The sequence below is a fragment of the uncultured Streptomyces sp. genome (assembly GCF_947488945.1).
Lineage (GTDB): Bacteria > Actinomycetota > Actinomycetes > Streptomycetales > Streptomycetaceae > Streptomyces.
In genome coordinates, this window is the sequence record NZ_CANLBS010000035.1 from 1 (window position 1) to 45994 (window position 45994).

Consider the following 45994-nt stretch of genomic DNA (forward strand, 5'->3'; position numbering starts at 1 on the left):
GGGCGGCCCTGCTCTGACACACAGGACCTCTGCCTGTATCCGACCAGCGCAGACAGAAGTTGGAAAGCGCTCAGTGGCGCAGGAGTTCGAGGTCGTGGCAGGTGGTGATCGTTGCGCGTGTTTCGTCGGTGAGTGTGATCCGGCGGGCTTCCAGGACGCGGAGGAGGGCTTGGGTCCGCTCCGCTGCCCGGCCTTCTGCTCGGCCTTCGGCCCGGCCCTCTGCCCGGATCTCTTCGGACAGGGGCGAGGTGTAGAAGGACAGGTCCATGGGCCTCAGCTCTCCTCCGGCATCCCGGGTGTCATTCCCCGGCGAGGATTTCTTCTGGGGTGGTGGCGGTGAGGGCTCTGTCGAACCAGTGGCGCAGGAGTTCGAGGTCGTGGCAGGTGGTGATCGTTGCGCGTGTTTCGTCGGTGAGTGGGATCTGACGGGCTTCCAGGACGCGGAGGAGGGCTTGGGCCCGCTCCACCGCCTGGCCTTCGGCTCGGCCCTCGTCCCGGCCTTCTGCCCGGCCCTCGTCCCGGATTTCCTCGGACAGGGGCGACGTGTAGAAAGAAAGGTCCACGGCCACCAGGTTCCTCCACTGTGTTGCTGCCGGGCGGGTGCCCAGACCCTGTGCGGTGAGTTCGACGATGGGGTTGGTGATGTCCGCCGGTGCGTCCCGCAGCGCGGCGGAGAGCGTTTTCAGTATGGCACCGACGTCCGGATCGTCGGCGTGTGTGATGGCCGCCAGAGTGGCGAGCGCCAGGTCCTTGCGGGCCTCGGCCACGTCCGTGATCACGGGCATGTTGTGCGGGCCCGCCACGAGCGGGTTCAGGGTGAGCGTCTGCCAGCCCCGGAGCCCCACGGTGATGGGCCGGGAGGCCCATGCGGCGGTGGCGTGGTCCTGGCAGACGACCAGCAGCAGGACGGGCAGGGCGTACCTGTTGTTGAGGTAGCCCACGTAGTACGGCCAGCCCGTCGTCTTGGCCGGGTCCTTCTTGCCCTGCGCCTCGACGGCGAGCAGGAACGGCCCGTCGTGTTCCGTCTCGACCCGTAACAGGGTGTCCACCCGGCGCTCCACGGGCCGGGCCTCGGTGAGGTCGGTCGACAACACTTCCGTGAAGGTGGGGGTCGGGAGATCGACGTCGAGCACCTCGGAGACACGGGAGAAGAGGCCCGGATACTCCTGGAAGATCCGGTGCATGGCCTCGTGGGGCGAGCTGACCAAGGTCAACCCCTTTCGGGTTTCGGGTCGGGCGGCGGTGCGTGGGTCACGCGGCCGGAGCGGGAACGTCGTGCTGGTCGGCCCGGCAGTCGCCGCAGTGGCCGGCGTGACGGGAGCGGAAAGCGCGGTCGCAGCGCGGGCACTCCTGGAGCGGGACGAAGCCCGGGCGTACGCGGACCAGTTCCCCGGTGTCCGGCAGCGAGGGCGGCAGCAGGGCCGTGATGCGATGGCGCAGCAGCTTGGCGGGATGCTTGAGGGGAACCGGCAGATCGGCGGTGGGGGTGCGCCGGACGGTGTCCGCAGGGACCTCCCGCTCCAGCCAGGCCGCGACGCCGTCGGTCAGTGTCCGGATGTCCGCCTCGGTCAGCACCAGCTGGGACGCGTGGCGTCGCAGGTCGGCCAGGAGCGCCGAGGCCGTTCGCAGCAGCTCCGGGGTGGGCGTCCGGGGCTGGGGGAGCGGCGGTGGCGGCGTCTTCCGCGCGGTCGGGGCGGGCACGTGGACGACCGGGAGAGGCGGCGGGGACACCCGTACGGGTGCGGCGGCCGGTTCCTGTAGGGGGTCGGGTGCGGTGGTCGTGGCTCCTCCGGGCTGGGGCGCTGAGGGACGTACGGGTCCGGGCGCGGCAGCGGGGATCAACGGTGCATGGGACACGGCCCGAGGCTCCCGGCACCGTGCTGTCGACGGCTCGCGCTCTTCCGGCGGTTCGGGCCTCACCTCCGGTTCGCGTGGCCCCTTTGCCCGCCCGGCCCCCGGCGGAGCGGCCGCTTCCGGGGCCGCCGCCGGCTGGTTGAACCAGGCCGTGCGCGTCACGATGCTCCCGTTCGGCAGGCGCTCACGGCTGCGCTTGAGGTATCCGTGCGTCTCCAGCTCGCGCAGTGCGGCGGCGATGCGGGCTTCGCTCTCCGGGAAGCGCTCGGTGAGGCGCTTGATGCCGATCCTCGCCCCGGTGGGCAGCGACTGGATGTGCGCGGCGAGTCCGATGGCCAGCAGCGACAGGGTGCGGTGCTGGGCGAGATGGTTGCCGATGACCGTGAAGCCCTTGGCGTGTCGGACGGTGTGGTGGACGACGCCGAACGGCGGTTTCCCGTCCCTGGAACGGCTGGAGTGCCCGGCCCGGCCGGACGAGGCGCACGAGGGCGCGATAACCTGCGGGGAACCCATGGGGAAGAGCCTTACTTCCTTGTGGTCAGGCCCTCGTCCGGGATTGTCTTCCCGACGGGGGCCGTCGCGTTCTGTGGTTGTCGCGGCGAGCATATGTCACGCAACGTATGGCAAATCCAGCCCAGTTGGAGCAAGTCACCCGAGAGAGTGACGCGCCGTCAGGACATGGACGGGTGGGGTGGGAAGGGTGATTTCCCCAGATACTTGAAAGCTTCTTATGTCGTGCGGGGCCGGGACGCGGGCACCCGCGACCCGGCGGCCCGGGACGTGGTCCACCGGGTCGCGGCCCGCCACGACCCGGTGAAACCGCGCTCCTGCTGAGGGACCGGGTCACGGGACGAGGTCCAGCTCCGCCCACACGGTCTTGCGCGGCACGGGTCCGACGGTGACGCCCCAGCGGTCGGCCAGCGCGTCCACGATCAGCAGTCCGCGCCCGGACGTCGCGTCCCCGTCGGGAGCCGTCAGGCGGTCCGGGGCGGGCGGCAGCCGCTCGCCCCGGGTGTCGGTCACCTCGATCCGCAGCCGCCCGTTGCCGTGGAGGACGAGGCTCAGACGGAAGTCCCGGCCGGGTACGCGGCCGTGGACGACGGCGTTCGCCGCCAGTTCGGCCACGATGTGCGCCGCCGCCTCGGAGGGGTCCCCCAGTCGCCGAGGTGCGCGACGGTCAGCAACCGCGCGAGCCGGGCACCCCGGCGGGTGGGGGAGAGCAGCACGGTGAAGGTCCGGTCCGCGCGGTCGAGTTGGTGCGTGGCGAGTTGTTGTTTCACATCACGCAGCGTGGCCGTCCACTCGTACTCCGCACAGCGGGACGGCCCGTGCGTACGCCGACTGTCCCGGCCTTGTCCGGCGCTGTCCCGGCTGTCCGGAGTGACGGTCGGGGAACAGCAGCGGTTGAAGCAGATCGGCGCGCACATCGGAAGTGGGGCACGCATGAGCGTCGTTGTCGGCGGTACGGAGAGCGAGCACGACGGGGCCGACGAGCCCGGCTGGGACGTCGACCCGGACGACGAGTCCGGCGCGGCCGTCGTCGCGGCGGTCGGCCGCCAGCTCAAGGCGTGGCGCGAGGAGGCCGGCATGCGTGCGGCCGAGTTCGGCGCCGCGATCGGCTACGGCGAAGACCTCGTCCACAAGGTGGAGGGCGGCCGCCGCATCGCCCGCCCCGAGTTCCTGGACAGAGCGGACGAGGTCCTGGGCGCACACGGCAAGATCGCGGCGATGAAACGCGACCTGGCGGAGGTGCGGTACCCGAAGAGAGTGCGGGACTTGGCGAGGATGGAAGCGAAGGCGGTGGAAGTGGCCGTCTATGCCAGTCACGGCGTCCACGGCCTGTTGCAGACGGAAGCGCACGCGCGCGTGCTGCTGGAGACGCGGCAACCGTCGTACTCGCGTGACGAGGTGGAGCGAGGTGTGGCTGCTCGTATGGCTCGACGTTCGATTTTCGGACGCACCCCCGCACCCGCGCTCAGTTTCGTTCAGGAGGAGGCTGCCTTGCGACGGCCCATCGGGGGCAGAAGCGAGTTGCGGCGGCAGCTCGAACAGCTGCTGGAGATTGCACAGTTGCGGAATGTCTCGCTTCAGATCATGCCCCTCGCCTGTGAGTCTCATCCAGGACTCGATGGGGAGATCGAGGTGCTCAAGTTTTCCGATGGCACGGCTGTGGGACGGTCCCCCGGAGCGTTCAACGGGCGAGCCGTATCGGACCCGAGACATCTCCGAATCCTTGAGCTTCGGTATGGAATGATCCGGGCCCAGGCTCTCGCGCCCAGGGAGTCGATGACGTTCATCGAGCACGTGCTGGGAGAAACATGATCCACGAGACTGCTGCCGGGAATCTCTGTGCGCTGGAATGGTCCAGGAGCAGCTACAGCGACAGCAGCAGCGGCAACAACTGCGTCGAGGTCGCCGCTGCCCCCGGCACCATTCACGTACGGGACTCCAAGAGCGTCCCCGGCCCCCGGCTGGCCTTCAATGCCCGGAGCTGGGCCGAGTTCGTTCCCTACGCGGCCAGGAGCTGACCGCGTCCACGGGCACGTCCCGCCCCGACCACGAGGCGGCGAACCGGCTCTACGAGCGGCTGGGCTTCCGGGCCAGAGAGTCGACGGTCTTCCGGTTCGCCGTGGAGGGCTGACCGAGGCGGCCCACGGTCTCCGGGCATGCGTCGCAGGCACGGCCAGGGTTGCCCGGGGAGAAACGCCGCCGGCCTCCCGGAGCACGTGCTCCGGGAGGCCGGGTAACAGTGGTGACCAGGCGTCAGTTGCCCTTGACGGTCACCTTGTCGTCGTTCTTGAGCTGCTCCACGAGCTGCTTGACCTGGTCCTTGTCCCAGACGAGGTTGCCGTTCACGCTCTGGCCCGTGAGCGGGATGTTCATCGAGGTGCCGTCGCCGCCCGTGACGCCCTTCATGGCGAAGAACATCTGGCCCAGCGACCAGAGCGACATGTCCTTGTCCACGATCAGTGTGTCCAGGCCCGCGCCCATTGTCGGGTAAAGCCTGAACGGGTTGAGGATCGTGGACGGGGTGGCCGCCTGGGAGGCCAGGGCCGCGAGGAACTTCTGCTGGTTCTTCGTGCGGTCCAGGTCGCTGCCCGCGAAGGCGTAACGGGTGCGGACGAAGGCGAGGGACTGCTCGCCGTTCAGCGTCTGCTTGCCGGCCTGGAAGTCGGCGCCGGACTTCTTGTCCTTGAACGCCTTCGGGATGTCCAGTTCCACCCCGCCCATCGCGTCCACGATGTTGGCGAAGCCGCCGAAGCCGATCTCGACGTAGTGGTCGATGCGCAGGCCGGTGTTGAACTCGACCGTGCGCACCAGGAGTTCGGGGCCGTCCTCGGCGTAGGCGGCGTTCAGCTTCACCGTCCGGCCGGTTCCCTCGTACTTCTTGCCGGACTCGGAGCCGACGAACGAGGGGATCTCGACGTTCGAGTCGCGCGGCAGCGAGACCAGCGTCGGGCCGTTGGAGCCGTCGTGGAGGATCATCATCGAGTCGGTCCGCTTGCCCTCGGCGGAACCGGTGTGCAGCTTCTTCTTGTCCTCGGCCGTCATGCCCTCGCGGCTGTCGGACCCGACGATGAGGTAGTTCGTGCCGTCGCCCTCCGAGGGCCGGTCGATGACCTTGGACAGGTCCACCTCGCGCTTGAGCTTCGAGTCGGCCCAGAAGTACGTCGAGATCGACACGGCGAGCACCAGCACGACCAGCGTCAGCGCGCCGACCTTGATCCGGCGGCCCCAGTTCGGGGCGGGCCGGCCCTGGACGTAACCGGCGTCACCGCCCCGGCCGCCCCCACCGCCCTGGTGGCCGCCGCCACCGCCGCCGTAGACCTGGCCGGTGTTGTAGCCGCTGTCGTAACCGGGTGCGGCCTGGCCGCGCCCGTCGGCGTAGTCGTCGTACCCCTGGCTCTGCGGGGGCACCTGCGGGGCCCTCGGCGGAGCCGGTCGCCGCCGCTGGACGTGCGGCATCACGCGTGCGCTCTCGGGCTGCGGGGCGCTGCTGCCCCGGCCGTAGCGGTCGCTGTCGTCGGTCCATCCACCGGGCCTGTCACTCATGCGGTCCAGTGTGCAGCCCGAAGCCGTGAGGATTACAGGGTGTGAGGAATATCGGGCCTGGGCTGTTGCCAACCTGATGCAAAATCCGTGACGTGTTCCACGCATACAGTGGACGCCATGACAGAACAGGCCCATCGCACCGAGGAGGGCATTACGGGCAAGCCCACGGCGGCTTCCCGGACGACCCTCAGCCACATCATGACCGGCAACGACACCAATCTGCTGGGTACGGTGCACGGCGGTGTGATCATGAAACTGGTCGACGACGCCGCGGGAGCGGTCGCCGGACGGCACTCCGGCGGTCCGGCCGTGACGGCGTCGATGGACGAGATGGTGTTCCTGGAGCCGGTACGCGTCGGCGACCTGGTCCACGTACGCGCGCAGGTGAACTGGACCGGCCGCTCCTCGATGGAGGTCGGGGTCCGGGTGATGGCCGAGCGCTGGAACGAGTCGACCCCCGCGCAGCAGGTCGGCAGCGCCTATCTGGTGTTCGCCGCCGTGGACGAGGACGGCCGCCCGCGCCCCGTGCCGCCCGTCGTCCCGGAGACCGAACGCGACAAGCGGCGCTACCAGGAAGCCCAGATCCGGCGCACCCACCGGCTGGCGAGGCGCCGGGCGATCAAGGAACTGCGTGACAAGCGGGTCGCGGACGGGCTGGAGGACTGAGTGAGCGGGTAGACCTGCTGTCGGCCGGACCTGCTATCGGCGTTTCTTCGCCTCGTCAAAGGTTTGGAGCAGGCGCTCGTACGCCGGCTTCGGCCGCAGGGCCGCGTCCCACGGCAGGGAATCGGCCGTGCGCGGAGGATAGACCCCGGTGTCGGCGGTGGAACCGTACCGGTCGGTGAATCCCCAGGTCGAGAACGACGTGCAGTTCGGCTCCTCCAGGCAGACCCGCAGCTTGCCCGCCATCTCAGCAGCCTGGGTCTGCCGTCCGTCCTTCTCGTCCTCACCCAGGGGGACGTCCATCTCCGACACCCGCGCCCGGACCCCGAGCTCCGCCAGATCCCGCACATGGCTGCGGAAGGTCTCCGGGTCGACGCGGTCGCCGGGTGTGTACTCATGGTTCTGGAAACCCACGCCGTCGATCGGTACGCCGCGTTCCTTGAGCCGCTCGACCAGATCGTAAAGGGCGTCCCACCGCTCGCCTTCCTCCTCGACCCCGTATTCGTTGAGGAACAGCCGTGCGTTCGGATCGGCCCGGTGGGCGGCCCTGAACGCCTCGTCGATGTACTCCTCGCCCATGGCCCCGAACCACGGGCTCTGCTCGGAGCGCAGACCGAGATCCCCGCCGGTGTAGCTCTTCCCGTCGTCGGACATGGGCTCGTTGACCACATCCCATTCGGCGACCTTGCCCTTGAAGTGGCCGGCCACCTTGGCGATGTGCCGGAGCATGGTCCGGCGCACCTCCTCGGGGTCGTCGTCCTCCCGCATCCAGTGGGGCAGAGCCTCGTGCCAGACGAGGGTGTGCGCGTGCACCTTCATGTTGTTCGCGCGGGCGAAGCGTACGAGCAGGTCCGCGTCACGGAAGTCGTAGAGGCCCCGGCGCGGCTGGAGGAACTGTGGCTTGAACGCGTTCTCCGGAGTGAGCATGGAGAACTGGCTCCCCGCGAGCGCCCGGTAGCGTGCGTCGGTGAGCAGCGGGTTCTCGGCCAGGGCGGTGCCGACGTCGAACGGCCGTCCCACGTCTGCGGCCCGCGCGCGCAGCGAGTCCTCGGACTGCTCCTGGCGTAGCTGCGGCGCCTTGATCACCCGGAGCGAGTCACCGCTCTCCGCCCGCGCGCTCAGCCGCGTCAGCCGCCATCCCTCGCGGCGTCCGTCTTCGCCCGCGTCCGCCTCCAGACCGAACCAGACAGTGCCCCCGGCGAACACCCCCGGGTCCTGCACGGTTCCCAGCCGCCGCCCGTCGGCTTCTACCTGGAACGTGTCACCGATGCTCGACACGGCGAGCGTCACCGTCCCGGAGCAGCCGCAGTCGAAATCCTCGGAGTGGGCGGGCTCATCGCCCTCGCCGTCCCATATCTGTACCCTCACCTGCCCGTCGGCGGTCACGCCGACGCGGAGTGAGGGCCGCTCCTGCCGCCACTCGTCGTAGATGACCGGTACCCGTCCGTACAGCCGCAGCCAGGAGTCGCCGTCGTCGTCACCCACACCGGACATGCGCGCGGTGACGGTGAAGTCGCCGTCGGACCTCAGATGCGGGCCGGCCAGGTTCAGCGGGGGGTTGGGCCGGCCGCCGGAGGAGTCCTGCTCCACGATGCGCCGATCCGTTGCGCCGACCCGCAGGATGTCGTTCCGCGCGGTGGTGCCCGGCATCTGCGTCCAGTCGTGGTTCCGCAGCAGGTCTTCGTCCTTTCCGCCGCCCGCGCGCTCGCCCTGCCCCGTACACCCGGCCGCCACCGCCATGACGAGCACCACGGTGGCCAGTCGCTGCCACGTCCCCCCACCAAGGTCCACGGTTCCTCCTGCTCTCTTGTCCGGGACGACATCAACGTCTCGGAACCGGGCCACAGTTCAGCACGCATGAGGTACGGCGGTGTGCGGCACGTCCCGCTCGCGCGACGGAGCGGGCCCGGCCTGCACGCCGACGCCACGCCTGACGAGAAAGCCGAGCAGGCTCGGTGCCACCGCGGGCTCCTGCCCCCTCCGGCCACGGATCTCCCACGTGCCACCTCTCGGGCGATCGCGACCTACTCGACTTCGCCGCCTCGCACCCCGCGTTCTCCGCTCACGCGGCGAGCCACGTGGCCCAGTTGGGCATGGCCTTGCGCATCACGGCCATCGCCTCCACCGACTCCCTGAGTGTCCGGGCGAAGCCGGCCCGGTACTCCGGACTCCCGCCCCGGTGACCACAGGCCATCCACAGCTGCCAGGCCGCCGTTCCGACGCGTCCGGCGAACAAACCGGTGAACGCGGACTCGTCGACCGCCCCGACCGCCCCTCCCGCAGCGACAAATCCGGAGAGGCACGCTTCGACGATGCGGCGCTCGGGCACTTCCGGCCCACGGCCGAAGCCGGCAAGCTCGAAAGCGGTGGAGACGAGCTCCCACCAGGGTTCCTGTGCCCCGGCGGCGTCGAAGTCCAACAGCACCGGACCACCGGATCCGGTCAGAACGTTCTGGTGCCGGATGTCGCGGTGCATGACCAACTTCGTCCGGCACAGCTTCTGCTGATCCTCGGCCATGGCCTCGGCCTGTTCCACCGACAGCCTGAGGACGCGGACGTGCTCGGCACTGAGGACCTCAAAGGGTTCGGCCTGGGCGAGCCATTCCTCCCACTCTCCCCGGGAGTACGACCGGTAGTCGCCGTGGACGGCCGGATCGGCCGGAATCGCGCACCGGGCGAGACCGGCGACGAGCCCTCCGGCCCATGCCGCCAACGGTTCGGACGTCGGCGCGGTCGGATGCGTGCCCTCGACGAAGCGCACCGCGCGGGCGTAGACACCGTCCCCGACCGGTCGCCACAGACCCGCTTCTGCCAGAGTCGTCGACTGCGGCTCGGGCATCGATACACCCGTCTCCCACGCGGCGACTTCGAGCGCCCCTGCCTGAGCGGCCATGGACAGCCAGAAGTCACCCCAGGGCCGGTTGAGCTTCACCACCCATGAGCCGGAGTCGGTAACGGCCTTCCACACCGGGCTCTGCTCGTCATCCTTGAGCAGCAGCGGTGCTTCCAGCAACCGCCCCAACCCGAGCCGCTCGGCCGCGTGAGCCAGGTTCACGACAGTCAGTCAACCGGTCGGTCCTCTCAGCGACAAGCGACTTACCGATCGTCGGAGCGAGTCGCGCCGTGGGCCGTGGGCCTGACGTTCCTGGTCGGCATGCTCGGGGCCGGGGAGCCGCTGCTCTCGGCCGCCGCCATGCGCGGCAACGCCGAGCTGCCGCTGACGGGGGAGATAAAGACCGGGGTGCTGGCTGTCCAGGTCGACTGCCGGGGCGGAGGGACCCTCGAAGTGACCGTCGTCCCGGTCGGCCTCACCTTCCCGTCGGAATGCGTGGCCGGGGACGTGCGCAGTACCTACAACGAGATCCGGCTGCACGAGGCGCGCGGCGCGGGCAGCGTCCGCGTGACGGCGCCGTCCGGGGTCCGCTGGGCCCTGACCGTGGAACAGCCGGTACCGGGCACGCGGTGACGCGCCCGCACGTGACGACCGGCGACGCGGGCGGACGCCGGACGGGCACGCCCCCTACGGGCAGACCACCTCGTCCCCCCGCACCGCCCCGAACTCGCCCGTGTGGGGGCTCTCGGCCCTGACGCGGAGGACCTGGTCGTGGTCGGCGCCCACCGACACCCGCATCGTGCCGCCCTGGCCGGGCACCGCCCTCAGCTCGCTGCCCGGCAGGGCGGCGGCCAGCGACTTCGCCGAACGGTCCCAGCGGGGGTCGTACGTGATCAGGGTGCGGCCCAGGTCGCGGGACGAGGCGTTGAGGGGGGCGCCGGTGGTGTCGAAGCCGGTCGCCCGCAGCGCGGCGTCCACCTGCTGGCCGAGGCCGTCCGTCGGGGTGCCGTTGTAGACCTGGACCCGGATCTGCTGCGGGGCCACGTCCACCACGGCCGCCTTCGGACGCGCGGCGGCGGCAGGCGCCCGTACGGCCAGCGGCTTGTCCTCGCGGAGCGCCTGGAACAGCTTCTTCGCCTTCACCGCGTCCCACTTCACCGTCGAACCGATGCCCTTCACGGGGAAGCTCGGATCGCCGACCGGCACCGAGGTGAACTCCGACGAGGCTGCGGTGAACCCGCGCAGCGCCTTGCCCAGGTTCAGCATCTGCTCCGTGCCGAAGCCCTGGTCGGCCCGGACCGCGCCCAGCACCGAGGACGCGACCTGCTGGAACTTCACCGGGTTCAGCAGGACCCCGCGGCCGGTCGCCCGCTCGATGAGCGCCGCCACGAACTTCTGCTGGCGCTGCATGCGCCCGAGGTCCGCGTCGCCGCCGATGTGCCGGGACCGCACGAACTGCAGCGCCTGGCCGCCGTTGAGCTCATGGGTGCCGACCGGCAGGTCCAGGCCGGTGTAGGAGTCCTTCAACGGGCGGGCCGTGCAGATCTCCACCCCGCCCACGGCGTCGACGGTCTTCATGAAGCCGGTGAAATCGGCCTCCAGGTAGTGGTCGATCTTGACGCCGGTCATGTGCTCGACGGTCCGCACGGTGAGGGTGGGACCGCCCTCCGCGTAGGCGGCGTTCAGTTTCACCGGGTGGGCGGTGTGCGTGGTGCCGGTGTTGCGGTCGGTGTGCGCGGGGATCTCCGCGTAGCTGTCGCGCGGCAGGCTCACGACGGTGGCGCGGCGTCCGTCGGCCGACAGGTGCACCAGCATGATCGTGTCCGTGCAGTGGCAGGGGGCGCCGCCCAGCCGGTACTCCTTCTTCTCGGCCGCGGTGATCTTGTCGCGGCCGTCGGTGCCCACCAGCAGAAGGTTGAGGCCGTGGCCGCCGGTCGGCCGGTTCTTCATGTCCTTGAACGGGTCGACGCGGTCGATGCCGGTCTCCAGCTGGGTCACCAGGGCGTGGCCGATGCCGCCCGCGCCGAGCACCAGGACGGAGAGACCGGTCGCCACCCGCATGCCCCAGCGGGGGCGCTCGTCCTGCGTGCGGGGTCTGCGGGTTCCGTGCGGGCCGGCGGCGGGTCCCCGGCGGCGGGCGGCGCCCTTGCCGGGGGTGGGGTGGGACGGCCGGTACTGCTGGGGCACGGGGTGGACCTCCGTGGGACGAGAGGGGACCGTTCGCACGGTAAGCCCATACGATCTGCGGCCCGCGCTGCGACCCGGCGGCGCGCGTCCGTGTCCCTCGTTCGCGGTAACGTTACGGCCGCATACCGCCGTCTCCAGGGGTGCGAACCCCCGGTGCCCGAGGATCAGCCGAGGACCACCATGCCTGCCCAGCAGTACCCCGCAGTCTCCGTGATCATGCCGGTGCTCAATGAGGAACGTCATCTCAGGAACTCCGTGCGGCACATCCTGGAGCAGGAGTACGAGGGGGAGATGGAGGTGGTCATCGCGCTCGGCCCGTCCACGGACCGGACCGACGAGATCGCCGCCGAGCTGGTCGCCGAGGACCCGCGGGTCCAGACCGTCCCCAATCCGACCGGCCGTACTCCTGCCGCGCTCAACGCGGCCATCGCCGCCTCGCATCACCCGATCGTGGTGCGTGTCGACGGGCACGGGATGCTCTCCCCGAACTACATCGCCACCGCCGTGCGGCTGCTGGAGGAGACCGGGGCGCAGAACGTCGGCGGGATCATGCACGCCGAGGGCGAGAACGCCTGGGAGCAGGCGGTCGCCGCGGCGATGACCTCGAAGATCGGCGTCGGCAACGCCGCCTTCCACACCGGCGGCGAGGCGGGCCCGGCGGAGACCGTGTACCTCGGGGTGTTCCGCCGCGAGGCCCTGGAACGGGCCGAGGGGTACAACGTCGAGTTCATCCGCGCCCAGGACTGGGAGCTGAACTTCCGTATCCGTGACGCGGGCGGCCTGATCTGGTTCTCGCCCGAGCTGCGCGTCCAGTACCGCCCCCGCCCCTCGGTGCGGGCGCTCGGCAAGCAGTACAAGGAGTACGGCCGCTGGCGCCACGTCGTCGCCCGCTACCACGCCGGCTCGATCAATTTGCGCTACCTGGCCCCGCCGACCGCCGTCTGCGCCATCGCCGCGGGCATCGTCGTCGGCGCCGCCGTCACCCCGTGGGCGTTCGTGGTGCCCGCCGGTTACGTCGCCGCGGTGGTCGCGGGCTCGCTGCCCGCCGGTAAGGGCCTGCCGCTGAAGGCGCGCGCACAGATCCCGGTCGCGCTCGCCACCATGCACATGAGCTGGGGCTACGGCTTCCTGACCAGCCCGCGCAAGCTCGCGAAGAAGGTCATCGCGAGCCGCCGCCCGGCCATCGGGGGCTCGGTGGAGCAGACCGTCTGACCAGCCCGGCCCGGACCCGGCGCGGACATGGCTCGGACACGGCCCGGACACGGACCGGACCCGGACACGGAAGGGGGCTCCACCCGCGCGGGTGGAGCCCCCTTCCGTGTCCGGGCGCGTTACCAGGTGAAGGCCGGGTTCACGTGCATGCACGCCCCCTCGTCGTCGCCCCGCAGGGCCTCCGCCGAGTCCGGCGTCTTGTCCTCCGTCTTGGCGACCGGGTAGCTGCCGTCCTCACGCCAGTCGGCGCCGACCGCGAGCGAGACGCCGGAGACGTCGGTGGACTTCTTCACCTGGCCCACCGGGATGCCGAGGGCCTTGGCGACCGCCTGCGCATCGCCCTCCAGGTCCACGCTCGGGTACAGGATCGCGGTGCGCGCCTCGCCCGAGACGTCCGCGGAGTCGACCACGGCCTTGGCGAAGCCCGCCTCGACGAGTTGGTCCTTCACGTCGGTGGCACGGCCCGACGCCGGGCCGCCGCCCTCGTCGGCCGTCGCGTTGCGGACGGTGACGGCGATCTCGCCGACCGGGGCGGACTCGTCCTTCGGCGCGGGCGTCTTCGTGGGGCGCTTGGACGTCTTGCCGTCGAGCGGGATGTCGTCGCGCACCATCCGGAAGAGCTGCTCGGCGTCGCCCGGCTTCGGGAGCACCCGGCCCTCCAGGGCGCCGGTGCCGTAGACGTTGGGCATCGTCGTCATCGTGATGCGTGACGTCGGCACCCGCTTCAGCTCATCGGCCAGGTCGTAGAGCTTCTTGACCGTGTCGAGGCCCTTGTCGACGGTGAGCGCGTTGGTGGCGGCCTCGGCGAGGTTCATCAGCTTCGCCGGGTCGGTGAGCTTGGTGCCCTTGCGCAGTTCGCGCACCATCGAGTTCATGTACTGGTGCTGGGCCTTCGCCCGGCCCAGGTCGGTGTTGTCCTCGAAGCCGTAACGGGTGCGCAACCACTGGAGTGCCTGTTTCCCCTGGACCTTGGTGGTGCCCTCCTTCAGCTTGAGACCCGAGCCCGCCCCCTTGCTGGTGTGCGAGTAGACGTTGGCGTCCACACAGACCGGGACGCCGCCGATCGCGTCGGCCATCGACACCACGCCCGCGAAGTCGATCATCATGAAGTGGTCGATGGTGATGCCGGTCAGCTCGTACCAGGCGGCCACGGTGCAGCCCGGACCTCCCCTGCCGAGGCTGGAGTTGGTCATGACGTCGACGGTGGACGCCTCGTAGACCTTGCCCGTCTCCGGGTCGGTGCACTTGGGCATCTTCAGCATGGTGTCGCGGGGCATCGAGACGACCGAGAGGTTGCTGCGGTCCGCCGAGAGGTGCAGCAGCATCTGCACGTCCGCGAGGGGCGTGCCCCCGAAGGTCTCCTTGGCGCCGCCGAGCTTCTGGTTGGCTTCGGAGTCGCGGGCGTCGGAGCCGATGAGCAAAATGTTCAGCGGTGTCTGACCGGCGGCGTTCGCCTTGTGCTCGGCCATCTTCTTGTCGCCGAGGGTCAGGTCTTCCTTCTTGATGTTCGCGTTGAGGTGCTGGTAGTACACATAGCCGGCCCCACCGGCGCCGAGTATCAGGAGCGCGAGCACGGCGCAGGCCCAGCGCACTATCCGCTTCCCGGTGCTCCGGGGCGCGCGCCGGGACGGCCGGGCCGCGCGTCCCGCCGCTCTTCGGCCCCCGGCGGGCGGCGCGGCGCGGCGCCCGGACGTCGCATCGGCCTTCGTCGCGGACGTCGCGTCGGCCCGCGTGCCGGCGGAGCGCTTCCCGGCGACGTCGTCGTCGCCGTTCCCCCTGCCGTCGCCGCCGGCGTCCCCGTCCTCGTACAGACTGTCGTCCCAGCCGAGTTGACCGGCGTGGCGGGCGCGCGGTGGGCGCGTCCCCTCCCCGGGTATGCCGCTTCGTCCCACAGGCCCCCCTGTTTGCTCAGACTTGCCGCGAGGCGCGGTGACCTGGTGTCACTCGGCGCACACCGCCTTGTCGGCGGTCGCTTTCTTGATCTCCTTGGGGACGGTGGTGGGCGCCGCGATCGGCGTACCCGCCCCCTCGAAGTCGGCGCCGAGCGTCAGCTTCATCGCTTCCGTCTCCGCGGCGTCGGTGGTGCCTTGCTTGAGGGCCGATGCGGGCAGCCCCATCATCTCGGCGAGAGCGCGCGCCTGGTCCGCCTGGTTCGGCGCGTACTCCAGCGTCGTCTTGTCGATCTTGGCCGGTGCGTTGGCCTTGTTGGTGGACTTCAGGACGCCCTTGTCGATCTGGAGCCAGCTCACGGTCGCACCGGCCGCGCCGCTGACGTCCCCGCCGTTGAACACGTCCACCCGGACGTCGCCGGCGGCCGCCTTGGTTCCCTCCAGGGCGGATTTCTGCTTCTTCTTCGCCGCCTTCTTCTCGGCGGCGACCTCGGTGAGCGAGGTGTCCTCCCGCATCATCGCGAAGAGCTGCTTGGCCTGCGTCGGGTGCGGGACGACGGTGACCGGGGTCGGCTCGTCGGGGTTGTCGATGACCGGGAGGGTCACGAAGGTGATGTTCTTCGTGTCGACCTTCGCCAGTTCCTTCGCCAGGCTCGTCAGCTTCGCCACCGACCCGATGCCCGAGTCGACGGTGAGCGCGTTGGTCGCGGCGTCGGCGAGCTTGAACAGCTTGCTCGGGCTCGTCAGGGTGTCGTCCGACTTCATCTGGCGGATCATCGAGCCCAGGAACTGCTGCTGGACCTTGATCCGGTCGAGGTCGCTCTCGTTGCCGAAGCTGTGCCGGGTGCGCAGCAGTGCCAGCGCCTGTTCGCCCTCGACCTTGGACTCGCCCTGGGGCAGCTTCAGATGGGACTTCGGGTCGTCGACCGGCTTCGCCATGCAGACCGTGACACCGCCGACGGCGGTGGACAGCTCCTTGACGGCGTTGAAGTCCACCATCATGAAGTGGTCGACGGACAGCCCGGTGAGCTCCTTGACCGTGCGCATGGTGCAGCCGGGGTCGCGGCCCTCCTGGCCGAGGCTGTTGTTGAACCGGGTGCCGGCGGTGCCCGCGATGACCTCGGTGGTGCCGTCCTCCTGCTGCGTCTCGCAGTCGGGGATGTCCGTCATCAGGTCGCGCGGGATGCTGAGCGCCGTGGCGTTGGTGCGGTCGCCGGAGACGTGGAACAGGATGTTGGTGTCCGCGTGCCCGGCGCTGCCGGCGTCGCCGTACCCCTCGTTGCCCGCGCCGGTGCGCTTGTCGGTGCCGATGATCAGGATGTTCATCGGGCCGCTGCTGGTGACGTTCTTGTTGCCCGCGTTGCCGATGTCGACGGTGCTGATGTTGCCGTTGAAGTGCTGGTACAGGGCGTACGCCCCGGCGGAGCCGGCGACCAGCACGACCGCCATCACGCCTCCGGTCCACAGCAGCGCCTTCTTGCGGCGGTCCTTCTGCTGCTTGCGCTTGCGCCGGCCGGCCGCGGGCGCGGGCTCCTGCCCGCGGCCGCCCTGGGGGGAGCGGCGGCGCTGTCCGGGGACCTCACGGCGTCCGGACGCCTGGGCGTCGCCGCGACGGCCGGACGCCTCCGCGCGGGCCTCGGCGCGTGACGGGGAACGGGTGGCGCTTCTGCTGCCGGAGCCGCTGGTGGAACGGGTTTCCCCGGAGGGGTTCCGTTCCTCTGCGGAGTGGTCCAGTCGCAGTTCGTAGTTGCCGGTGTGCGGGTTCAGTACCCATTGGTCTGCGGGGTCGATCTCGTCCGCCCGCCCACGGCTTTGTGCATCCACGGTCGCCTGAGTCCTCCGTCGGTGCCACGCGAAGCGTCTCCCCCCGGAAGGACGCTCATTCCTACGCTCCAGCAGCGCTTGACCTGACGGTCGGAAGTGCCGGATCGCGTCACACTATCGGCCCGGTTCGCGGGCGGGCGACGAGCGTGACACATTCCACGCACCTTACAACCGGGCATTCTGCCCATTCTTCGTCGATTGCCCGTGGTGACTTGGGAATTGCTTTACCGCTTACACAGGTCCTCGGCCGCGTTCGTGCCCGAATAGGTGGGTGCCGGGCTCGCCGACGAGGCGGCCGACGGGCTCGCCGCGGTGCTCGGTGACGCCGCAGGCGTCGGGGTCGCGGTGTCGCCCCCGTCCGCCGGGACCACCTCCACCGGTACGTCTTGGCGCAGTTGGGCGAAGAGCCGGGTGGCGTCGGGTTCTACCAGTTCATCCCGGTTCGCGTTGAGGCTGTACGGCTTCCTGGGCACGGTCAGGAACTGCACCTTGTCGGTCGGGACGTTCCGCATCCCGCGCACCAGGTCGTACAGATCCCGTAGGGAGTCGAGTCCGGGATCGGTGGTCAGCGACTTCGTGGCGGCGTCCAGTACGGGGTACAGCTTGGTCGGATTCAGCAGGACACCGTTGCTCTGCACCTTGTTCACCAGAGCACCGAGAAACTTTTGCTGACGGTCCATCCGGTCGGTGTCGCTGCCGTCGCCCAGCGACTTGCGGGCGCGTACGTAGCCGAGCGCCTGCTCGCCGTCGAGGCGGTGCCGTCCGGCGGGCAGCCGCAGGTGTGCCGCCTTGTCGTCGATGGGCTCCCGCAGGCAGACGTCCACCCCGTCCACCGCGTCGACCATGTCCTTGAAGCCGCTGAAGTCGACGATCATGTGGTGGTCGACGCGGATGCCGGTCATCTTCTCCAGCGTGCGGATGGTGCAGGCCGCTCCGCCGTACTGGAAGGCCCAGTTGAACTGGGCGAACTGCTCCCGGGAGGTGCCGCCGTCCGCGGTGTGGCAGGCGGGGACGTCCGCCATCAGGTCGCGCGGCACCGAGACCGCCGTGGCGCTCTTCCGGTCCGCGGGCAGGTGCAGCAGGATCGTCGTGTCCGACCGCTGCCGCCCGTGGTCGTCACGTCCGTATTCCGCGTTGTCGCCCGCCCGGCTGTCCGACCCGATGAGCAGGATGTTCTGCGCTCCCGACGCGATGGCGGTGGGCCGCTCCTTCTCGTAGGCGCGCAGCTCCGCCGCCGCGTCGTCGTCGGTGCGGATGTTGCCGTCCAGCCTGCGGTACAGCCACCAGCCGACCCCCGCCGCGACGAGGACGACGAACGCGGCCGCCAGTGCCGTCCAGCGGACCCAGTGGCGCTCGCGGCGGGGGAACGCGTCCTTGGGACGGTCGGCCCAGGCCGCCGTCCCGGCCCCCGCCCCCGCTCCCGGCGCCGGGCCGTCCGCCCCGCCGGACGCGGCCGGAGAGCCGCCGGCCGCCCCGGAGGACGACCGCGGCCCGTCCCGCTCCTCGTCGTCGTCCGGGCGGTGCGGCCCGTCCGGCCTGCCGGCGCTGTCGGTCACGTCTGCGTCCATCCTTCACCGTGTGCGGCGCGGGCGGCCGCCGGTCGCGGGAGGGAACGTGAGGTCTCGCGCCGGGGCGTTCGTCCGGGGGCTGTACGCCGATCATGTACCTGAGTCGGCGCTCAACCCCGGGGGACTCGGCCCGCGGGGGCCGGACGGGTGACCTTCCGGGCGCTTGTCATACCGCGGTGACGGTGACCCGCTCGCTCTCGGTCCGCCGCGCGAGCGCGTCCGCGCCGAGCTGGTCCAGGTGGCGGCAGAGCACCACCGACCCGCCGGCCGCCAGTGGCGCGTACAGCCCGGCGCTCAGCCCTTCCCACGCGTCGTACGTGCGTCCCGTCAGCAGCCGGGAGCCGGCCTCGACGCCCAGGGTGGCGGCGTCCCGGTGCGCGCGGGCGACGAGCTCCGCCCCCGTCAACTCCTCGCCGCCGACCGACAGGGCCGGCGCGTCGGCGTCCACCGGCGCGTACGGGGTGAACCGGTCGCCCTGGCTCGGCACCTCCACCGCGTAGTCCACGAACCCCTCGGGCGGCTGCGGGAAGCGGCCGCCCAGCGGCCGCAGCGCCAGCGCGACCCGCTCGCCGCGGCAGGCCCGTGCCCGCTCCAGCGTGTCCGGACCGCTGACCACCACGTCGGCGGCGGCCGGATCGCCCTGCACGTCGGCGACCGCCCCCACCGCCGAACAGGCCATCAGCCACACGGCGCTCTGCCAGTGGGCGGGGAGCAGCAGGCAGACGCGGTCGCCCGGCTCCACCGCGAGATCGCCCTGGAGGAGGTTGGCGGTCTTGGCCACCCAATTGGCGAAGGTGACCACCGAAAGTTCGACGCGTTCACCGGTGGCGTCGTCGTAGAAGGTGACCAGGGGGCGGGCCGGATCCGTGGTCAGGGCGGATCGCAGCAGGTCGGCGGGGGTGCGGTCGCTGGCGTTCATCCGCGCAAGGTTACGCCGCCCGGTGGACCCCGCGGCGGGCCGCGGCGGCTCACGGCGCGGCTCCGGCCGACGTCGGGTCAGAAACCGGCGCATCTTCCGTTAGCCACATAAGTGCATATATGTCAAGGATCGTGTGTATGCGTACACTTCGTGTCACCTCGATCGGCCTCACCTGCGCCGCCGCCCTCACCCTGCCGCTCGCCACGCCGGCCCCCGCCGCACCGGCGGGCCCGGCGTCCGCCGCACCGACCGCCGACCCTCCCGGATCCACCCAGTCGCTGCCGCTCGCCCCGCTCGGGCAGCAGTCGCGCGACCGGGTCACCGGCTCACCGGTCGCACCCGGCCTCCAGGGGCTCGGCCGCCGGGAGGTGCGGCCGTTCTCCCTCGTCGGGGTCGTGTGGGAGGACGTCGGGACCGAACTCCACGGCGCCGTCCAGGTCCGCACCCGGTCCGCGGACACCTCCCGGTGGTCCGACTGGCAGGACCTGGAGACGCACAACTCCGAACACGCGGCCGACGCCGGAAGCGCCGAAGGGCTGGCCCCCGGCGTCCGGGGAGCCACCGCCCCCCTCTGGGTCGGCGCCTCCGACGGCGTCGAGGTCCGGGTGATCCCCGAAGGGGACGCGGCGGACACCCCTACGGGTACCGCGGGCCTGCCGGACGGGATGCGCCTGGAACTGGTCGACCCGGGCCCCGCCCCGGACACCGACGCCCCCGACGACGGTCCTCGGGACGAGCGGGCCCCCGACGCCCCCGACACCCGCGTGGCCGCCCCCGGCCGGACCGCGCCCGGGACCGCCGACGCGTCCGCCGCCACGGTGCTCCCCGCGCTGACGAGGGAGGAGACCGAGGCGGAGGCGGCCCAGGAGACGCGGACCGGGCAGGAGGGCAGCACCGAGGCCGCCGGAGCCCTGGCCGCCAAGCCGTACATCGGCCCCCGCCCGCGCATCGTGACCCGTAAGGGCTGGGGCGCGGACGAGAAGCTCCGGGAGAAGAACTTCGCCTACACCTCGACCGTGAAGGCGGCCTTCGTCCACCACAGCGCCACCGGCAACAACTACACCTGCGCGCAGGCGCCGTCGGTGCTCCGCGGCATCTACCGCTACCACGTCAAGAGCAACGGCTGGCGGGACATCGGCTACAACTTCGCCGTCGACAAGTGCGGGAACATCTACGAGGGCCGGGCCGGAGGCGTCACCAAGGCCGTCCTCGGCGCCCACACCCTCGGCTTCAACTCCAACAGCACGGGCATCGCCGTGCTCGGCTCCTACGGCTCCACCAACCCGCCCGCCGCCGCCGTGAACGGGGTGGCCAAACTGACCGCCTGGAAGCTCGGCCTGTTCGGCGCCAACCCCAAGGGCAAGGTGACCCTCGTCTCCGGCGGCAGCAACAAGTACAAGAAGGGGAAGAAGGTCAAGCTCAACGTCATCTCAGGACATCGCGACGGATACGCAACCGAATGCCCCGGAGCGCGTCTCTACAAGAAGCTCGGCACCGCACGGACCAGTTCGGCCCGCCTCCAGGGGCGCTGAACCGGGACGGGGCCGCCGGTCTGCATACACTGGCCAGCCGAAACGAGCCCGGCCCCCGGCAGGAAGCGGAGACAGTCGCTGTGACAGAGGCAAGAGAAGCGATCCTCCTGGTCGGTGGCAAAGGCACCAGGCTGCGCCCGCTCACCGTGCGCACCCCGAAGCCGATGGTCCCGGCGGCGGGCGTTCCCTTTCTGACGCACCAGTTGGCCAGGGCGCGCGCCGCCGGCGTCGAGCACATCGTGCTCGCCACCTCCTACCTCGCCGAGGTCTTCGAGCCGTACTTCGGCGACGGTTCCCAGCTCGGCCTGCACATCGAGTACGTCACCGAGCACGAGCCCCTCGGCACCGGCGGCGCGATACGCAACGTCGCGTCCCGGCTCACCTCGGCCCCCGACGAGCCCGTGCTCATCTTCAACGGGGACATCCTCACCGGACTCGACATCCGCGCCCTGGCCACCAGCCACGCGGACAGCGGCGCGGACGTCTCCCTGCACCTGACCCGCGTCGAGGACCCGCGCGCCTTCGGCCTGGTGCCGACCGACGCGACCGGCCGGGTCACCGCCTTCCTGGAGAAGCCGCAGACGCCCGAGGAGATCGTCACCGACCAGGTCAACGCGGGGGCGTACATCTTCCGCCGCTCGGTCATCGACACCATCCCGGCCGGCCGGCCGGTCTCCGTCGAGCGCGAGACCTTCCCCGGCCTGCTCGCCGCCGGCGCACACCTCCAGGGCATGGTCGACTCCACCTACTGGCTGGACCTCGGCACCCCGCAGGCGTTCGTCCGGGGCTCCGCCGACCTGGTACTCGGCCGCGCGCCGTCCCCCGCGGTCCCCGGCCGCTGCGGCGAACGCCTGGTGCTGCCCGGCGCGTCCGTCGCCGCCGACGCCAAGCTCAGCGGCGGCACGGTCGTCGGCGAGGGCGCCCGGATCGGCGAGGGCGCCCGGATCACCGGGTCGGCGGTGCTGGCGGACGCGGTGATCGGGGCCGGCGCCCAGATCACCGGCTCCCTGGTCGGCCGCGGCGCCCGGGTCGGCAGCCGCACCGTGCTGCACAACGCGGTCGTCGGCGACGGGGCGCGGGTGGGCGCCGACAACGAACTCCGCGACGGCGTCCGCGTCTGGTGCGACGCGGTCCTCCCGGACGCCGCCCTCCGGTTCTCCTCGGACGAGTAAGGGCTGGACAGCCCTCAGCGCCGTGCCGCCGCGGGCGGGGCGGAGTGAGGGCGGGACGGGCGCGCAGGTGTCCTCCCGCCCCGCAGATCGTTAGCCGACCATGAAGAAGATCAGCGCCGCCCTGACCGCCCTGCTCCTCGGTGCCGGTCCCGGCGTGGCGGCCCACGCGGCCGAAGCGCCGGCCGCCGCGCCGCGGCACGCCGTCACGACCCTCGTCCTGGCCGTCCACCCCGACGGGGAACCGGCCCGCCACGCGACCCTGCGGTGCGACCCGGCCCCGGCCGGCTCGCACCCGGACGCCCCGGCCGCCTGCGAGCGGCTGACCGCGGCGGACGGCCGGCCGGACGCCCTGCGCGCCGATCCGCGCACCGTCTGCACCTTCGAGTTCCGCCCGGTCAGGCTCGTCGCCACCGGCACCTGGGCGGGCCGGACCGTGCGGTACGACCGCGAGTTCGCCAACCCCTGCCAGGCCGCCGCGGCGACCGGGCCGCTCTTCGCGTTCTGACCCCTACGGGCGTTCCCCCACGGGACGTCCCGCAGGGGAACGCCCGGGTGCGGCTCCGGACCGGCGACCGGGGCCGTACGCTCGAAGGGAACCACCCGCAGGTCCGCCGAGGGCCACCGCTCGTGTCGAGGAACCCCGTGGCCGGACGCTTCGCCCCCCGTTACCCCCGCCCCGCGCTGCCGCGCCAGGCGGCGGGCGCCGTGGCCGCCGACGGCGCCGACGCGGCCCCGGTCGTCCGCGAGTGGACCCCGCCGTACCCCCTCGACCTGCGGCTGGTGCTCGGGCCGCTGCGCCGGGGCCCGGCCGACCCCACCTTCCGGGCGACCCCGGACGGGGCGTTCTGGCGGGCCACCCGCACCCCGGCCGGCCCCGGCACCCTGTGCGTGCGCGGACACGGCGGAGCGGTCCACGCCACCGCCTGGGGGCCGGGCGCGCGGTGGCTCCTCGACCAGCTCCCTGAACTCCTCGGCGCCGCCGACGAACCGGACGCCTTCGAACCGCGCCACCGGCTGCTCGCCCTGGTCCGCCACCGCAGGCCCGGCCTGCGGCTGCTGCGCACCGGACTGGTCCTGGAGTCGCTGATCCCGTCGATCCTGGAGCAGAAGGTCACCACCGACGAGGCGTACCGCGCCTGGCGCCTGCTGGTCCGCCGCCACGGCACCCCGGCCCCCGGCCCCACCGCCCGGCTGGGCCTGCACGTCATGCCGGACGCGCGCACCTGGGCCCTCGTCCCCTCCTGGGAGTGGCACCGGGCGGGCGTCGACGCCAAGCGCTCGGACACCGTCATGCGGGCCGTGCGGGTGGCCCGCCGCCTGGAGGAGGCCGCCTCGATGGCGCTGCCCGAGGCCCGCGCCCGCCTGGAGCTGGTCCCCGGCATCGGCCCCTGGACCTCGGCCGAGACCCTTCAGCGCTCCAACGGAGCCCCCGACGCCGTCACCACCGGCGACTACCATCTGCCCGGCATCGTCGGCCACGCCCTCGCCGGCGACCGGCACGCCGACGACGACGCGATGCTCGCACTCCTCGCCCCGTACGCCGGCCAGCGCCACCGCGCCACCCGCCTGATCCTGCTCTCCGGCCACATCCCGCCCCGCCGCGCGCCGCGCATGACGCCGGGCGACATCGCGTCCCTCTGAGACGGCGTCCACGGGGCCGGCACACGGGGGAAAGGCGGTGCGGACGGCGTCCGTGGCGGTGCACTGCACACGCCCCGGGCGGCCAGTCGGTACCACCCGGCGGACCGTCTCAGCGGACCGTCACGAACGCCTCCGGGTCGCGGTCCGCGCGGGCTCGGGGGGCCGCCGCGGGGTGGCCGATCGCCACCGCGCCGAGCGGGTCCCAGGACTCCGGCAGGTCCAGCACCTCGCGGACCACGGACCGGCAGAACATCGTCGACGACACCCACGCCGAGCCCAGCCGCTCGCCGGCCAGCGCCACCAGGAAGTTCTGCACCCCGGCACCCGCGGCCACCACGAACATCTCGCGCTCCGCGGTGTCCCGCCGCTCGTCCCCGTAGGTGTGCGAGCCGTCCATCACCAGGCACGGCACCGCCAGGTAGGGAGCGGCGCGCAGCACGTCACCGCGGCGGACCCGCTTCGCGATCGACTCCTCGCTCTTCCCGTCGCGGCGCAGATCGGCGATCCAGGCGTCCCGCATGGCGTCGAGCAGCCGGGTCCGCGCCTGTTCGGACTCCAGCAGCACGAAGCGCCACGGGGTGGTGTGGTGCGGTGCCGGGGCGGTGACCGCGGCGGCCACCGCCCGGCGCACCGCTCCCGGGTCGACCGGCTCGGAGGTGAACTCCCGCACGGTGCGGCGCAGCGTCACCGCCTCGCGCACGGCCTCCGAGGTGCCGAGCCGGAACATGTCGTCCGCCGCGCCGCGCACCAGCGCCCGCGCGCCCCCGTCGGCCGCGTCCGCGCCGCCGGCGGCGGGCGGCGTCACCAGGTGGCCGAGGCCCCGGACCACCGCGACCGGCATCCCGGTGGCCTTGCCCTTCACCAGGTCGCCCGCCGCGGCCAGTTCGTCCGCGGTGGCGACCACGGTGGCGCTCAGCGGGTTGCCGTGCGCGTCCGTGCCGCCGCGCAGGTCGTCCACGACCCGCACCCCGGCGGCGCCGATCGCGACGTCGGTCAGTCCGTTCCGCCAGGGGCGGCCGAAGGTGTCGGTCACCACGACGCCCACCTCGACGCCGAGCAGGTCCCGCAGGCCGTCGCGGACCGCCCGCGCGGACGCGTCCGGGTCCTCGGGCAGCAGCAGCACCGTTCCTGCGGCGGTGTTCGACGCGTCCACCCCGGCGGCGGCCATCACGAGCCCCTGCCGGTTCTCCACGATCCGCAGCGTGCCCCGCCGGGCGACCACCCGGACGGTCTCCGCGTCGATCGCGGCCTCCCGGTCGGCGGCCTCCATGATCCGGCCCTCGGCCTTGGAGACGATCTTCGAGGTGACCAGCAGCACGTCGCCGTCGGCGAGTCCGGGTCCGGTTCCCGCGATGAGCTTGGCCAGGTCGTCGCCGGGACGGACCTCGGGGATCCCGGCCAGCGCCCGGACCTCGTAGGAGGGGGCGGCGGCGGTCACCCGCGCACCTCCTCGGCGAGCTCCAGCGCGCGGCGGGCCATCTCGGCGGTGGCGTCCTCGTCCGTCATCATCAGCGGCACCGCCCGGCAGACGATGCCCGCGGCCTCGACCTCCTCGACCGCACCGGCGTCGACCGTGTCGACGAGCCAGCCGTCCAGCAGCCCGGAGCCGTAGTGCCGTGCGACGGCGGAGGCGGTCGCCTCCACGCCGACGGCGGCCAGCACCTTGTCGGCCATGCCGCGCACCGGCGCGTCGCCGACGATGGGGGAGAGGCCGACGACCGGTACTCCGGCCTCGGCGATCGCCTCACGGATGCCGGGCACGGCGAGGATCGTGCCGACGGACACGACCGGGTTCGACGGCGGGAAGAGGATGACGTCGGCGGCGGCGATCGCCTCCAGCACGCCGGGTGCGGGCGTGGCCTGCTCGGCGCCGACCGGCACCACCGCCCGCGCGGGCACGGCGGCGCGGAGCTTGACCCAGTACTCCTGGAAGTGGATCGCCTTGCTCTCCCCGTCCACGTCGACCGCGACGTGCGTCTCGATCCGGTCGTCGGACATCGGCAGCAGCCGCACGCCCGGCTGCCAGCGCTCGCACAGCGCCTGGGTGACCGCGCTCAGCGGATAGCCCGCGCCGAGCATCTGGGTACGGACGATGTGGGTCGCGAAGTCGCGGTCGCCGAGCCCGAACCAGTCGGGTCCCACGCCGTAGGCGGCGAGCTCTTCCTTCACGTGGAAGGACTCGTCCCTCCGGCCCCAGCCCTGCTCCTCGTCGATGCCACCGCCGAGGGTGTACATCACGGTGTCCAGGTCGGGGCAGACCTTCAGCCCGAAGAGATGGATGTCGTCACCGGTGTTGCCGATGACGGTGATCTCGGCGTCCGGAGCCGCCCGTTTGAGGCCGCGGAGGAAGCGAGCACCACCGATACCGCCGGCCAGAACCACAATGCGCATGCACAGCAGTCTGTCAGGCGCCGGCGGCGTCCAGGGCCGCCGGGGCGCAGCTCGCGGTGTGCATCGGCATGTCGGTCAGGCCGGGGAAGTAGACGTGCAGGCTGACGGCCGGCTCCAGCGAGTCGTTGACGACCTCGTGGACGTATCCGGGGGCGAAGACGCGCTGCGCGCCCGCGGCGAGGGACAGGTCCCCGCGCAGGGTGTGCTCGGTGAGCCGCCCTTCGAGGACGGTCAGCACGCCGGAGGAGGCGCCGTGGTCGTGCAGGCCGCTGCCCTGTCCGGGCACCCAGCTCAGCAGCCACACCTCGTAGCCGGGGCCGGTGCGCAGGCGGTGGTACCAGCGGGTGGTGGTGTCGTACCGGACGAGCGGCGCCCACTGGGCGCGGTCGGCGGCGACCGAACGGGCCAGACCCACGAACTCGGCCACGGTGGACGGGTGTTCGGGCGCGGGGCGGAGCAGGTGGGGGACTTCGAGGATGTCGCCGGCGATCTGGAGGTCGCTGTCGCTGTTCATGGATGCGGTGGTTCCTCGGCATCGGAGGGTGCACGTGCGGGGGAGGTACGGAAGACCCGTGATCCGCGCCGGCCCGGGGGCGGCGCCGCGGAGGGCAGTGCGGGGGAGGGTGCGGCGTGGCCGCGGTGGAGACGGGGCGAGCAGGTCGGAGCCGGAGCCCGGGGGCGTCAACAGCAGCGACAGCTGGAACAGCAACAGCGCGCCTGGACAGCGGTGCGGAACCCACGGCGGTGGGTGGCGTACATCGCGTCGGTCGCTGGCATGCGGTCAAGCAGACCGGGTTCCCTTCCGCATGTCAACTCGGCGTCCTCCCGGCCGGGCTCTTTCACACGTGCGGGTGCGAGATGTGGAGAAAGGTTTGTGCACCGCCGGTGCGGGACAGGTGGCGCATCAGCCGTGCGTCCACACCTCACTGACGGTGCGTGACCCGTCTGTGATCTTGGTCGCTTCGGTGATCGAACCCGAAACACCGGGGCACCTTCGCTCGTCCCATCAGGTGGACCGGGAAGTGGAGAGATTGAGCGAATGTCAGTTTTTTGGCGATTTGGCCACTTTCTGCATACCTTTGGTTCCGCAGAGTGAATACCGGGGCCGATAGCAGACCTTCGCTTGACTGGCCGGAAGCTACACACTTGTAATTTCACTCGTGTTGTTCGGTCGCTTTCCGTAGCGACCGCATCACGGGACGCAAGAGACGGACGAGGGGCGCACATGACCGAGCTGTTCCAGCAACTGCTGGTCGAGGACGCGGACGAGGAACTCGGCTGGCAGGAGCGCGCACTGTGCGCCCAGACCGATCCCGAGTCCTTCTTTCCGGAGAAGGGCGGCTCCACCCGCGAGGCCAAGAAGGTCTGCCTCGCCTGTGAGGTCCGATCGGAATGCCTCGAATACGCCCTCTCCAACGACGAGCGGTTCGGCATCTGGGGCGGACTTTCCGAGCGTGAGCGGCGGCGCCTGAAGAAGGCCGCCATCTGACCCCGCCCGCCCGGAGGGCCCCGGTCGCCGAAACCGGCGGCCCGCCGTCCCCGGTCCGTGCGGCACCGGACTGACGCACGCTCAGCGGTCGCCGCGGGCGCCGCGAACGCGCGGACCGTCCGCCGACGGGCCACGGGACGGAGCACCCGCTCCGGTGCCCGCGACCGCCGGACCGGCCGGCCGCACCACATCGCGGCACACAGGAATCCCGCGTCCTCACGCGGCCGGGACATGCCGGGGGCCCGTGGCCCCGACCCTCTCGCAGGGCCGGGGCCACGGGCCCCCGGCATGTCCGTGTCACCCGCCGCCGGACCCCGCCCGCCGCGCCGCCCGGCGACCGCCCCCGTGCCGCGTTCACCCGCTCGGCGCTACCGCCGCCGGTCCGTACCGTTAGTGTGGGGCCCCGTCCGAGACGCGCCAACGCCCCGCCGGGGTGCGCGTGTACACCGATGCAGCCCCCGGGGGGAACCGCCCCCGGACCCGGCCGGAGGGCCCGTACCCCGATGTCCGTGCAGAGCCACCCGGCGGCGCCGAACGAGGCAGCCGCCGCCCCAGAGTTCCCCCGGCATGTCGTCACCGCCGTGCTCGTCTCCCACGACGGCGCGCGCTGGCTGCCCGACGTGCTGGCGGGCCTGCTCGGGCAGGAGCGCCCCGTACAGAACGCCGTCGCCGCCGACACCGGCAGCGCCGACGAATCCGCGCGGCTGACCGCCGAAGCCCTCGGCGGCGAACGCGTCCTGCACCTCGCGCGCCGCACCGGATTCGGGGCCGCCGTCGACGAGGCCGTCCGCACCGCGGGCGTCCTCACCCCCGACGACCTGCCCTACCTCAAGCGCCCCAGCGGCTGGGACCCCGTCACCCGAACCTGGCGGGACGACACCTACGACCTGCCGGAACTGCCGCACGGCGAACCGGTCCAGTGGCTCTGGCTGCTGCACGACGACTGCGCGCCCGAACCCGACGCGCTCGCCGAGATGCTGCGGGTCGCCGACACCGACCGGCACGCCGCGATCGTCGGCCCCAAGCTCCGCGGCTGGTACGACCGCAGGCAGCTCCTCGAAGTCGGCGTCTCCATCGCCAACAGCGGACGCCGCTGGACGGCGCTCGACCGCCGCGAACAGGACCAGGGCCAGCACGACCAGGTCCGCACCGTGCTGTCCGTCTCCTCCGCCGGCATGCTGATCCGCCGCGACGTCTGGGAGGAACTCGGCGGCTTCGACCGCAGACTCCCGCTGATGCGCGACGACGTGGACCTCTGCTGGCGCGCCCACCTCGCCGGCCACCGCGTCCTGGTCGCCCCGGACGCCGTGCTGCGGCACGCCGAGGCATCCGCCCGCGAACGCCGCCCCATCGACTGCGCCGGGCGGTCCGTCGCCAGCCCGCACCGCGTCGACAAGGCCGGCGCCGTCTACACGATGCTCGTCAACACCCGTGCCAAGGCGCTGCCCTGGGTGCTGCTGCGCCTCGTCGTCGGCACTCTGCTGCGCACCCTCGCCTACCTGGTGGGCAAGGTCCCCGGCCAGGCACTCGACGAGGTCGCCGGCCTCTTCGGCACCCTGCTGCGGCCGGGCCGGATCCTCGCCGCCCGCCGCGCCCGCGGCAAGGGAGCGGTCGACGCGGCCGAACTGCGCGCGCTCTTCCCGCCGCCCGGCGCGACCGTCCGCGCCACCGTCGAGCAGGTCGCGGGCAACTTCGGCTCCCGCTCCGACACCGAGGCCGGCGGCTCCCGGCACGGCGCCGTCGAGTCCGGACCGGGCGGCGACGACGCCGACTTCCTGGAGATCGAGCAGTTCGCCCGGCTCAAGCGCATCGGCCGCAAGCCCGGCCCGGTGCTCTTCGCCCTCCTGCTGCTCGTCTCCCTGATCGCCTGCCGGGGCCTGCTCTCCGGCGGTGCCCTGGCCGGCGGCGCGCTCCTGCCGGCGCCCGGCGACGTGTCCGCGCTCTGGGGCACGTACGCCGACGGCTGGCACGCCGTCGGCACCGGCTCGACCGTGGCCGCGCCCCCCTATCTCGGCGCGCTCGCCGCCCTGTCGGCGCTGTTCCTCGGCTCCACCGGGCTCGCGCTCACCGTCCTGCTCGTCTGCTCGGTGCCGCTGGCCGGCCTCACCGCCTACTTCGTCTCCCGCCCGCTCGTCGAGTCGCGCCTCCTGCGGGCCTGGGCGAGCGTCGCCTACGCCTTCCTGCCGGCCGCGACCGGCGCACTGGCCGGCGGCCGCCTCGGCACCGCCGTGCTGGCCGCCCTCCTGCCGCTCATCGCCCGCGCCGCCGTCGCCGCCCACGGGCTGCGCGGCGACGGCAGCGTGCGCGGCACCTGGCGCGCCACCTGGGCGTACACCCTGCTGCTCACCTTCACGATGGCGTTCACCCCGGTCGTCTGGCCGCTCGCCGTCGTCCTCGGCATCGGCGTCCTGGTGCTGCGGCGCGGCGACCTCACCGCGTACGGACTGCGCTTCGTCGCCACGGTCGGCACCCCGCTGCTGGTCCTCGCCCCCTGGTCGCTGACGCTGCTGACCGAGCCGTCCGCCTTCCTGCGCGAGGCCGGGCTCGACCTCGGTGCCGGCACCGCCTCCGCCGTCGACCTGCTGGCGGTCAGCCCCGGCGGCCCCAAGGCCACCGGCTCCGTGCTGCTGTTCGGCATCGTGCTGGCCGCGCTGGCCGCGCTGCTCCGGGGCGAGCGGACCACCGCGATCCGCACCGCCTGGGCGGTGGCGCTGATCGGGCTGCTCTTCGCCGGGATCACCAACGGTTCCGCCTGGGCCGGCCCCGCCACGCTGGTCTACGGCATCGCGCTGATCGCCGCCGCGGTGCTCGGCGCCGACGGCGCCCGCATCCGGGTGGCCGCGCTCAGCTTCGGCTGGCGCCAGCCGGTCGCCGCGCTCATCGCCCTGGCCGCGGGCGTCGCGCCGGCGCTCGCCGCCCTCGCCTGGATGGCGGGCGGCGCGGCCGGACCGCTGGAGCGCCGCGACCCGGTGCAGGTCCCCGCGTTCGTCGCCGAGGAGAGCGGCACCCGCGACCAGCCCCGCACCCTGGTCCTCGGCGGCGACTCCGAGAGCTCCGTCTCCTACAGCCTGGTCCGCGGCTCCGGCGCACGCCTCGGCGACGCGGAGATCCTGGAGGCGGCCGGCGGCAACAGCCGGCTCGACAAGGTCGTCGCCAACCTGATCGCCGGTTCCGGGGCCGACCAGGGCGGCCAGCTCAGCGGTTTCGCCGTCCGGTACGTCCTCGTCCGCGACGGATCGCCCCGCTCGATGAGCCGGGTGCTCGACGCGACGCCCGGCCTCAGCCGGCTCAGCCAGCTCGACGGGAGCGCGCTGTGGCGGGTGGACCGTGAGGTCGCCCGGGTGATGATCGTGCCCAAGTCCGGCGAGGGGGAGGGCCTGCCGGTCGCCTCCGGCGCCGTCGGAGCGGCCACCGAGATCCCCGCCGGTGAGGCCGGCCGCGTGCTGCGCGTCGCCGACACCGCCGACTCCGGCTGGCGGGCCACCCTCGACGGGAAGGCCCTCACCCCCACGACGCTGGACGGCTGGGCGCAGGGCTTCCAACTGCCCGCCGGCGGAGGCCGCCTCACCCTCACGCACGAGGCGCCCTTCACCCACACCCTGTGGATCTGGGCGCAGATCGCCCTCGGTGTGGTCCTCGTGGTCATGGCCCTGCCGGGCCGCCGCCGCGAGATCGACGACGACCTGCCCGAGGAGGCACTCGCGGTCGCCGCGGAGCCCGCCGACGGCGAGGGCCGCAGGGCGCGCAGGCTGCGCGCGGCGGCCGAGGCCGCGGCGGCGGAGTCCGGCGCCGGACTGCCCGGCGAGGGCGAGGGCGGCGACCCGGACGGCCCCGGCGGCACGCAGGACGGCGCCGACGGCCACGTGCCCGTGCAGGGACAGGTCCCCGAGGGGTACGCCCCCGAGGACTACGCCGCCGGAGCGACCGGAACCGGCACGCCCGGCGGTCCGGGCCACGACCCGTACGGACAGCCCGCACAGAACCCGGACGACCCGTACGGGCAGCAGCGGGCGGACGGCCAGGACGGCAGCCAGGCGCCGCAGGACCCGTACGCACCCCAGGGGGACGGCACGTACGCCGGGGTGCCGGGACAGGGCCAGTACGGGGAGTGGGACGGGCAGCAGTACGCCGGTTACCAGCAGCAGTACGGCGGGGGTGACGGCAACGCCGCCTACCCGGCCGGGTACCAGCAGGACCCCTACGGGCAGCAGTACGCCTCCCCCGAACAGGGGGCGTACCAGCAGCCCGGCGGCGCCTACCCGCAGGACGGCACGTACCCGCAGGAGGGCGCCGACGGCGCCTACGACCCGTACGGGTACCAGCAGCAGCCCTACGGGGAGAGCCAGGGCGAGCAGCCCTACGGGGCGGCCCCGGGCGGCCCGTACGCGCAGGACCCCTACGGGAACGGCCCGCAGCAGTACGGCGACCAGGACGGCGACCGGAGTGCCGACCCCGCCGACCCCCACGGCACGGGCCAGGCCCCGTGGCAGACCGGCAACACATCGCGAGGCGAGTCCGAGTGAAGTCCGTGAAGTCCTTCCCGCTGTCCCTCGTCGCCGGTGTCGTGGCCCTCGCCGCCGTCACCGGGTTCGCCGCGGTCAACGCGCCGGGCGACCCGGCCCCGGCCGCCGCCGGCGCGACCTCCCGGCTACCCGTGGAACGCTCCAGCCTGCTCTGCCCGACCCCCAGCGGTTCGGAGATCGCCGACACCGTCTACACCTCCTTCACCCCTGCGGGGAAGGGCGTGGACGGCGAGGCCGCCGCCGAACTGAAGCCCGCCGCGGTGATTCCGGCCGACGACGCCAAGGCCCCGGACGCCAAGGCGGCCCGGAAGGCCGAGGAGAAGGCGGAGAAGGCCGTCGTCTCCGTCAAGGAGCCGGGCAGGCCGGTCACCGCCGAGGCGTCCGGCGGCGACGCCCCGGCCCTCGTCGGCACCGCCACCGGCAAGCTCGCCCCCGGCTGGACCACCCAGCAGACCACCACCGTCACGGTGGGCGGCAGCCGCGGCCTGCTCGGCGTCGGCTGCACCGCGCCCGACACGGAGTTCTGGTTCCCCGGGGTCAGCACCGCCGCCAAGCGGCAGGACTACATCCACCTCACCAACCCGGACGACACCGCGGCCGTCGCGGACGTGGAACTGTTCGGGCCGGAAGGCGCGCTGGCCACGGACGTCGGAGACGGCATCACCGTTCCGGCCCGCTCCACGGTCCAACTGCTGGTCTCCACCCTCACCCCGGCCGTCGCCGAGCACGCCACCGCCCACGTCACCACCCGCAGCGGCCGCGTCGGGGCAGCCGTCGGGGTCGCCGAGGACGGTGCGGGCACCGACTGGCTGACCGCCTCCGCCGACCCGGCGGCCGAACTCGTGATGCCCGGTATCCCGGCCGACGCCAGCTCCGTCCAGCTCGTCGCGTACGCGCCCGGCGAGGCCGACGCGGACGTCACGGTGCAACTCCTCGGAAAGAACGCGGCGTTCTCGCCCGCGGGCAACGCCACCCTGCACATCAAGTCGGGCATGACCGCGACCGCCGACCTCAAGGACGTCACCCGCGGCGAGCCGGGCTCGCTGCGACTGACCCCGGTGGAGAAGGGCCGGTCCACCCCGGTGGTCGCCGCGCTGCGGGTGACCCGCGGCACCGGGGACGAGCAGGAGATCGCCTACATCCCGGCGACCGGGCCGGTCGGCGAACGCTCCACCGCGGCCGACAACCGGGCCAAGGGCTCGACCCTCTCCCTCACCGCCCCGGGCGCCGCCGCCGAGGTCAAGGTCACCGCGTCGGCGGGCAGCGGCGGCGGCGAGCCGGCCGTCAAGACCTACTCGGTCAAGGCCGGCACCACGCTGGCGGTCACCCCGCAGGCTCCGGCCGGGCTCAAGGGCTCGTACGCGCTCACCGTCGAGACGGAGTCCGGCGGCCCGGTCTACGCGTCCCGCACCCTCGCCCTGCCCAAGGGCGGCGTCCAGATGTTCACGGTCCAGACGCTGCCCGACGACCGCGGCCTGGTCGAGGTGCCGGCGGCCCGTCAGGACCTCTCGGTGCTCGACTGACCGCGCGCGCCGGGCCATGGGCCCCGGCGCGCGCGGAAGGCCGGTCCACGGGCGTGGGCCGGACTTCCGCGCACCCGCGGCCGGATCGGTTCACCCGCAGTCGGATCGGATCAGTCCTGGCCGTAGCGCGGGTCGACCGACTCCGGTGCCAGGCCGAGCAGTTCGGCCACCTGCTCCACCACCACCTCGTGCACCAGCAGCGCCCGCTCGTCGCGGTTCTTGGACCGGATCTCCACCGGCCGCCGGTAGACGACCACCTGGGCCGGGGCCCCCTTGACCGCCGAGACCGCGCGGCCCAGCGGCACCGTGTCCTCCAGCGCGTCCGGCACGTCGAGCACCAGGAAGTCGACCTCGGCGAGCTGCGGCCACCGCCGCTCCAGTCGCTCCACCGAATCCCGCACCAGATCGCGGAACGTCTCCGCCCGGCTGATCGACAGCGGGATCTGGGGCGGGGCCACCGGGCCGCGCATGCCGCGACCGTGACGGTCGCGGCGGTGAGGCCTCGGCTCGGGCGGGAGGGGCGGTGGTACGGAACTGTCCATCACCGACGCAGCGTAACCCCGGAGGCGATGCGGTTCACGGCCCGCCCACGGCAGCGCGTCCTGTCCGCCGTTGAGCGTTCACGCCAAGGTTGAGCCACTTTCCGGCCCAGATCCCACCCCTTCGCGTGCGGGCGAGATGTCGGCTTTCGTCCCGTCGGGTCGCACGACACGGAGCGTGCCCGAACCGCCCCGCAGGGCCCCGTAGCAGGTCGGAACGGTTCCGCCCGGCCCCTTCGGTGCGCCGCACGGATCACGACACGGGTGGGTGAGCCGGGGCGGAGTCGTCGCAGCCCGCTCAAGAGTGCGGTACCGTCCAACGTCGTGAGCCCTGTACGTCGCTGTTCGCGCACCGCGTGCGGCCGCCCTGCCGTCGCGACACTGACGTACGTCTATGCCGATTCGACCGCGGTCCTCGGCCCGCTCGCCACCTATGCCGAGCCCCACTGCTACGACCTCTGTGCCGAGCACAGTGAGCGGCTCACCGCGCCCCGGGGCTGGGAGGTCGTCCGCCTCGCGGACACCTCCGCGCCCGCCGGGCCCAGCGGGGACGACCTCGAAGCGCTCGCCAACGCCGTCCGTGAGGCGGCCCGTCCGGCCGAGCGCGGGCCCGACGACCGCTACCGGTCCGGCCCCCGCACCGCCGACCCCGTGGAAGTCGCCCGCCGCGGCCACCTCCGGGTCCTCAGGTCCCCCGACTCCTGACCCGGCGCCTCCCACGCCCGATCCGGGGGCCGACCCCGGTCGCCGTACGCGGTGCACCGGCTCCCCGGCACCGGGGCGTCACCCGGTCCGGGTAGTTTGGGCGGTCAGCCCAAGCTCAGGAGGACCGTCCGTGGTTGCTGATCTGTCGCAGCTCGTGAAGGCGTACGACGTACGCGGCGTCGTGCCCGACCAGTGGGACGAGCCGATGGCCGAACTCTTCGGCGCCGCCTTCGTCCAGGTCACCGACGCCGACGCGATCGTGGTGGGCCACGACATGCGCCCCTCGTCCCCCGGCCTGACCGGCGCCTTCGCGCGCGGGGCCGCCGCCCGGGGCTGCGACGTCACCCTGATCGGGCTCTGTTCCACGGACCAGCTCTACTACGCCTCCGGCGCCCTCGCGCTGCCCGGCGCGATGTTCACCGCCTCGCACAACCCGGCCCGGTACAACGGCATCAAGCTGTGCCGCGCCGGAGCCGCCCCGGTCGGCCAGGACACCGGACTCGCCGAGATCCGGGCCCTCGTCGAGGACTGGTCCGAGCACGGGGCCCCGGAGCCGTCGGCGACGCGCGGCACCGTCGCGGAGCGCGACGTCCTCGCCGACTACGCGGCCCACCTGCTGGGCCTGGTCGACCTCACGGCGATCCGCCCCCTCAAGGTGGTCGTGGACGCGGGCAACGGGATGGGCGGCCACACCGTGCCGACCGTCTTCGCGGGCCTCCCGCTCGACCTCGTCCCGCTCTACTTCGAGCTGGACGGGACCTTCCCCCACCACGAGGCGAACCCGCTCGACCCGAAGAACCTGGTCGACCTCCAGGCCCGCGTCCTCGCCGAAGGCGCTGATCTCGGACTCGCCTTCGACGGCGACGCCGACCGCTGCTTCGTCGTCGACGAACGGGGCCGGGGCGTCTCCCCGTCGACCATCACCGCGCTCGTCGCCGCCCGAGAACTGGCCCGCAACGGCGGCGGAACGGTCATCCACAACCTGATCACCTCCTGGTCCGTGCCCGAGGTGATCGGGGAGAACGGCGGAACCGCCGTCCGCACCCGCGTCGGACACTCCTTCATCAAGGCGGAGATGGCCCGGCACGGAGCGATCTTCGGCGGCGAGCACTCGGCGCACTACTACTTCCGCGACTTCTGGAATGCCGACACCGGCATGCTCGCCGCCCTGCACGTGCTCGCCGCCCTCGGCGGCCAGCCGCGCCCGCTGTCCGAACTGCTCGCCGAGTACGACCGGTACACCGGCTCCGGCGAGATCAACTCCACCGTCACCGACCAGGCGGCCCGTCTCGACGCGATCCGCGAGGCGTACGGGGCCCGCGACGGGATCACCTTCGACGAGCTGGACGGCCTCACCGTCACCTCGCCCGACTGGTGGTTCAACGTCCGCGCCTCCAACACCGAGCCGCTGCTGCGCCTGAACGTGGAGGCCCGCGACCGCAAGGGCATGGAAGCGGTGCGCGACGAGGTGCTGGCACTGATCCGCGCGTAGCGGGCGGTGATCCCGCGCGGGGGTGCTCGGTGCGGGGGTGACCCGTGCGGGGCGGGGACCGGTGTGCTCCCCCGGGGCGATGGACCGTGCGGCCCGCACCGACCGTTCACGTCCGCGCGTCCCCGGCGCCGCCGCGTGTCCATCGCGCCGTACCGCCGCCGGGCGATCCTTCTCGGTGTCGCCGCCGTGCACCGCGACGCGGTCGGCGGCCGCGTCGCGCGAACGCGGTGTCGCCGGGACCCGGCCCGCCCGCCGGGCCTGATCCCCGGTGGCCCGGCGGTAGGCTGGCGTCGCCCCAACCGCGCGAAGCCGTACCGCATGTTCGAAGGGACCCGCCCCATGCCGCTCGAAGCCGGCCTCCTGGAGATTCTGGCCTGCCCGGCCTGCCACTCTCCCCTCGACGACCGTTCGGCCGACGAGAACCCCGAACTGGTCTGCACCGGGGCCGACTGCGGTCTCGCCTACCCGGTGCGCGACGGCATCCCCGTCCTCCTCGTGGACGAGGCCCGCCGCCCCGCCTGACCGAGGGCGCCGCTCGTACGGTCCCGGCGGATGCGGGCCCGTCGGCATCCCGCCCCAGCCCCAGCCCCGGAACCGTGTGTCGCGTACCGCGCCCGCTCGGTGATCCGCACGGTGAACGGAGGCCCACCGCCATGCTCGACGATTCCCTGCTCGACGCGCCCGACGCCCTGGCCAGGGCGGACCACCGCGGACTGCTCCGGGGCGCGGCGGAGGCCGGGGCCCGGGTCCGCACCGCCGTCCTGCACGCCGACGAGGCGGGCATCGGAGCGCTGAACCCGGAGGGCAGGCCACGCGCCGTCCTCGTGGCCGGCCCGGGCACCGCGGCCGCCGGCGTCGCCGACCTCGTCGGCGCACTCGCCGGGGCCGCCGCCCCCGTCACCCGCATCCGGCCGTCCGGCGTCGCGCCTGCGGGCGGCGCGCTGCGGTGGGCACTGCCCGGCTGGGCCGGCCCGGTCGACCTGCTGCTGCTCGTCACCCCCGACGGCTCCGAACCCGGACTCGCCCAACTCGCCGAGCAGGCGTACCGGCGCGGCTGCACCGTCGTCGCCGTCGCGCCCACCCGCTCTCCGCTGCGCGAGGCGGTCGGCGGGGCCCACGGGCTGCTCGTACCCATGGCCGCCCCGCCGCACGGGGAAACCGCCGAGCCGCCGAGCACCGCCCCCGGCACCTTCTGGGCGCTGCTGACCCCGCTGCTCGCCCTGCTCGACCGGGTCGGCCTGCTGGAGGCGTCCGGAGCGGACCTTCAGAAGGTGGCCGACCGCCTCGACCGCACCGCCGAACGCTGCGGCCCTGCCGTCGCCACGTACAGCAACCCGGCCAAGACGCTCGCCGCCGAACTCGCCGGCAGCCTGCCGCTCGTCTGGTCCGAGGGCGAAGGGGCCGGACCGGTCGGACGCCGGTTCGCCGCGGTGCTGGCCGAACTCTCCGGCCGGGCCGCCCTCGCCGCCCCTCTCCCGGAAGCGCTCACCGGGCACGGAGCGCTGCTGGCCGGGCGGCTCGCCGCGGACACCGGTGCCGACGACTTCTTCCGCGACCGTGTCGACGAGCCGGAGCCGTTGCGCGCGCGGGTGGTCCTGCTGCGCGACCGGCCCGCCGGCGGACTCAGCGCCTACCCGGCGGCCCGCGAACTGGCCCTCGCCCACGACACCCCCCTCAGCGAACTCGCGCCCGAGGAGGGCAGCAGCACGCTCGAAGCCGTCGCCGAACTCCTCGCCCTCACCGACTTCACCGCCGTCTACCTCGCCCTGGCGGCCACCGCCGACAGCGACGACTGAGGCGGAAGTGGCTGAGGCGGAAGGGGCTGAGCGGGGATGGCTGAGGCACTGACAGAAGCGGCGGCGGCAGTGGCGGCGCAGCGGGGCGGCGGCGGGACGGCGGGTCGCCGGACAAGGGCGGCACCCCTCGCAGCGCCCCCGAGCCACTCGCGGCTCACGCTCCTCGCCGCGCCCGCGCCACTCCGGCCGCCGCCATGAGAACCACCAGCACGGCAGCACCCGTCGCACCCCCGGTACCTGCACCCACCAGCAGCAGGACTGCCGACACCACCAGTACCACCTGCACCATCCGCATCGGGCGCCGCAGGCCCGCGAAGCCCCGCACCACCGAGGACGACATCCATGGACCGGCTCTCCACCACCGTGCGCCCCTACGCCTGGGGCTCCACCACGGCCATCCCCGCCCTGCTCGGCGTCGCGCCCACCGGCGAGCCCCAGGCCGAGATATGGATGGGCGCGCACCCCGGAGCCCCCTCCCGTCTGACCCGCGGCAACGGCCCCGAACGCACCCTGGACGAGGTCATCGAGGCCGATCCCGCCCGCGAGCTGGGCTCCTCCTCCCTCGCCAGGTTCGGGCCCCGGCTGCCCTTCCTGCTGAAGGTCCTCGCGGCCGGCGCGCCCCTCTCGCTCCAGGTCCATCCCGACCTGGAACAGGCCCGCGCGGGGTATGCCGAGGAGGAGCGCCGCGGCATCCCGGTCGACGCCCCGCACCGCACGTACAAGGACGCCAACCACAAACCCGAACTGATCTGCGCGCTCACCCCGTTCGAGGGACTGTGCGGCTTCCGCCGGCCCACCGAGGCGGCCGACGCCCTGGCCGAACTGGACGTCGACTCCCTCAAGCCGTACGTGGACCTGCTGCGGGCACATCCGGAGGAAGCCGCCCTGCGGGAGGTCCTCACCGCGATCCTCACCGCGGACCCGGCCGACATGGCGGCCACGGTCGGCGAGGCCGCCGCCGCGGCCGAGCGCCTGGGCGGAGCCCACGCCCCGTACGCCAGGATCGCCCACCACTACCCCGGTGACCCCGGTGTCCTCGCGGCCATGCTGCTGAACCACGTGGTCCTCCAGCCCGGCGAGGCCCTGTACCTCGGCGCGGGCGTCCCGCACGCCTATCTCGACGGACTCGGCGTCGAGATCATGGCCAACTCCGACAACGTCCTGCGCTGCGGCCTCACGCCCAAGCACATCGACGTCCCCGAACTCCTGCGCATCGTGCGTTTCGAGGCCACCGACCCGGCCGTCCTGCGCCCCGAGGCGTCCCCGACCGGCGAAGAGCTGTACGAGGTGCCGATCGACGAGTTCAGGCTGTCCCGCCACACCCTGGCGGCCGGTGGCTCCGACGTCGAACTGACGTCGCCCAGCCCGCAGATCCTGCTCTGCACCGCAGGTGCGCCTCGGGCGGGAGACTTGGATCTCGCCCCCGGGGTATCGGTGTTCGTACCGGCCGGAGAGTCCGTCCGGGTATCCGGTCCGGGGACAGTCTTCCGAGCAGGCGTGACGGTCTGACACCACGTCCGCGGTACGGCTGCACTAATGTGCCGCCGTACCGCGGCCCGCCCGGAGCCGCAGAACCGAGGAAGGGACACCAGGCACCCATGAGCGCGTCAGGCGGAACCAAAGCGATCGTGGCGGCACTCGCCGCCAACCTCGCCATTGCCGTGGCCAAATTCGTGGCGTTCCTCTTCAGCGGTTCGTCGTCGATGCTCGCGGAGAGCGTCCACTCGCTCGCGGACTCCGGGAACCAGGGGCTGCTGCTCCTGGGCGGGAAGAAGGCGAAGCGCGAAGCCACCCCCGAGCACCCCTTCGGCTACGGCCGCGAGCGGTACATCTACGCCTTCCTCGTCTCCATCGTGCTGTTCTCGGTCGGTGGCATGTTCGCGATCTACGAGGGCTACGAGAAGATCAAGCACCCGCACCCCATCGAAGCCTGGTACTGGCCGGTCGGCGTGCTGGTCTTCGCGATCATCGCGGAGAGCTTCTCGTTCCGGACCGCGATCACCGAGTCCAACCAGACCCGCGGCACGCTCTCCTGGACCGACTTCATCCGTCGCGCCAAGGCTCCCGAGCTGCCCGTGGTGCTGCTGGAGGACTTCGGCGCCCTCGTCGGCCTGGTGCTCGCGCTCGGCGGCGTGGGCCTCGCCCTCGGCACCGGCAACGGCGTCTGGGACGGCGTCGGCACCCTCTGCATCGGCGTCCTTCTGATCGTCATCGCCATCGTCCTCGCCGCGGAGACGAAGTCGCTGCTGCTCGGCGAGGCCGCCGGCACCGAGCAGGTCGAGAAGATCAAGGCCGCCGTGGTCGACGGCGACACCGTCACCGGCATCATCCACATGCGCACCCTGCACCTCGGCCCGGAGGAACTCCTGGTCGCGGCCAAGATCGCGGTCCAGCACGACGACACCGCGACCGAGGTCGCCAACGCCATCAACGCGGCGGAGACCCGGATCCGTGAGGCGGTGCCGATCGCCCGGGTCATCTACCTGGAGCCCGACATCTACAACGCCGCCGCGGCGGCCGCGGGGACCAACCCGGGCAAGAACCCCGGAGGCGGAACCCCGACGGAGGGTGTTGGCCACTGAACCGAAGGGTTCCGGCCACTGACCCGGTGCGGATCGGCCCCGATCCGCACCGGACCCCCGCGATGAGCGTCCTGGTCCCCGGTGGGCCGGGACGCTCACTGCCGTTCGGTGTAGATTCGTACGCGTACCAGACGTCGCTGCTGATGGCGGTCGGTCGGGCCGCAGGTGCGGACCGGCCGAGGGAGAGAGGGCCTCCGACGGACTGCACTGCGAACGCTCCGGGCATTCGTGTGCCCGCCGCCGCAGAGCCAGCCAGCCCACCCTCGACCCATCACGAGGAGCAGCCCGTTATGACGACGGCCGCAAACCGCCAGGACTTCAAGGTCGCCGATCTCTCCCTCGCCGCCTTCGGGCGCAAGGAGATCACCCTCGCCGAGCACGAGATGCCCGGCCTGATGTCGATCCGCAAGGAGTACGCCGCCGCCCAGCCGCTGGCCGGCGCCCGGATCACCGGCTCGCTGCACATGACCGTGCAGACCGCCGTGCTCATCGAGACCCTGGTCGCCCTGGGCGCCGAGGTCCGCTGGGCCTCCTGCAACATCTTCTCCACCCAGGACCACGCCGCCGCGGCCATCGCCGTCGGCCCCGAGGGCACGCCGGAGGCGCCCGCCGGCGTGCCGGTCTTCGCCTGGAAGGGCGAGACGCTGGAGGAGTACTGGTGGTGCACGGAGCAGGCGCTGACCTGGCCGAACACCCCCACCGGCGGCCCGAACATGATCCTGGACGACGGCGGCGACGCCACCCTCCTGGTGCACAAGGGCGTCGAGTTCGAGAAGGCCGGAGCGGCCCCGGACCCGGCGACGGCCGACAGCGAGGAGTACGCGCACATCCTCACGCTGCTCAACCGGACCCTCGGCGAGGCCCCGCAGAAGTGGACGCAGCTCGCGTCCGAGATCCGCGGCGTCACCGAGGAGACCACGACCGGCGTGCACCGTCTCTACGAGATGCACCGCGACGGCACCCTCCTGTTCCCGGCGATCAACGTCAACGACGCGGTCACCAAGTCGAAGTTCGACAACAAGTACGGCTGCCGCCACTCGCTCATCGACGGCATCAACCGCGCCACGGACGTCCTGATCGGCGGCAAGACCGCCGTCGTCTGCGGTTACGGCGACGTGGGCAAGGGCTGCGCCGAGTCCCTCCGCGGCCAGGGCGCCCGCGTGATCATCACCGAGATCGACCCGATCTGCGCCCTCCAGGCGGCCATGGACGGCTACCAGGTCGCCACCCTCGACGATGTCGTGGAGCAGGCGGACATCTTCGTCACCACGACGGGCAACAAGGACATCATCATGGCCGCGGACATGGCCAAGATGAAGCACCAGGCGATCGTCGGCAACATCGGGCACTTCGACAACGAGATCGACATGGCCGGCCTCGCCAAGATCGACGGCATCGTCAAGGACGAGGTCAAGCCGCAGGTCCACACCTGGAAGTTCCCCGACGGCAAGGTCCTCATCGTGCTCTCCGAGGGCCGCCTGCTGAACCTGGGCAACGCCACCGGCCATCCCTCGTTCGTGATGTCCAACTCGTTCGCGGACCAGACCCTGGCCCAGATCGAGCTGTTCACCAAGCCGGAGGAGTACCCGACCGACGTCTACGTGCTGCCCAAGCACCTCGACGAGAAGGTCGCCCGCCTGCACCTCGACGCGCTCGGCGTGAAGCTCACCAAGCTGCGCCCCGAGCAGGCCGCCTACATCGGCGTCGACGTCGACGGCCCGTTCAAGCCCGACCACTACCGCTACTGATCCCAGCCGCCGCCGGAACCGGACGGTTCGCCGGGCGTCCCCTGCGCGCACCCTCGTGCGCGGGGGGCGTCCGGCACCGCGGTCCACTCCGGGGCCGGTTGCGTGCCAGGCGTCGGGCCGGGCGTTGCGCCGTTGTCCGCTCCACGTCGGGCCGGTGCCAGGTGTCACGGTCGGCTTCACGGGTCCGTGAGGCCGACCGCGTGGGCGTGCCGCCCGCACCGGATGTGCGGGCCGCACGCCCGGTGCGGGGCCAGCCCGGTCGGCTCAGCTGGGCCGGAACTGCGCCCGCCCCGTCCCGGGCCGGACCCGTGCCGGGTGCCCCGGCCGTCGGCCGACGGCCCGGATCCCCGCTCACCGGTCGAGCTCAGCAGCAGATACGTGTGCAGGCCCCCGCACCCCCGTGGCGGGGGCCTGCCCCGTATCGCGGGCGCACTGCCCGAGTCCCGTATCGCCGGCGTACTGCCCGAGGAACCCGAAGGACCCCATGCCCCGCGGCCGTTATTCGCTCCACGATCCGCACGATCACACCCCCCTCGGCGAAGAACACTTCCACTGCGCCCCCGGCCCTTCCGGCTGGCGCTACGTCTCCCGCACGACCACCCCCTCCGGTGATCAACTCGGCACCGTCGACCTGGCGCTCGACGACCTCGGCCGCACCGTGCGCCTCGAACTCCACGCCGGCGCCTGGCAGGTCCGGGCCGCCGCCGTCGAGGGCGTCACCTGGGTCCGGACCGATCCGACCGGCCAACACGCCACAGAGGGCAATGTGCGCGCCCACGCCTTCTCCGGCATGTCTCCCGCCTTCCTCGTCGGCGTCACCCGGCTGCTCCGGCTGACCCCCGATTCCCCCGAGACCCGCGTCCGTCTGGTCACCTTCACGGACCCGGTCCTCGCGCCCCTGACGGTGGATCAGTCCTGGGCGCTGACGAACAGTGAAGCGCACGCCACTGACAACGGCCCTCTGATCGTGGACGAATACCAGGTCAGCGCCCTGGACACCGGCGAACGGCACACCGTCCACCTGGCCGGTGACGTGGTGCTCGCGGCCCCTGGCATCGAGCTGGAAGACCTCGAATCGCCCCCTTCGCCCCGGCCGTCCTGAGCGACGACGGGACGGAGGAAGGCGGAGCAGCTCCGTCGGATCCGGCAGCGCCACGACGGCCCCGGGCGGGCTGGGGCGGTGTTCGTGCGGGATGGTGCGCATGCGGAGGCGTGCAGGCAGGCAGATACCCGGGCGCGCACGCGTCAGGTGTACAGGGCGCCGGGCGAGGGGCCGGTCAGGCCGGGGGCGCGAAGCCGGTCCGCGGAGGGGGCGTCGCCGTCTCGCGGGGCGCGGTGAGATGCGGGTCCGCGGACAGCCGGGGCCCGGAAGCCTCGACATCGGCGTGACCGACTCCGGGGCCGGTGCCCTCGGCGGACTCCGGCGGCGCTCCGTCACGGCCGGACGCTCCCCGCGGCGGCGGTGCCGCGATCCCGCCCACGGTTCCGGTCCCCGGCTGTCCCGCGCCGGCCGGCCACACCGACGGTCCCTCCACAGCGGCCGGCCAGGGCGGCTGCCCCGTCCGCGCGGGCCCGGAGGCACGGATCCGCCCGATGTCACGTGTCTGCCGCTCCTGCACGACGGCCGCCAGGTAGGCCCCCGCGGGCACGCCGGGCGGGACCGGAACCCCGGTCCGCGCCGCCAGATCACGGGCCAGCCGGTCCGCCATCGGCCCCGCCACGCCGGGATCGAGCTGCCGCATCCGGGTCAGGTACTGCCGCACGGCCAGCCAGAGGGCGTCCGGGACGGCCGACAGGTCGAGCTGCGTGAAGCGACCGAGGAGCCACGGCGGCGGGGGAGGGACCTCCAGGGAGCGGCCGGCCGCCGTCACCCGCTCCCGTACGACGAGCGTGCCGGCGAACACGTCGCCCAACCGCCGACCGCGGGCCGAGACCAGGGAGGCGACGCATGCCACGACACCGACCGTCATCAGGATCTCGACCAGGCCCATCGCCCCGCGCACCAGGGCGTGGCGGAAGCGGATCGGGCCTCCGTCGTCACGCACCACCCGCAGCCCGCAGGCCGCCTTGCCCGGCGACCGGCCGTGGCTCAGCGTCTCCACCGCCACCGGGACGCCCACCGGCACGAGCAGGAAGAGCGCGACGGCCACGGCGGCCGACGCGGCCTCGTCCAGGTCTGCCGAGGCGATCGCCACGACGATCGCCGACACCACGAACACCACCCCGACCAGGAGGGCGTCGATCGCGAACGCCAGTGCCCGGCTGGGGAGTCGTGCGGGCCGCAGTCCCAACACCACCGCGTCGCCCGTCACAAGACCACTCATCGTCGCCCACCCTTCGTCGGCCTTCCCGCACCCCGGCCGCACCAGTCTGTCAAGCTGACCGGCAGCGCGCCGCAGTTGTAGGGACCCGTACGCCCCCAGGCCTGGAGCAGCAGCCGACCATGGACCTCGATGTCTTCGTGACCGCCCACCGCGCCGAGTGGGACCGCCTGGAACACCTGCTGAAGCGGGGGCGCAAGCTGACGGGCGAGGAAGCGGACGAGCTCGTCGCTCTCTACCAGCGCGCGGCCACCCATCTCTCCCTCCTGCAGTCCGCCGCGCCGGACCCGCGCGTCACCGGCCGGCTCACGTCGCTCGTGGCGCGTGCCCGGTCCGTCGTGACCGGTGCGCGGAAGGCGACCTGGCGGGATGCGACCCGCTTCCTGACCGAAGGATTCCCTGCCGCCGTCTACCGGTCGCGCCACTGGTGGATACCGACGGCCGTGCTCTGCACCCTGATGGCCGCCCTCATCGGTTGGTGGACGGGCGCCCACCCGGAGGTCCAGGCATCGCTCGGCGCCCCCGACGATCTGCGGCGGATGACGATGCCGGGCGGCGAGTACGAGACGTACTACTCCAGCCACCCGGCGGGCTCGTTCGCCGCCCAGGTCTGGACGAACAACGCCAGGGCCGCGGCGCTCTGCCTGGTGCTGGGCGCCTTTCTGGGGCTGCCCGTCCTCTGGATCCTCTTCGTGAACGTGGTCAACCTGGGGGTGGGCATCGGGCTGATGTCCTCGGCGGGCCGGCTGGACGTGTTCCTGGGACTCGTCCTTCCCCACGGCCTCCTCGAACTGACGGCGGTCTTCGTCGCCGCGGGCACCGGGTTGCGGCTCGGGTGGACGGTCGTGGACCCGGGACCGCGCACGAGGCGGGCCGCGCTGGCGGAACAGGGACGCGCCGCCATCGGCATGGCGGTCGGTCTCGCCCTGGTCCTGTTCGTCTCCGGAATCATCGAAGGGTTCGTCACCCCGTCCGGTCTCTCCACCTGGTCCAGGATCACCGTCGGCGTCGTCGCCGAGCTGACCTTCCTCGCTTACGTCTACGTGCTCGGAGGCCGTGCCTCGCGGGCAGGTGCCAGCGGTGACATCGGTAGGGACGAACGGAGCGCCGAACTGCCCTCGGCAGCTTGAGGGCAGGATGTGCGCGGTGCGTCGCCGACCTGCTACTCTCCTCAACGCCCACGAAAACCGTTGACACGGCGGACGTGGGGAGGTAGATTTTACGGGTTGCGTCGGACTGGACATGTTCGGGTTCGAGCAGCTAACTTTCATCTCGCCCTTGCCGGGAACGATGTTCCTGCGGGGCCACCCCGACTTCTCTCCTGAGCATTCCGACCGGTTCATTTGGTCTCAATAGCTCTGATAAAGTCGGTCCCGCCGAAAGGCAAAAGGCCTGGTCCACGGGTCGCTGGATTCGCATACGAGCCGGAAACGGCACGCAAACGGTCTGGTAAAGTGGATGTCGCCGGAAAGGGAAACGCGAAAGCGGAGAACTGGAAAGCGGAAAGTGCTTGACCCGCTTCGGCCGGGAATCGGACA

The 45994-nt window shown here is 72.6% G+C and carries 39 protein-coding genes and 2 pseudogenes; 22 read left to right on the forward strand and 19 right to left on the reverse strand.

Features of this window, described 5'->3' with window-relative positions; genetic code table 11:
* Window positions 1-70: 70 nt before the first annotated feature.
* The 4 genes and pseudogenes from Q0994_RS32145 to Q0994_RS32160 form a co-directional block, all read right to left on the reverse strand.
* Window positions 71-268: a hypothetical protein gene (locus Q0994_RS32145; protein WP_299541897.1), complete on the reverse strand. Its 198-nt coding sequence runs from the start codon at window positions 266-268 to the stop codon at window positions 71-73.
* 31 nt (window positions 269-299) lie between these two features.
* Window positions 300-1208: a hypothetical protein gene (locus Q0994_RS32150; protein WP_299541899.1), complete on the reverse strand. Its 909-nt coding sequence runs from the start codon at window positions 1206-1208 to the stop codon at window positions 300-302.
* A 43-nt stretch (window positions 1209-1251) separates the two neighbouring features.
* Entirely contained in the window at window positions 1252-2367 is a 1116-nt protein-coding gene (locus Q0994_RS32155) for a helix-turn-helix domain-containing protein (RefSeq protein WP_299541901.1), read from the reverse strand.
* A 330-nt stretch (window positions 2368-2697) separates the two neighbouring features.
* Window positions 2698-3080: pseudogene (locus Q0994_RS32160) on the reverse strand (ATP-binding protein).
* A gap of 217 nt (window positions 3081-3297) precedes the next feature.
* Between Q0994_RS32160 and Q0994_RS32165 the strand changes: the two are divergent.
* The 3 genes and pseudogenes from Q0994_RS32165 to Q0994_RS32175 form a co-directional block, all read left to right on the forward strand.
* Window positions 3298-4176, forward strand: coding sequence for a helix-turn-helix transcriptional regulator (locus Q0994_RS32165; RefSeq protein WP_299541903.1), 879 nt, complete (start codon window positions 3298-3300; stop codon window positions 4174-4176).
* Window positions 4173-4382 carry a DUF397 domain-containing protein gene (locus Q0994_RS32170; RefSeq protein ID WP_299541905.1) on the forward strand — a complete coding sequence of 70 codons (210 nt, stop codon included), beginning with the start codon at window positions 4173-4175 and terminating at the stop codon, window positions 4380-4382. The genes Q0994_RS32165 and Q0994_RS32170 overlap by 4 nt, the downstream gene beginning before the upstream one ends.
* Window positions 4383-4396: 14 nt before the next feature.
* A pseudogene (locus Q0994_RS32175) lies at window positions 4397-4495 on the forward strand (GNAT family N-acetyltransferase); the annotation flags it as partial.
* A 122-nt stretch (window positions 4496-4617) separates the two neighbouring features.
* Here Q0994_RS32175 and Q0994_RS32180 read toward each other — a convergent pair.
* On the reverse strand, window positions 4618-5907 hold the full coding sequence (locus tag Q0994_RS32180) for an LCP family protein (protein ID WP_299541907.1): 1290 nt from the start codon (window positions 5905-5907) through the stop codon (window positions 4618-4620).
* A gap of 117 nt (window positions 5908-6024) precedes the next feature.
* On the opposite strand from Q0994_RS32180, the gene Q0994_RS32185 reads away from it, so the two are divergent.
* A complete protein-coding gene (locus tag Q0994_RS32185; protein WP_299541909.1) occupies window positions 6025-6573 on the forward strand; it encodes an acyl-CoA thioesterase in 549 nt (182 codons plus the stop codon).
* Between the two features lie 33 nt (window positions 6574-6606).
* Here the strand turns inward: Q0994_RS32185 and Q0994_RS32190 are convergent, their stop codons facing one another.
* Window positions 6607-8361 (reverse strand): endo-1,4-beta-xylanase, encoded by a 1755-nt coding sequence (locus tag Q0994_RS32190; RefSeq protein ID WP_299541911.1) that lies wholly within the window; start codon window positions 8359-8361, stop codon window positions 6607-6609.
* A gap of 271 nt (window positions 8362-8632) precedes the next feature.
* Window positions 8633-9625, reverse strand: a complete 993-nt coding sequence (locus Q0994_RS32195) for an aminoglycoside phosphotransferase family protein (protein WP_299541913.1) — start codon at window positions 9623-9625, stop codon at window positions 8633-8635.
* Window positions 9626-9700: 75 nt separating this feature from the next.
* On the opposite strand from Q0994_RS32195, the gene Q0994_RS32200 reads away from it, so the two are divergent.
* The gene (locus Q0994_RS32200) at window positions 9701-10036 is read left to right on the forward strand and encodes a hypothetical protein (RefSeq protein ID WP_299541915.1); all 336 of its coding nucleotides are present in this window, start codon (window positions 9701-9703) and stop codon (window positions 10034-10036) included.
* Between the two features lie 54 nt (window positions 10037-10090).
* On the opposite strand, the gene Q0994_RS32205 is transcribed toward Q0994_RS32200, so the two are convergent.
* On the reverse strand, window positions 10091-11464 hold the full coding sequence (locus Q0994_RS32205; RefSeq protein ID WP_299541982.1) for an LCP family protein: 1374 nt from the start codon (window positions 11462-11464) through the stop codon (window positions 10091-10093).
* Between the two features lie 306 nt (window positions 11465-11770).
* On the opposite strand from Q0994_RS32205, the gene Q0994_RS32210 reads away from it, so the two are divergent.
* Window positions 11771-12802: a glycosyltransferase family 2 protein gene (locus Q0994_RS32210; protein WP_299541917.1), complete on the forward strand. Its 1032-nt coding sequence runs from the start codon at window positions 11771-11773 to the stop codon at window positions 12800-12802.
* A gap of 119 nt (window positions 12803-12921) precedes the next feature.
* On the opposite strand, the gene Q0994_RS32215 is transcribed toward Q0994_RS32210, so the two are convergent.
* The 4 genes from Q0994_RS32215 to Q0994_RS32230 form a co-directional block, all read right to left on the reverse strand.
* Complete coding sequence (locus Q0994_RS32215; RefSeq protein ID WP_299541984.1) at window positions 12922-14397, reverse strand: LCP family protein; 1476 nt, start codon at window positions 14395-14397, stop codon at window positions 12922-12924.
* A 345-nt stretch (window positions 14398-14742) separates the two neighbouring features.
* Window positions 14743-16515 carry an LCP family protein gene (locus tag Q0994_RS32220; RefSeq protein WP_299541919.1) on the reverse strand — a complete coding sequence of 591 codons (1773 nt, stop codon included), beginning with the start codon at window positions 16513-16515 and terminating at the stop codon, window positions 14743-14745.
* Between the two features lie 224 nt (window positions 16516-16739).
* Window positions 16740-18083 carry an LCP family protein gene (locus Q0994_RS32225; protein WP_299541921.1) on the reverse strand — a complete coding sequence of 448 codons (1344 nt, stop codon included), beginning with the start codon at window positions 18081-18083 and terminating at the stop codon, window positions 16740-16742.
* Window positions 18084-18249: 166 nt separating this feature from the next.
* Window positions 18250-19002 (reverse strand): TIGR03089 family protein, encoded by a 753-nt coding sequence (locus tag Q0994_RS32230; RefSeq protein ID WP_299541923.1) that lies wholly within the window; start codon window positions 19000-19002, stop codon window positions 18250-18252.
* Between the two features lie 137 nt (window positions 19003-19139).
* Between Q0994_RS32230 and Q0994_RS32235 the strand changes: the two genes are divergently transcribed.
* The 4 genes from Q0994_RS32235 to Q0994_RS32250 all read left to right on the forward strand — a co-directional run bounded on the left by Q0994_RS32235 (window position 19140) and on the right by Q0994_RS32250 (window position 23347).
* Entirely contained in the window at window positions 19140-20534 is a 1395-nt protein-coding gene (locus Q0994_RS32235; RefSeq protein ID WP_299541925.1) for a peptidoglycan recognition protein, read from the forward strand.
* A gap of 80 nt (window positions 20535-20614) precedes the next feature.
* A complete protein-coding gene (locus Q0994_RS32240) occupies window positions 20615-21706 on the forward strand; it encodes an NDP-sugar synthase (RefSeq protein WP_299541927.1) in 1092 nt (363 codons plus the stop codon).
* Window positions 21707-21806: 100 nt separating this feature from the next.
* Window positions 21807-22211, forward strand: a complete 405-nt coding sequence (locus Q0994_RS32245) for an SSI family serine proteinase inhibitor (protein ID WP_299541929.1) — start codon at window positions 21807-21809, stop codon at window positions 22209-22211.
* A 137-nt stretch (window positions 22212-22348) separates the two neighbouring features.
* A complete protein-coding gene (locus Q0994_RS32250; protein ID WP_299541931.1) occupies window positions 22349-23347 on the forward strand; it encodes a DNA-3-methyladenine glycosylase in 999 nt (332 codons plus the stop codon).
* 109 nt (window positions 23348-23456) lie between these two features.
* On the opposite strand, the gene Q0994_RS32255 is transcribed toward Q0994_RS32250, so the two are convergent.
* Genes Q0994_RS32255 through Q0994_RS32265 form a run of 3 tightly spaced genes read right to left on the reverse strand, consistent with a single transcriptional unit; the run spans window position 23457 to window position 26252 of the window.
* The gene (locus tag Q0994_RS32255; RefSeq protein WP_299541933.1) at window positions 23457-24785 is read right to left on the reverse strand and encodes a coenzyme F420-0:L-glutamate ligase; all 1329 of its coding nucleotides are present in this window, start codon (window positions 24783-24785) and stop codon (window positions 23457-23459) included.
* Window positions 24782-25738 (reverse strand): 2-phospho-L-lactate transferase, encoded by a 957-nt coding sequence (gene cofD, locus Q0994_RS32260; RefSeq protein WP_299541936.1) that lies wholly within the window; start codon window positions 25736-25738, stop codon window positions 24782-24784. The genes Q0994_RS32255 and cofD overlap by 4 nt, the downstream gene beginning before the upstream one ends.
* Before the next feature lie 13 nt (window positions 25739-25751).
* Entirely contained in the window at window positions 25752-26252 is a 501-nt protein-coding gene (locus tag Q0994_RS32265; RefSeq protein ID WP_299541938.1) for a cysteine dioxygenase family protein, read from the reverse strand.
* A 711-nt stretch (window positions 26253-26963) separates the two neighbouring features.
* Between Q0994_RS32265 and Q0994_RS32270 the strand changes: the two genes are divergently transcribed.
* The 3 genes from Q0994_RS32270 to Q0994_RS32280 all read left to right on the forward strand — a co-directional run bounded on the left by Q0994_RS32270 (window position 26964) and on the right by Q0994_RS32280 (window position 33273).
* The gene (locus Q0994_RS32270; RefSeq protein ID WP_003968728.1) at window positions 26964-27227 is read left to right on the forward strand and encodes a WhiB family transcriptional regulator; all 264 of its coding nucleotides are present in this window, start codon (window positions 26964-26966) and stop codon (window positions 27225-27227) included.
* A 503-nt stretch (window positions 27228-27730) separates the two neighbouring features.
* Window positions 27731-31750: a glycosyltransferase gene (locus Q0994_RS32275; protein ID WP_299541954.1), complete on the forward strand. Its 4020-nt coding sequence runs from the start codon at window positions 27731-27733 to the stop codon at window positions 31748-31750.
* A 5-nt stretch (window positions 31751-31755) separates the two neighbouring features.
* A complete protein-coding gene (locus tag Q0994_RS32280; protein ID WP_299541986.1) occupies window positions 31756-33273 on the forward strand; it encodes a DUF5719 family protein in 1518 nt (505 codons plus the stop codon).
* Between the two features lie 110 nt (window positions 33274-33383).
* Here the strand turns inward: Q0994_RS32280 and Q0994_RS32285 are convergent, their stop codons facing one another.
* Complete coding sequence (locus Q0994_RS32285; protein ID WP_299541956.1) at window positions 33384-33815, reverse strand: metallopeptidase family protein; 432 nt, start codon at window positions 33813-33815, stop codon at window positions 33384-33386.
* A 261-nt stretch (window positions 33816-34076) separates the two neighbouring features.
* Here Q0994_RS32285 and Q0994_RS32290 point away from each other — a divergent pair, with 261 nt between their 5' ends.
* The 4 genes from Q0994_RS32290 to Q0994_RS32305 all read left to right on the forward strand — a co-directional run bounded on the left by Q0994_RS32290 (window position 34077) and on the right by Q0994_RS32305 (window position 37805).
* Window positions 34077-34517, forward strand: a complete 441-nt coding sequence (locus tag Q0994_RS32290) for a DUF3499 domain-containing protein (RefSeq protein WP_299541958.1) — start codon at window positions 34077-34079, stop codon at window positions 34515-34517.
* Window positions 34518-34647: 130 nt separating this feature from the next.
* Entirely contained in the window at window positions 34648-36009 is a 1362-nt protein-coding gene (locus Q0994_RS32295) for a phosphomannomutase/phosphoglucomutase (protein ID WP_299541960.1), read from the forward strand.
* A gap of 339 nt (window positions 36010-36348) precedes the next feature.
* Window positions 36349-36531, forward strand: coding sequence for a Trm112 family protein (locus Q0994_RS32300; protein WP_299541962.1), 183 nt, complete (start codon window positions 36349-36351; stop codon window positions 36529-36531).
* Window positions 36532-36662: 131 nt separating this feature from the next.
* Window positions 36663-37805, forward strand: coding sequence for an SIS domain-containing protein (locus Q0994_RS32305; protein WP_299541964.1), 1143 nt, complete (start codon window positions 36663-36665; stop codon window positions 37803-37805).
* A 154-nt stretch (window positions 37806-37959) separates the two neighbouring features.
* Here Q0994_RS32305 and Q0994_RS32310 read toward each other — a convergent pair whose 3' ends face one another.
* Window positions 37960-38145 (reverse strand): hypothetical protein, encoded by a 186-nt coding sequence (locus tag Q0994_RS32310; protein WP_299541966.1) that lies wholly within the window; start codon window positions 38143-38145, stop codon window positions 37960-37962.
* A gap of 2 nt (window positions 38146-38147) precedes the next feature.
* Between Q0994_RS32310 and manA the strand changes: the two genes are divergently transcribed.
* The 4 genes from manA (at window position 38148) to Q0994_RS32330 (ending at window position 43237) form a co-directional block, all read left to right on the forward strand.
* Complete coding sequence (gene manA / locus Q0994_RS32315; protein WP_299541968.1) at window positions 38148-39314, forward strand: mannose-6-phosphate isomerase, class I; 1167 nt, start codon at window positions 38148-38150, stop codon at window positions 39312-39314.
* Window positions 39315-39403: 89 nt separating this feature from the next.
* Window positions 39404-40387 (forward strand): cation diffusion facilitator family transporter, encoded by a 984-nt coding sequence (locus Q0994_RS32320; protein ID WP_299541970.1) that lies wholly within the window; start codon window positions 39404-39406, stop codon window positions 40385-40387.
* A 290-nt stretch (window positions 40388-40677) separates the two neighbouring features.
* Window positions 40678-42135, forward strand: a complete 1458-nt coding sequence (ahcY, locus tag Q0994_RS32325) for an adenosylhomocysteinase (RefSeq protein ID WP_299541972.1) — start codon at window positions 40678-40680, stop codon at window positions 42133-42135.
* A 484-nt stretch (window positions 42136-42619) separates the two neighbouring features.
* Window positions 42620-43237 carry a hypothetical protein gene (locus Q0994_RS32330; protein WP_299541974.1) on the forward strand — a complete coding sequence of 206 codons (618 nt, stop codon included), beginning with the start codon at window positions 42620-42622 and terminating at the stop codon, window positions 43235-43237.
* A 175-nt stretch (window positions 43238-43412) separates the two neighbouring features.
* Here Q0994_RS32330 and Q0994_RS32335 read toward each other — a convergent pair whose 3' ends face one another.
* Window positions 43413-44459, reverse strand: coding sequence for an RDD family protein (locus tag Q0994_RS32335; RefSeq protein ID WP_299541976.1), 1047 nt, complete (start codon window positions 44457-44459; stop codon window positions 43413-43415).
* A gap of 119 nt (window positions 44460-44578) precedes the next feature.
* Here Q0994_RS32335 and Q0994_RS32340 point away from each other — a divergent pair, with 119 nt between their 5' ends.
* Window positions 44579-45586: a stage II sporulation protein M gene (locus Q0994_RS32340; protein ID WP_299541978.1), complete on the forward strand. Its 1008-nt coding sequence runs from the start codon at window positions 44579-44581 to the stop codon at window positions 45584-45586.
* A 209-nt stretch (window positions 45587-45795) separates the two neighbouring features.
* Here Q0994_RS32340 and Q0994_RS32345 read toward each other — a convergent pair.
* Window positions 45796-45994, reverse strand: a 199-nt coding sequence (locus Q0994_RS32345) for a hypothetical protein (RefSeq protein WP_299541980.1), incomplete at its 5' end; no start/stop codon positions are given.

Bases quoted from the DNA above. Each gene is read 5' to 3' on its own strand.
- Q0994_RS32145 (WP_299541897.1), bottom strand. From the start codon at position 268: ATGGACCTGTCCTTCTACACCTCGCCCCTGTCCGAAGAGATCCGGGCA.
- Q0994_RS32155 (WP_299541901.1), bottom strand. From the start codon at position 2,367: ATGGGTTCCCCGCAGGTTATCGCGCCCTCGTGCGCCTCGTCCGGCCGG.
- Q0994_RS32165 (WP_299541903.1), top strand. From the start codon at position 3,298: ATGAGCGTCGTTGTCGGCGGTACGGAGAGCGAGCACGACGGGGCCGAC.
- Q0994_RS32170 (WP_299541905.1), top strand. From the start codon at position 4,173: ATGATCCACGAGACTGCTGCCGGGAATCTCTGTGCGCTGGAATGGTCC.
- Q0994_RS32180 (WP_299541907.1), bottom strand. From the start codon at position 5,907: ATGAGTGACAGGCCCGGTGGATGGACCGACGACAGCGACCGCTACGGC.
- Q0994_RS32185 (WP_299541909.1), top strand. From the start codon at position 6,025: ATGACAGAACAGGCCCATCGCACCGAGGAGGGCATTACGGGCAAGCCC.
- Q0994_RS32205 (WP_299541982.1), bottom strand. From the start codon at position 11,464: ATGCGGGTGGCGACCGGTCTCTCCGTCCTGGTGCTCGGCGCGGGCGGC.
- Q0994_RS32210 (WP_299541917.1), top strand. From the start codon at position 11,771: ATGCCTGCCCAGCAGTACCCCGCAGTCTCCGTGATCATGCCGGTGCTC.
- Q0994_RS32225 (WP_299541921.1), bottom strand. From the start codon at position 18,083: ATGGACGCAGACGTGACCGACAGCGCCGGCAGGCCGGACGGGCCGCAC.
- Q0994_RS32230 (WP_299541923.1), bottom strand. From the start codon at position 19,002: ATGAACGCCAGCGACCGCACCCCCGCCGACCTGCTGCGATCCGCCCTG.
- Q0994_RS32235 (WP_299541925.1), top strand. From the start codon at position 19,140: ATGCGTACACTTCGTGTCACCTCGATCGGCCTCACCTGCGCCGCCGCC.
- Q0994_RS32245 (WP_299541929.1), top strand. From the start codon at position 21,807: ATGAAGAAGATCAGCGCCGCCCTGACCGCCCTGCTCCTCGGTGCCGGT.
- cofD (WP_299541936.1), bottom strand. From the start codon at position 25,738: ATGCGCATTGTGGTTCTGGCCGGCGGTATCGGTGGTGCTCGCTTCCTC.
- Q0994_RS32265 (WP_299541938.1), bottom strand. From the start codon at position 26,252: ATGAACAGCGACAGCGACCTCCAGATCGCCGGCGACATCCTCGAAGTC.
- Q0994_RS32270 (WP_003968728.1), top strand. From the start codon at position 26,964: ATGACCGAGCTGTTCCAGCAACTGCTGGTCGAGGACGCGGACGAGGAA.
- Q0994_RS32275 (WP_299541954.1), top strand. From the start codon at position 27,731: ATGTCCGTGCAGAGCCACCCGGCGGCGCCGAACGAGGCAGCCGCCGCC.
- Q0994_RS32285 (WP_299541956.1), bottom strand. From the start codon at position 33,815: ATGGACAGTTCCGTACCACCGCCCCTCCCGCCCGAGCCGAGGCCTCAC.
- Q0994_RS32300 (WP_299541962.1), top strand. From the start codon at position 36,349: ATGCCGCTCGAAGCCGGCCTCCTGGAGATTCTGGCCTGCCCGGCCTGC.
- Q0994_RS32305 (WP_299541964.1), top strand. From the start codon at position 36,663: ATGCTCGACGATTCCCTGCTCGACGCGCCCGACGCCCTGGCCAGGGCG.
- Q0994_RS32310 (WP_299541966.1), bottom strand. From the start codon at position 38,145: ATGTCGTCCTCGGTGGTGCGGGGCTTCGCGGGCCTGCGGCGCCCGATG.
- manA (WP_299541968.1), top strand. From the start codon at position 38,148: ATGGACCGGCTCTCCACCACCGTGCGCCCCTACGCCTGGGGCTCCACC.
- Q0994_RS32320 (WP_299541970.1), top strand. From the start codon at position 39,404: ATGAGCGCGTCAGGCGGAACCAAAGCGATCGTGGCGGCACTCGCCGCC.
- ahcY (WP_299541972.1), top strand. From the start codon at position 40,678: ATGACGACGGCCGCAAACCGCCAGGACTTCAAGGTCGCCGATCTCTCC.
- Q0994_RS32330 (WP_299541974.1), top strand. From the start codon at position 42,620: ATGCCCCGCGGCCGTTATTCGCTCCACGATCCGCACGATCACACCCCC.
- Q0994_RS32335 (WP_299541976.1), bottom strand. From the start codon at position 44,459: ATGAGTGGTCTTGTGACGGGCGACGCGGTGGTGTTGGGACTGCGGCCC.
- Q0994_RS32340 (WP_299541978.1), top strand. From the start codon at position 44,579: ATGGACCTCGATGTCTTCGTGACCGCCCACCGCGCCGAGTGGGACCGC.